Raw genomic sequence first — 55,243 nt, 5'->3', positions numbered from 1 at the left:
GGAGACGATCGTCACTGTCGCCGACCGTGGCCGCGAGGTCGTCGCGCCCTGTGACAGGTGTCGGCAGGTGCTGCGGGACCACTTCCCGGAACTGCGGGTGATCGTCGGCCCGATGGACGCCCTGCGGGTGGTCCCGCTCGGTGAGTTTCCGGCGGAGACCGGGCCCGGCTCGGCCGGCTGACCGGGCCCGGCGTCAGTCCCCGGAGGCCGCCTCCAGCATCGACTGCGGCACCGGCACGCTCTCGAACCGCAGGGTGCCCTCCGGAAGCAGCCACGACGTGACCCGCGCGACCAGGTGACCGGCCCGCACGGCCGGGTCGTTGGCGAAGAGCGCGCGTGCCTCGTCCGGGGCGATGGACAGCACCACGAAGCCCCGCAGCTCATCGTCGTCGGGGTGCAGGAACGGCCCGGCCGCGAGCACCAGCCCCTGCCGCACGAGGCCCGCCTGGTGGGCCAAGTGCGTGTCCCGCAACCGGTCGATCGCGTCCTGCGGCAGCTCCGGCGGATCCGACGGCCGGGTCAGCAGGACGACCGTGTGCTGGTCGAATCGCATGTCCACACCCTATGGCGCGAATCTTCCTCTTCTGGGTGTCATCTGCCATCTGTCCGCCCTGTCATCGTCTGCGAATCTCATTCTCATACCGAGGTTCGGAGTGATTGGGAGGTGCGGCATGGTCACCAGACGACAGCTGCTCGCGGCCGGTGCCGTCGGCGGCGCCGCGGTGCTGGTCCCGGCGGGCGGGACGGCGTCGGGCCGGGCGCTCGCGGCGGCGCCGCTGGACGCCGGCGAGATCCCGAAATACGTCACGCCACTGCGGATCCCACCGGCCATGCCGGCCGTGGCGACCGGACCGGAGCGGGACGAGTACGTCATCGGGGTACGACAGTTCCGCCAGCAGATCCTGCCGCCGTCCTGGCCGCGCACCACCGTGTGGGGTTACGGCTCCACCGCCCACCCCGGCAGCTTCGGCTGCCCCGCGCCCACCATCATGGCGCGGGTGGGCCGACCGGTACGGGTGACCTGGGTCAACCAGCTCGTCGACGACCGGGGCGACTACCTGCCGTACCTGCTGCCGGTGGACCCCACCCTGCACTGGGCCAACCCGGCCGGTGGCATCGAGCACCGGGACCGCCATGGGCAGTGGGACGGCAGCCCGCAGGGTTATCGCGGCCCGGTGCCCCAGGTGGTGCACCTGCACGGTGGGCACAGCACGCAGGAGAGCGACGGACACTCCGAGGCGTGGTACCTGCCGGTGGCCCGCGACATCCCGTCCGACTTCGCCGTGACCGGCAGCGCGTACCGCGAGTTCCGGTCCCGCTTCGCCGAGCGGTCGGGCCTGCGCTGGGCACCGGGTTCGGCCACCTTCGAATACGCGAACGACCAGCGCTCCTGCACCCTCTGGTACCACGACCACACGCTGGGGCTCACCCGGGAGAACGTCTACGCCGGGGCCGCCGGGTTCTATCTGCTCGGCGGCGGGGACGACCTGCCCGACGGCGCACTGCCCGGCCCGGCGCCGGCCCGCGACGATCCGCCGAACGCCTCGTACCACGACATCCCGCTGATGATCCAGGACCGCAGCTTCACCGCTGAGGGTGAGTTGCGCTACCCGAAGCGGTACTCCTCCAGCGGCGACGGGCCGCCGGTGTCGGTGCCCGGGTTCTCCGGCTCCACCATCGTGGTCAACGGCCGTACCTGGCCCTCGTTGACGGTCCAGCGTCGGCGCTACCGGTTCCGGTTGCTCAACGGCTGCAACAGCCGGTTCCTGCTGCTCAGCGTGGTCGCCAACGCCACCGCGCGGCCGGCCCGCCCGGTGCTGCCGGTCTGGCAGATCGGCAGCGACGGCGGCTACCTGCCGGAGCCGGTGCCGCACCAACGCGTGTCACTCGGCCCCGCCCAGCGGGTCGACGCGATCCTCGACTTCACCGACGTTCCGGCCGGCACCGAGCTGTACCTCGTGAACGAAGGGCCGGACGGGATGTACGGCGGCGGTCGCCCCGGGGTGGATTTCCCGCCGGCCGACCCGCACACCACCGGGCAGGTGCTGCGGTTCGTGGTCACCGAAGCGGCCGGCGCGGACCCGAGCGTGCCACCGGAGCAGCTGCGGCTGCCGTCGCACCCGCGGCTCGGCCCGGCCCAGCGGGTACGCCGGTTGTCGCTCAACGAGCGGATGTCCGACGGGTCGATGACCATGCTGCTGGGCGTCCTCGACGAGCGTGGTCGGGGCCTGCCGTTGCGCTGGAGCGACCCGGTGACCGAGCAGCCCACCCTCGGCGACACCGAGATCTGGGAGGTGCGCAACTTCACCCGACACGTGCATCCGGTCCACCTGCACCAGGTCCAGTTCGAGGTGCTCGGCCGGGGGCACTCGGGCCTGACGCAGCCCGGCCCGGGGGACCGGGGGCGGATGGACACGGTGCTGGCGTACCCGTGGGAGGCGACCCGGATCAAGGCGCGCTTCGACCTGCCGGGTCGCTACGCCTGGCACTGCCACCTGTTGGAGCACGAGGACAACGAGATGATGCGACCGCTGACCGTGCTGCCAGGCGGTGGCGCGGCGGCCGGGGACGGTGGCTCGGTGGGTGGGCCGAAGGGGCCCGGGACGGCATCGACAGACGCCGGTTAGGCCCCTTTCCGCAGCTCGGCTAAGGTTAGGCGAACCTAAGCGCGAACGTGCAGGAGACTCGTGACCACCCTCGTCAGCCGGCCGGCCCCGGCCCGCAACCGGTCCGGCACACCCGCCGGCCGCCGCGTGGCCGTCACCGTCGGGGCCGCGCTGGTGCTGCTGCTCACCGTGTTGGCCAGCTTCGCGCTCGGCAGCCGACAACTCGGCGTCGACCAGGTCTGGCACGCGCTCGTCGCGCCGGACGGCAGCGACGCCAGCACCATCGTCCGTGAGCTGCGGATGCCACGGACCGCGCTCGGCCTCGCCGTCGGGCTCGCGCTCGCCGTGGCGGGCGTGCTGTTCCAGGCGCTCACCCGCAACCCCCTCGCCGAGCCGCGCATCCTCGGCATCAGCGCGGGCGCGTCGTTCGGGGTGGTCCTCGCGATCTCCGTGTTCGGCGTCGGCACGCTCGCCGGGTACGTCTGGTTCGGCATCGCCGGAGCCCTGATCGCCGGGCTGCTGGTCTTCGCCATCGCCACCCGCGCCCGCGAGGGCGCCAGCCCGGTCACCCTCGCGCTGGTCGGCGCGGCGCTCGACGCCAGCCTGGCCTCCGGGGTGTACGCGCTGCTCAGCATCGACGCCCGCACCTTCGAGGAGTACCGCTTCTGGGTGGTCGGCGGGTTGGCCGGCCGGGACCTGTCGGTCGCCGCGCAGGTGCTGCCCTTCGTCCTCGTCGGCCTGGTGCTGGCCGCCGTGGTGGCCCGCGGTCTGGACGCGCTGGCCCTCGGCGACGACGTGGCCCGTGGGCTCGGCCACCGGATCGGCCTGGTCCGCCTCGGTGGTGGCCTCGCCGCCGTGCTGCTGACCGGCGCCGCGGTGGCCGCCGCCGGACCTGTCGCGTTCGTCGGGCTGGCCGTGCCGCACCTGGCGCGCGCCCTGGTCGGCGCGGACCACCGCTGGACCCTCGCCGTCTCCGCCCTGCTCGGTCCGGCGCTGCTGCTCGCCGCCGACATCGTCGGTCGGCTCGTCGCCCCGCCCGGCGAGATACCGGCCGGGATCGTCACCGCGCTGATCGGCGCGCCACTGCTGGCCGTGCTGGTCCGCCGCGCCCGGGTGGTGACCGCGTGACCACCACCCTGCGCCCAGGCTCGCCTGGTGCCGAGGCGGCTCGGTTGCCAGGGCGTTCACTGCTGCGGATCGGCCCGGTCAGCCTGCTGATCCGCCGACGCGCGGTCCTGGTGGCCGCCGTGCTGACCGTGCTGCTCCTGCTGGCCGTCGTGCTCAGCCTCTCGCTGGGCACCCCGTACGTCGCCCCGGCCGACGTGCTGCGTGCTCTCTCCGGTGCCGGCACCCCGTACGACCTCGTCGTCTTTGATCTTCGGCTGCCGCGGGTCGTGCTGGCGGCCGTGGCCGGCGCCGCCTTCGGCGTGGCCGGCACGCTGATCCAGAGCGTGGCGCGCAACCCGCTCGCCAGCCCGGACGTCATCGGCATCACCCAGGGCGCCGGCCTCGCCGCGACCGTGGCCCTGACCAGCGGAATGGCCGCGGTGCTGGTGGCGCCCACCGCCCTGGTGGGCGGGCTGCTCGCGGCGGTGCTGCTGTTCGCCCTCGGCGCCCGGCACGGGCTGGCCGCGCAGCGGTTCGTGCTCGCCGGGGTGGCTGTCGCGTTCGGTTTCCGGGCGCTCACCGAGGTGGTCATGCTCACCGCCGACCCGATCGACGGGTTGCGCGCGCAGATCTGGCTGATCGGCACCCTGGCCGGCAAGGGCTGGACCGAGGCGGCCTGGATCGCCGGCACCCTGCTGGTGCTGCTGCCGGTGCTGGCCTGGGCCGGCTGGGCGCTGAACAGCACCGCCCTGGACGACGACACCGCCCGGGGCGTCGGGTTGCGCCCGGTGGCCCGCCGGATCGGGCTCGCCGGCACCGGGGTACTCGTCGCCGCGATGGTCACCGCCCAGGTCGGCGCCGTCGACTTCGTGGCCCTGGTCGCCCCGCAGGTGGCCCGACGGCTGGTACGCGCCGAACGACCACCGCTGGTCTGCGCGGCGTTGCTCGGCGCGCTCCTGCTGGTACTGGCCGACCTGGCCGGCCGGCGGCTGTTCGCACCCACCCAACTACCCGCCGGTGTGCTGACCGCCGCGATCGGCGGCCCGTACCTGATCTTCCTGCTGCTGCGCGGCCGGCGGCGGTCGTCGTGACCCTCCAAGGAGTCGTGTGATGCTCTCCACCCGCGACCTGGTCGCCGGCTACGACGAGCGGACCGTGCTCGACGGGCTCGACCTCGACCTGCCCACCGATGCCTTCACCGTGATCGTCGGGCCCAACGCCTGCGGCAAGTCCACCCTGCTGCGGACGATGGCCCGGCTGCTCACCCCCCGCCGAGGCGCGGTGCTGCTGGACGGCACCGCCATCCGTGACCTGCCGACCCGGGAGGTCGCCCGCCGCCTCGGCGTCCTGCCGCAGAGCCCGCTGGTGCCCGAGGGCGTCACTGTGGCAGACCTGGTCGGGCGCGGCCGGCAGCCCTACCAGCGGTGGTGGCGGCAGTGGTCGTCGGAGGACGGCGCGGCGGTGGACCAGGCGATGACCCTCGCCGACGTCGCCGACCTGGCCGACCGGCCGGTGGACAGCCTCTCCGGCGGGCAGCGGCAACGGGTGTGGATCGCCATGACCCTCGCCCAGGACACCGACGCCCTGCTGCTGGACGAGCCGACCACCTTCCTCGACCTGGCCCACCAGGTGGAGGTGCTGGATCTCCTGCACCGGCTGCGGTTCGAGCGGGGTCGCACAGTGGTCGCCGTGCTGCACGACCTGAACCAGGCCGCCCGCTACGCCGACCACCTGGTCGCGATGCGCGACGGCGCAGTGGTCGCCGCCGGACCGCCCCGGGAGATCCTCACCGCCGACCTGGTCCGCGACGTCTTCGGGCTGGCCTGCGTGGTCGTGCCCTGCCCGGTGACCGGCGCACCGCTGGTGGTGCCCGCGTACACAGGTGGCAACTCCGCTTCGCCCGCTGCCGCGGGTGACCCCTCTCCGTCGACGGCGTCCGTACCGGACGCCCGACCCGCCACCGGCGACGCGGCCAACCCGCTCGCCGGCTCGTACCCCTCGAAAGGACTCTGATGCGTCGTCTCGTCGCCGCTCTCGCCGCGGCCGCCGCCCTCGGCGTCGGACTCACCGCCTGCGGTGAGAGCGACCCGGTCGCCGGCACCACCACCGGGGACACCCGGGAGATCACCCACGCCATGGGCACCACAAAGGTCCCGGCCGAGCCCAAGCGCGTCGTCGTGCTCGACACCGACAAGATCGACGCGGCGCTCTCGCTGGGCATCACGCCCGTCGGCGCCGCCACCGCCGGTGAGGCGAAGAGCTGGCCGACCTACTTCGGCGCGGACAAGCTCGCCGGCATCAAGGAGGTCGGGGTGCTCACCGAGCCCGACCTGGAGGCGATCAACGCGCTGAAGCCGGACCTCATCCTCGGCAGCAAGTTCCGCCAGGAGAAGTTCTACGACGAGCTGGCCGCCATCGCGCCCACTGTGTTCACCGACAAGGTGGGCATCACCTGGAAGGACAACCTCCTCCTCGACGGCAAGGCGCTCGGCCGTGAGCAGCAGGCCAAGGATCTGCTCGGCACGTACGAGAAGCGGGCCAAGGAGTTCGGCGCGACGCTCGGCGACGCCGCCGCGCGCAAGGTGTCGATCGTGCGGTTCCTGCCCGGCAACATCCGGGTGTACGGCCCCGACTCGTTCTCCGGCATCGTCATCGGCGACACCGGCCTGGGCCGCCCCGAGCGGCAGCTGCTCGCCAACAAGGAGGACAAGCGCTTCGACCTGGTCAGCCCCGAGCGGATCAACGAGGTCGACGGTGACGTCATCTTCGTGACGGCGTACGGCGACAAGGCCGCCGCCGAGCAGACCAAGGTCGCGGGTGGGACCCTCTGGAAGGGCCTCAACGCCGTCAAGGCCGGCAAGGCGTACCCCGTCTCCGACGAGGTCTGGATGACCGGCATCGGCGTCGGCGCCGCCAACAAGATCCTCGACGACCTGACCAAGTACCTCCCCGCCGCCTGACAACCCCCCGCGCCCCCGCGCGAACCTCCCAAGATCCGCGCAACTTCGGGGAAACTGCTGCCTCGTGAGCTGTTCAGGCAGCAGGATCCCTGAAGTTGCGCGGATCTTGGCGGGTCTGGGTTTGGGTTTGGGTCCGAGGCGGAGTCAGCGGGAGCGGGACCGGAGCGCTTGGCGGAGTTCGACGAGGAAGCCGTCGAAGTCCTCCCGGAACCGCTTCGCGGTGACGTGCAGAACGATCCAGTCTTCACCGAGCAGTCGGTTGAGGCGGCGTCGGTCTCGGTGGAACTGCTCGGGATCGTCATGCCACAACCCGTCGTACTCGACGGCGACCTTGAGGTGCGGCCACGCCAGGTCGAGACGGGCCACGAACATCCCGTCGCGCTCGACCACGAACTGCGTCACGGGCGTCGGCACCCCTGCGAGCACTATCCGCACGCGGAGCCGGGACTCCGGGATCGACTCCGCGGCCGCGTCGGCCAGCTCAGCCACACGCACCATCCGTTTCCAACCCCGGTTGCCGATCCGTGCTTGGGCGTCTGCCCGCAGTCGAGGGAGCGCCACCAGCCGTTGCCCGGCGAGGCGATCCACGATGGCGACGGCGTCCTCCGTTGGCAGCCACTGGGCCAGGTCCCAACAGGTGCGCGTCGGCGTGGTCAGTGGGATGTCCTGACGTACCGCAACGTCGGTCGCGGCGATCGCACCGGTGTGCACAACGAGCCCCGAGACCGGACCGAACCGCTGGCCGGCAGGCACGAGCACATCGATGGGCTCGTGGTCGGCGACCGACGCCGCGCCGTAGAGCGCCGCCGCGCTGCGACCTGCGATCGCAACGCCCGGTGGCAGAACCCACCGCGCCGCAGCCGCGCAACGAGTGCGGTGGGTGATCGCCAGTCGGGCATCGGCGTAGACATCCCGGAACAGCGGACGCCATGCCCTGCTGCGCAGCTCCGTCCGGGTCAGTAGGCCTTGGGCAACGACGCGGGACCCGCGAAAGACGCGCCCCTGCAGACTCGCCGGCCGTCGTGGGGAAACAGGCATGACAGACACCATCACCGGCGGAGGCGTTCGCCGGCAGCCCCTGTGGATAACCCTGTGCCAGGGCCTGAACGCCAAGATCCGCGCAACTTCGCTGTTCTTGCTGGCTCCTCGCGACGCGAGACAGCAGTATCCCCGAAGTTGCGCGGATCTTGGGCGGTTGGGGTGAAGGGGGAGGGGCGGGGTGGGGGTGGGGTTAGGCGGCGGTGGACCAGATGGCGCGGAAGGCGGCGGCCTCGCCGGAGAGCCAGCGTTCGATCTGGTCGGGCTTGGCATCGGTGGGCATGCGGTGGGCCTGGCCGCGGCGGACGTCGACGAGGACCGGCTCGGCGTGCGGGAGCACCGCGTCCATGTGTCGAGCCATCAGGTGCAGGGTGGCGAGCACCGACTCCTCGCTCGGTGGGGTCTCGTCGAAGTGCAACCGGACCGCTTCGGCGCGGCCGTCGGCGTGGCGTACCCCGAAGTGGGGGTTGATCTTGACGGGTAGGTCGCCCAGCATGGCCAGGGCGTCGCGGGTCTGGGCGAGGTCGACGGCGGCCGGCTCACCGAGGGAGTGCAGCCAGGTCGTGGCGCCGGGGACGAGCGCCTGATAGAGCGGGCGCCAGCGTGGCTTGACCACGTCGACCACCCCGGCGAGGTGTGTGCCGCCGGTGTGGAAGGCGATGTCGGCCTTGAGCGCCTTGACGAATTGACCGTGCGGGTTGAAGCCGGACCGGCTGGCTCGCTGCTTGCGTAGCCCGCCCACGAAGGTCGCCTTGGTGGGGCCGGTGCGGTCGACGTAGCGGGTGAAGCCGAGCAGGGTGGCGTAGGGGGTGAGGGGCGTGGAGGCGGGAGCGGTCACGGGCGTCCTCCCGAGTCGTAATCCTGCAGGTCAGGAACTCGATTAGTACATACATTCTAATCGACGGGTCTGACATCGCCCAGCGAAAGAAGGCGTGCGGAAGACGCGACAAAGGGGGCCGTCCGGCGTACGGACGACCCCCTTTGGAGACGCTTGCTAGAGCTGGCCGACGTCGGTGATCCGCACGACTGCGGCGCCGCTCTCGTCCGAGGCCACCAGGTCGATCTCGGCGCTGATGCCCCAGTCGTGGTCGCCGTTGGGGTCGTCGAAGCTCTGGCGGACTGTCCACCGCTCCCGGCCCTGCTCGATCATGAGCAGCGCCGGCCCTCGGGCGTCCGGCCCGACGCCGATCGAGTCGTACTCCTCGAAGTACGGCGCGAGCGCGTCGGCCCACGCGTCGTAGTCCCAGCCGTCCTCGGCGTCCAACTCGGCGAGAAGGTCCCAGCGGCGTAGCGCGGCCAGCTCGACGCGGCGGAACAGCGCGTTGCGCACCAGCACCCGGAACGCCCGAGCGTTGCGGGTCACCGCCGGTGGCCGGTCGGTCAGGGCGGCGTGCGCCTGGGCCACCTCGGCCACGTCCGACGGGTTGCGCAGCCGCTCCCACTCGTCGATGAGACTGGAGTCGACCTGGCGGACCAGCTCGCCCAGCCACTCGATGAGGTCGATCAGCTCCTCGGTCTTGGCGTCCTCGGGCACGGTCTGGCGCAGCGTCTTGTACGCGTCGGCCAGGTAGCGCAGGACGAGACCCTCCGAGCGGGTCAGCCCGTAGAACTGCACGTACTCGGTGAAGGTCATGGCCCGCTCGTACATGTCGCGGACGACGGCCTTGGGGGAGAGCTGGTGGTCGGCGACCCAGGGGTGCCCCTGCCGGTACATCTCGTACGCGGCCTCCAGCAGCTCGGCCAGGGGCTTCGGGTGGGTCACGTCGTCGAGCAGTTCGAGGCGCGCCTCGTACTCGATGCCCTCGGCCTTCATGGCGGCGACCGCCTCGCCGCGCGCCTTGAACTGCTGCGCGGAGAGGATCTGTCGGGGGTCGTCGAGGATCGACTCGACGACGGAGAGGACGTCGAGCGCGTATGACGGGGACTCGGCGTCGAGCAGCTCGATGGTGGCCAGCGCGAGGGGGGAGAGCGGCTGGTTGAGGGCGAAGTCGAGCTGGAGGTCGACGGTGAGCCGGATGCGCCGACCGGTCTCGTCCGGTTCGGGCAGCTCCTCGACGACGCCACCGGCCCGCAGCGCCCGGTAGATGGCGATGGCCCGGCGGATGTGCCGGCGCTGCGCGGTGGGCTCCTCGTGGTTGTCGGTGAGCAGGTGCCGCATCGCTGTGAACGCGTCCCCGGGCCGGCCGATGACGTTGAGCAGCATCGAGTGGCTGACCTGGAAGCTGGAGGTCAGCGGCTCCGGCTCGGCGTCGACGAGTCGGTCGAAGGTGGGCTGGCCCCAGCCGATCGAACCCTCCGGCGGCTTCTTGCGGACCACCTTGCGCCGCTTCTTCGGGTCGTCGCCGGCCTTGGCGAGGGCCTTCTCGTTGTCGATGACGTGCTCCGGGGCCTGCACCACGACCCGGCCGATGGTGTCGTAGCCGGCCCGGCCGGCCCGCCCGGCGATCTGGTGGAACTCGCGGTTCTTCAGCAGTCGGGTACGGACGCCGTCGTACTTGGACAGGCCGGTGAACAGCACGGTGCGGATCGGCACGTTGATGCCGACGCCGAGGGTGTCGGTGCCGCAGATGACCTTGAGTAGGCCGGCCTGGGCGAGGGTCTCCACCAGGCGGCGGTACTTGGGCAGCATGCCGGCGTGGTGTACGCCGATGCCGTGCCGGACCAGCCGGGACAGCGTCTTACCGAAGCCGGCGGTGAACCGGAAACCGCCGATCGCCTCGGCGATCATGTCCTTCTCGGCGCGGGTGCAGACGTTGACGCTGGTCAGCGCCTGGGCGCGTTCCAGTGCAGCGGCCTGGGTGAAGTGCACCACGTACACCGGGGCCTGCTTGGTCTCCAGCAGCTCCTCGAGCGTCTCGTGCAGCGGCGTCATCGCGTACGAGAAGATGAGCGGGACCGGCCGCTCCGCCGTGCGCACGACGGCGGTGGGCCGCCCGGTGCGCCGGGTCAGGTCGTCGACGAAGCGGGTGGTGTCCCCCAGGGTGGCGGACATCAGGATGAACTGGGCCTGCGGCAGCTCGATGATCGGCACCTGCCACGCCCAGCCCCGGTCGGGCTCGGCGTAGAAGTGGAACTCGTCCATGATCACTTGGCCGACGTCGGCCTTCGTACCCTCGCGCAGCGCCAGGTTGGCCAGGATCTCCGCGGTGCAGCAGATGATCGGGGCGTCGGCGTTGACGCTGGCGTCGCCGGTGAGCATGCCGACGTTCTCGGCGCCGAACACCTCGCAGAGCGCGAAGAACTTCTCCGACACCAACGCCTTGATCGGCGCGGTGTAGAAGGTCGTCCGGCTGTCGGCGAGGGCCGCGAAGTGGGCGGCGATCGCCACCAGGCTCTTACCCGAGCCGGTGGGCGTGTTCATGATCAGGTTGGCGCCGGAGACGATCTCGATGACCGCCTCTTCCTGATGCGGGTAGAGGTCGAGGCCGCGCTCCTTCGCCCAGCCGGCGAACGCGTCGAAGAGGGTGTCGGGGTCGGCGCTTGTCGGCAGCGCGGCGGTGAGCGTCATAGCCTGTCCATGGTGCCTGGATCATGCCCCGGTACGCCAACCCGGCCCGCACCGGACCCCCGTCCGGGCGTCCCGAACGCCCCGCCGCGTTCCGTTTCGGGCGTTTCGCCGGTCACCGTCGGCGGTACAACAGGTCTGCGACCGGCCGACCAGCCGTGATCGCCCGCCGCTCGAACTTCGTCACCGGGCGGTGCGCCGGGCGCGGCGCGAAGCCGCCGTACGCGTCCACCAGCTCCGGGTCCGCCTCCAGGGTCTTTCGCATCGCCTCGGCGTACTCGGCCCAGTCGGTCGCGCAGTGCAGCACGCCGCCGGGGCGCAGCCGGGACCGCAGCAGCGCCACGTGCGCCGGCTGGATGATCCGCCGCTTGTGGTGGCGGGACTTCGGCCACGGGTCCGGGAAGAAGACGTGCACGGCGTCCAACACGCCCTCGGGCAAGCCGCTGACCAGGGACAACGCGTCGCCCTCGGCCACCCGTACGTTGCGCAGGCCACCACGCTCCACCAGGTGGAGCAGGTTGGCGATTCCCGGCGTGTGCACCTCGACCGCCAGATAATCTCGATCCGGGTCGGCGGTGGCCATCGCAGCGGTGCTGTCGCCCATGCCCGAGCCGATCTCCAGCACGACGGGCGCCCGGCGACCGAACAGGTCGGCCAGGTCGACGGGCACGACAGGTCCGTCCGGCACATCCAGGCCGTACACGGGCCAGAGCCGGCTCAGCGCGTCGGTCTGCCGGTCGCTCATCCGACCCCGGCGGGGGTGGAACGTGCGGATCGTCCGGCTCACGGGCGGGACGGCGGGGTCATGGTCGGTGGCGGTCACAGCGACCCGAGCGTACGCGACGCCGCCGACGGATCGGATGTGATGTGCGACCGGAAATGAGAGGATCCAACTGGTACGGCAGGTCGGGTGCTCCACTGCCCGGCCCGGCCGCACGGCGTCGAGAGGGGGCATCGTGACAGTGACCCGCGGCGTCGTGACCCTGTCGCTGGTGGCCGTGTTCGCCGGCCCCCTGCTGGCTGCCACGCCGGCCCTCGCCGCGCCCGAGCGGGCTGTTGGTGCCGCGTCGGCGCCGCAGCCCGAAGGGCCGCCTGGTGGCGCGCCGCAACCGGCGCCGTCGGTGGACATCTTCGTCGAGGTGAGCCCCAGCACTGTGCAGCCCGGGTACCTGGTCGGCATCCGGGCCAGTTGTCGCGACAACTCGGCGGGCGCCACGGTGGTCTCCGACGCCTTCGGGGCGGTCGGCGTGCAACCGCAACGTGGGGTGCTCACCGCCGCGCCGATGGTCCGCGAGCGCACCCGCCCCGGCAACTACCGGGTCAAGCTGGAGTGCCGCGACGGCGAGACGGCCTCGACAATGCTTCAGGTGGTCAAGAAGATCCCCGTACAGCCCAGCCGTGGTCCGGCAACCGGCTTCGGTGGGAGCACCGGCGGGATCAGCGGCAAGCTGCTGCTGCCCGGCGGCGCGGCACTGACCATCACCGGGCTGATCCTCGCCGTGATGGCGCTGCGCCGTCCCCGAGCCGCCGCGCGCCGCTGAGGCCCGTCATGGAGATCTTCCGCCCCACGCCGCCGCCGGCCGGTTCACGCCCGTCGGATCCCGAGCGCCCGTCGGTGGCAGCGCGTCCGCCGACCGCCGTCGCCCCCCGGCGTAGTCGTCGTCCATCCGGCCGCAGCCCCTGGTCCGTACCGTTGGCCGTGGTGTTGGTGTTGGGTGGGGTCTTCGCCACCGGGGCGGGGCTGGGCCGTTCGATCGGGCCGTTCGACCTGGCCCCGACCGGCGGTGACCGGCCGGCCCGCAGTGAGTCGGTCGGGTTGTCGGCCAGTCGTCCGGTGCGCCTCTCGGTGCCGGCGATCAAGGTGGCCGCGCCGGTGGCACCCGTCGGGCAGGCGCGGGACGGTTCGATCGCCGTACCGTCGCTGGAACGGCACAACGAGACCGGTTGGTACGACCGAGGGCCCACACCAGGTGAGCCCGGCCCGGCGGTGATCGTCGGGCACGTGGACACGAAGACCGGCCCGTCGGTCTTCTACGACCTGGGCAAGCTGCACCCCGGCGACCTGATCGAGGTGGCCCGGGCGGACGAGTCGGTGGTGGTGTTCCGGGTCGACACCGTCGAGCACTTCCCGAAGGACCAGCTGCCCGCCGAGCGGATCTACGGCCACGACGGGCCACCCGGGCTGCGGTTGATCACCTGCGGTGGGCAGTTCATCGGGGGCCGCACCGGCTACGCCGACAACGTCATCGCCTTCGCCACCCTCCAGTCCTCCCGCAAGTCCTGAGACCGACCCGGACGGGCGTCAGCTCAGGAAAGTCAAAAGCTGGCGGGTGGTCTCGTCGGGGGCCTCCTCCGGAATGAAGTGCCCGACCGGGACCGGCTCGCCGCGTACGTCGTCGGCCCACTCCCGCCAGATCGCGAGCGGGTCGTCGTAGAGCTTCGCGACCTGGCCGCGTTGGCTCCAGAGAAACAGCACCGGGCAGGCGATCTTCCGTTTCCCCCGGTCCGCCTCGTCCTGCTGGTAGTCAAGTGTCGCGGCGGCGCGGAACTCCTCGCAGATCGCGTGCACGGTGGCCGGGTCGCTGAACTGCCTGACGTACGCCGCACGCACCTCGGCGGGGAAGGCGTCCTTCACCGTGGGCCAGGTGTCGAGCATGAAGTCGACGAGCACCGCGGGCGCCGCCTTGATGAACTCCTCGGGCACCGGCGCGGGCGCCGCCAGGAAGGACCAGACCCAGTAGGAGAGGCTGAACGTCTTGTCGGCGCGGTTGTAGACGTCCCCGATGGGGACGACGTCCATGACCGCCAGCCGGGTGACGACGTCCGGTGCGTCCAGCGCGAGACGGTACGCGCAGCGGGCCCCACGATCGTGGCCGACGAGTCGGAACTGCTCGTGGCCCAGACTCCGCATCAGCTCGATCTGGTCGCGGGCGACGGCGCGCATGCTGTACGGCTCGTGATCCGCTGTGCTCGGCGGTTTGCCGCTGTCGCCCCAGCCCCGCAGGTCGGTGGCGACGACTGTGTAGTTCTCGGCGAGCCGTGGCGCGACCCGGTGCCACATGAGGTGCGTCTCGGGGATGCCGTGCAGCAGCAGAACGGGCGGCCCGCTTCCGCCCCGGCGCCCGTGGATCGTCGCGCCGGACGTCTCGACGTCGAACTCCTCGAAGCCGTCGAACATCGTCAGAATCTCCCCGCACCTCGGGATATGCGCCCTGACCGAACGGCCCGGAATGGCGGGTAGGGCGACTGGTGGCCGGCTACCGATCAGGCCGTCTCGACGCTATCAACGGAGACATCCGGCCCGGTGCGATTCGGCTGTGGTGCGGCATCCCCAGCACACCAAGGGCGGCTCGACGTGTGGGTTGCGGAACAGCTGAGTGCCTAACGCTACTTCGCGTCTTCTCTGACGTAGACGCCTCTACCGGGTACGCCGACCACCAAACCCTGAAACTCCAAGACCCTAATGCCCTTTTGCACCGTGGTTACCGCAATGCTGTAGAGCTTTGACAGCTCGGCATAAGACGGCGCTCGAACCAGGATGTCAACACCGTTGCGTTAGACGGAGTGGCTGTTCGTCAACCCCGCGCTGTTCCGTCGATCATGGACTTGTGGTGGGTGGCAAGGTGCCCGGATCGAGCCAAACCCGGCACCGTAACTCCATGATCGACGAGGGTGGGGTCCCCCTCTTCCGCGATCTTGCGTTTACTGTCGCGACACAAGAGGTCATTCGGTACATATCGGCGACCGAAACTGCAAGATCGGCGCGAGCGGGGGCGTTTCTGGAGTGACGGCGGCGGGTGCCGCTTCACACCCGCCTCGGCGCAGCTAGGGCTGGGGGACGTGCAGGGCCACCTCGAACTCCAGCAGGCCAGCGCCGCTGGAGACCGGGGGACGCGGCTTGTCGCCGGGGGCGGTGGCGTGCGCGGCGCGCGAGGGCCCGGCGGCCCACGCCTGGTACGCCTCTTCGCTCTCCCACTTCGTGTAGACGAAGTAGCGGGTCTCGCCGGCCACCGGGCGGAGGAGTTCGAAGCCGAGGAAGCCGGGGGAGTTCTCCACAGCGCCGGCGCGGGCGGCGAACCGCTTCTCCAACTCCGCGCCGCTGCCGGGCGGGACCTCGATTGCGTTGATCTTCACGACTGCCATCAGCCCACCCTAGCCACTCAGAACGCCTCGACCGCCGGGACCAGGTCGGCGTCGACCACGATCGGCGCGTGGTCGGAGGGGCCCTTGCCCTTGCGGGCCTCGCGGTCCACGTACGCGGAGCGGACCGCTCGGGCGAACGGCGCGGACGCGTACACCAGGTCGATTCTCATGCCCTTGTTCTGGTGGAACATGCCGGCCCGGTAGTCCCAGTAGGTGAAGGGGTGTGGGCCCTTCATCGGGGTCGGTACGACGTCGCTGAGCCCCAGGTCGCGCAGCGCCGCGAGGGCCGCCCGCTCGGCAGGGGTGACGTGGGTGGAGTGGGTGAAGACCGCCGGGTCCCAGACGTCGGCGTCGGTCGGGGCGACGTTGAAGTCGCCGCAGACCGCCAGCGGCAACCCGCCGGCCAGTTCGGCGTCGAGCGCGTCGCGCAGCGCCGCGAACCAGGCCAACTTGTACGCGTAGTGCGGGTCGTCAGGTGTCCGGCCGTTGGGCACGTACACCGACCAGACCCGCACCCCGTCGCAGGTGGCGGAGATGGCGCGGGCCTCGGGCTCGGGAAAGCCGGGCTCGGCGGTGAACCCGACCCGGACGTCGCCCAGCCCGACCCGGGACAGGATGGCGACCCCGTTCCACCGGCCGTCGCTGTGGCTGGCCACGGTGTAGCCCAACTCGCCCACCTCGGTCACCGGGAAGGCGCCGTCCGGGCATTTGGTCTCCTGCAGGCAGACGACGTCCGGCCCGGTGTCGGCCAGCCACTCCAGCAGCCGGGGTAGGCGGGCCTTCACCGAGTTGACGTTCCATGTCGCCAGGCGCATGCCCCCAGCCTGCCGCATCCGCCGCCGCGACGCCCTGTCAGCTGCCCGGGGTGTCGCCGGGACGGGTCTGTTCGGCCAGGAATCGTTCCAGTTCCGCGCCGAGTTCGTCGGCCGTGGGCAGCGGGCCGGCGTCCGGGGCGAGCAGGCTCTTCTCGCCTCGGCCCCGGGCGAACGCGTCGTACTGCTCCTCCAGGGCCTGGACCAGGGCCGCGGCGTCCTCGGTCTGCGCGACCTGCCGGTCGATCTCCACCCGGACCACCTCGGCGGCCGAGCGCAGCCCGTCGCCGGGCAGCAGCAGCCCGGTGCTGCGCGACACCGAGGTGAGCAGCACCTCGGCGGCGGCCGGGTACTCGGTCTGCGCCACGTAGTGCGGCACGTGGGCGGCGAAGCCCAGCGCGTCGCGGCCCTGCTCGCCGAGGCGGAACTCCAGCAGGTGACCGACGCTGCCGGGCACCTGGACGCGTTGCAGCCAGGGCTCGTAGCCGCCGATCAGCTCGGGGCGGGTGGCGTGCGCTGTCACCCCGGTCGGTCGGGTGTGCGGGACCGCCATCGGGATCGAGTTGAGGCCCACTGTGAGCCGGACGTCCAGCCGGGCGGCGAGCCCGGCGACGGCGGCCACGAAACGCTCCCACTGTAGGTCCGGTTCGGGGCCGGTGAGCAGCAGGAACGGGGTCTCGTCGTCGTCGTGCAGCAGGTGCAGCTCCAGCTTGGGCGCGTCGACGCTCTCCCAGTGGTCCTCGACGAAGGTCATCACCGGTCGTCGCGATCGGTAGTCGAAGAGCTGGTCGACGTCGAAGGTCGCGATCGGCCGACCCTCCAGCGAGGTGAGTAGCTGCTCACGCGCCAGTCGGCTGGCGTTTCCGGCGTCCACGAACCCGGTGAGGGCCTGGATCAGGACCGGCTGCCCGAGGTCGGGCAGATCGTCGGTGAGCTGGTAGAGCTCGTGTGGGTCGAGCACCGGTGCGGACCTCCCTGAAATGTGCCTGCGGGGTGCCTTCGCGACGGAGGGCACCCGTTCGGGCAACGTACCCGCCATCCTGGCGCATTCCTGCGCCGGGCGATCCGTTGGCCGGGTGGTGGGCATGACCGGACTAATCGCCTGTTCACGCCACCAGGCCGAGCCTCCTGGCCGATCAGCCGAGGGGCGGTTCGGCCCAAAGGCCGAGTTTGTCGATCATGTCAGACTCGACGGCCGGATGTCCGGCCCTGTCATGTGCCGTGCCGGTCCGCGTGCGGCGCCAGCTTCATCCGGTACGCGAGGTCCGTTCCCCGGGCGGGTCGACCCTCCCGGGGCGTCCACCAGTCCCTGTCGAATCTGTGTCGATCACCACGTGATCACCGTGCGTGATCAGGGTTTTCACCTGCCTAGCCTCGGTTGATGCGTGACGACGGCACTCTCGACGACCCGTACGCCCCGAGCAGGCCCACTGCCGATACGGAGGATGGCACCTCAACCGAACGGACAACCACCGCGAGTCGGCTCCGGGCGTACGCCCGGGACCTGACCGGTCGACGTCGGGCGCAGCTGGCGCTGGCCACCGGTGTGGTGTGCTGCCTCGGTCTGGCCGCCGTCGTCCAGGTTCGCAACGAGGACGCCGACGCGGCGACCCGGAGTGGATCGCTCTCCAGCTCCGAGTTGGCGCAGCGCGCCGAGCAACAGCGTGCCTCCCGTGGCTTCGACCGCACGGCTGCCCCGAGCACCTCCGCCGCTGCCCAGTCCGCTGCGGCGAGCCCCGCCGACCCGGACACCAGCGCGCCGGCCCGCAAGGCCGCCCCGGCGCGCCCGACCGACCCGGCACCCGTCGCAGGGCTGGACGACGACCAGATGGAGAACGCCGAGGCGATCGTCCGCGCCGGCCGCAAGATGGGGGTGCCGCGCCGTGGTCTGGTGATCGCGGTGGCCACCGCCATGCAGGAGAGCAATCTCTACAACGTGGCCAGCGGCGTGCTCCCCGAGTCGCAGGACTATCCGCACCAGGGCGTCGGCTGGGACCATGACTCGGTCGGGTTGTTCCAGCAGCGTTCCAGCAGCGGCTGGGGCCCGGTCGGGCGGCTGATGGACCCCGAGTTCGCCACCCGGCAGTTCCTCACCGCGCTGGAGCAGGTGCCCGGCTGGCAGCGGATGCGGCTCACCGACGCTGCTCAGGCGGTGCAGGTCTCCGCGTACCCCGAGCACTACCAGCAGCACGAGTGGCGGGCCACCCGGGTCGTTGACGCCATCGTGCCGGCGGGGCGGTAACCTACCGCCCACTATGGACAGTCAGGGTTGAGGCTGTCGCGTCCCGGGTACATGTGTTGCAGGTTCGGGGTACACATGACTACGGGATCATCGACAGGAGGACGTTATGTCACTGATGCAGCGGATCAGCGCGTTCCTGAAATCACCGAAGGGGCAGCAGTTGGTCGACCGGGGCCGGCGCGAGATGGCCAAGCCGGGCAACCAGCAGAAGCTGAAGGGGTTGGCGGCTCGACTGTCCAACCGCCGCCGCTGACCGCTCCATCGGCCGCCCTGTCCACCGTTTCCACCCCTGGGGAGACCTGGTGACCGACACCCCGCCCGCCGGCGGCCAGCCCGCCACCCCTACTCCGCAGCCGTCCGTCGACCTGCCAGCCGGGGCGGTGGACGCCCCCGAGGGTCCGCCGGCCCGGCTCTGGGACCGGATGCGGGACGACCCGCAGTACGCGCCGGAGCACCTTGCCCTGGAGGCGGTGCGCCGCCTCGGGCCGGAAGCCGTGCAGTGGGTCGGCCGTGCCCGGGCCGAGCAGCCCGAGGTTTCCGCCGACGCCCTCGCCGACCAGGCGGCCCGCAAGTTCGTCAACCTGGCCCGGCTGTCCGGCGCGGTCTCCGGCGTGGCCGGGCTGCCCGGCGCCGTGATCGACGTGGGCGTGCTGGCCTGGACCCAGGCGCGGATGGTGCTGCACATCGCCGCCGCGTACGACATCGACCCCCTGCACAGTGATCGCGCCACCGACCTGCTGGTGCTCCAGCGGGTGCACAAGGTCGCCGAGAGCGCCCGGCTGGCGCTCGGCGTGGCCGCCGGCCGGGAACGCGCCGACGCCCTCTTCGGCCTGGGCGGCGAGCGTCCGCTCGGTCGGGTCATGCTGCAACTCGGCATCCGGCTGGCCCAGATGGCCGGCGTCCGAGCCGCGAAACGAATGGTTGCCAAGATCGTCCCCGGTGCGGCCATCGTGCTCGGCACCTGGGCCAACTCCTCGGCCACAAAGGATCTCGCCCAGCGATCCCGGGCCCTCTACCGCTCCCGCGGCAGCGCCGTCCCGGAGCCGCGCCGGCCCTGACGGCCTGCCCGGGTCGTCAGTTGGCCAGGCCGGAGGAGCGCCAGGTCACCTCGGCGATCCGGCCCTGGCCGGTGGCGTTGGGGTGGAACCAGTCCAGCGGGTTGAGCAGGTCCAGGGTGAACCGGACCTTGTGCAACGCGCCGCCGTCGTGCCGGCACCGTGATCCGTACGCCCGGCAGGCCGCCTTCAACTCGACGTTGTACGCGTTGATCCGGTCCCGGACGGCGGCCCGGCGCGCCCGGTCGGCGGGCGCGGTCGACGTCGCCTCGGCCAGCAGGGCCGGGCAGATGCCCCGCCGCCACGCGCGGGTCGCCCGGGCGTCGTCGTGCCCGACCTCCCAGAGCCGGTACAGGTCGGGGATGCTCACCACCAGCACCCGGGCCTTCGGCCGGCCGGTCCGCAGGACCCGCAGCCCCCGGTCGACGTCGGCCCGGAACCGCGCCACCGGCGTCATCGCGTCCACCCCGCCCCGACAGACGTCGTTGGCGCCGATCAGCACTGTGACGTAGTCGGCGCGGTCGCGTACCGCCGCCTGGGCCTGACCCTCCAGGGCGTCCGCGCGGGCACCGGGACGGGCGTGGTTGTACGTCCGGTCGCGGATCGCCGGATTCTGTTCGAGCAGCCGCCGGTAGTGGCTCTGCACCCGAAGCCCGTCCCCTGTCGACCAGGAGTTGCGTTCGCAGGAGGTGAGCACCAGGCAGGAGGCGAAGCCGGTGCTGATCGAGTCGCCGAGGGCGGCGATGCCGCCGGGCCCGCTCGACGGCGCGGCGCTCGTGGTGGGGCGGGGTCTCGCGGAGTTGCCGCCCTCGCAGGCCAGCGCGACAAGCGCCGCGAGACAGGCCAGGGCGGCGACCCAGCGTCGAGGCATGACGTCTCCCGTTCCCGCAGCACAGAGCGACAGCGCGGTAACTCTATGCGCAGGACGGGGTTTGCCGGGAAGTTGCTGTCGGGTATGCGGCAGAGCGCCGACGCGAGAGCCGCAAGGGTGCTATAAGCCCCGCCAGGGCGCCGGCTGACCATGCAGCCACCAGTGCAACGCCCGGGTGATCCGGGGCAGCACCAGATAGGTCATCAGCGGGGTCAGGCAGAGCGTCATCAGCAGCACCCGGGCCGCCAGCGGCACCGCGTCGAGGAAGCGGCTCGTCAGCAGCGTGGCGGTCAGGCTCAGTGGGAAGAACGCCAGCCAGATGGTCACCGCCTGCTTCCACCGGGGCGGCGACGCGGGCGGAGCCGGCTCCACCGGGTCCACCGAGTGCTCCAGCGGCCTGTCGAACCAGCCCTCGATCCCGGTCCGCCGCTCGACCCGGGTGTGCTCGACGATGCCCTGCGCCGAGCTGAGCCACCAGTGCCGCTGCGGCGACTCCTCCCACCGGCGCAGCGTCTCGGCGTCGGCGAAGCGGTAGAGCATGTGCCACTCCGACGAACCGGGCCCGCTCTGCACCCAGCCGGCGCCGAGGAACCCGGGGAACGCCTCGGCCAGCGCGGTGCCGGCCCGCATCCAGGCCACCATCTCACTGGCCCGGCCGGGGTCGACGCGGCGGGCGATGGAGACGGTCACCGGCACGGCGAGGGTCATCGACATGCGCCCATCCTGCGGTCGACGGGGGCCGCGGCGCGAACGGATGTGCCGGAGCACACCGGCGCGTCCGGCGTGGAAGCGCGCAGTACCGGTTAACCCGGCCGATCGGGGGTAGGTCCCTGGGCATGACGAGATCGCAGCCCCGGCGCGCCCGTGGCACGGTCGGCCACGCGAACAGCGCGTTGAACCTCCGGCTCACCCTCGCCGGCTTCGGGCTGGTGATCATGGTGCTCTTCGCGGTGCTGGCGTTCTGGGCCGGCATCGCCTGGCTCGGCGTACTCTGCGCGATCTTCGCCGTGGTCGCCGTGGTCGACCTGGTCGTGATCCAGCGCCGCCGCGCCGCCCGCCGCCGCGAGGAGCCGGGCGTACGACACTCGTTGTTCGAGTGACAGGAGGACGAGATGCCCCACATCGCCACCACCAACCCCGCCACCGGACAGGTGCTCAAGACCTATGAGGCGATGTCCACCGAGCAACTCGACGACGCCATCGAGCGCACCGAACTCGCGTTCCAGCAGCTGCGGGGGACGACCGTCGACCAGCGCGCCCGGTGGATGAACGCCGCCGCCGACCTGCTGGACGCCGAGCGCGACGAGATCGCCCGGATCATGACCACGGAGATGGGCAAGACGTACGTTTCGGCGCAGGCCGAGGTGACCAAGTGCGCCACGGCAGCCCGCTTCTACGCCGACAAGGCCCCCGCGTTCCTCGCCGACGAACCGGCCGACGCGACCGCCGTGAAGGCGACCCGGGCGTTCGTCCGCTACCAGCCGATCGGCGTGGTGCTCGCGGTGATGCCGTGGAACTTCCCGCTCTGGCAGGTGATGCGCTTCGCCGCCCCGGCGCTGATGGCGGGCAACACCGGCCTGCTCAAGCACGCCTCGAACGTGCCGCAGACCGCGCTGCTGCTGGAGGACGTGTTCCGGCGAGCCGGCTTCCCCGAGGGGGCCTTCACCACAGTGCTTGTCGACTCGGAGGCCGTCGACCACATCCTCAGCGACCCCCGGGTACGCGCCGCGACACTCACCGGCAGCGAACCCGCCGGCCGGTCCATCGCGCAGATCGCCGGACGGGAGCTGAAGAAGACCGTCCTCGAACTCGGCGGCAGCGACCCCTTCGTGGTGATGCCCTCGGCCGACGTGGACCGGGCCGCCGAGGTGGCCACCACCGCCCGCTGCCAGAACAACGGCCAGTCCTGCATCGCCGCGAAGCGGTTCATCGTGCACACCGACGTGTTCGACGCCTTCGCCGAGAAGTTCGCCGCCAACATGGCCGCGCTGCGCGTCGGCGACCCGATGGACCCGAACACCGACGTCGGGCCGCTGGCCAGCGAGCGTGGCCGCGACGAGGTGCACGCCCAGGTCCGTGACGCGGTGGACAACGGCGCGACAGTCCTCTGCGGGGGCGAGCCGCCGACCGGCGACGGCTGGTTCTACCCACCGACAGTGGTCACCGACCTCACCCCGCAGATGCGGATGTGGTCCGAGGAGGTCTTCGGCCCGGTCGCCGGCCTGTTCCGGGTCTCGTCGTACGAGGAGGCCATCGAGGTCGCCAACGGCACCAGCTTCGGGCTCGGCTCGAACGCCTGGACCCGGGACCCGGCCGAGCAGGAGCGCTTCGCCACCGACCTGGACGCCGGCAACGTCTTCATCAACGGGATGACCACCTCCTACCCGGAGTTGCCGTTCGGCGGTGTGAAGAACTCCGGTTACGGGCGGGAGTTGTCGGCGCTGGGCATGCGCGAGTTCTGCAACACCAAGACGGTCTGGGTGGGCGAGGGCGCCGCCTCGGCCGGCGCCGGCGCACACGCCGAGTAGTTCGGGGCGCGGCACGCGTCAGCCGGTGCCGTCGTGGGTAGGAAGTGTGCCCATGACGTCGTTCGGGTTCCACGCCTCGCATGAGCAGATCGGTCCACGCGCCCTCCTGGAGGCGGTGATGCACGCCGAGCGGGCCGGCTTCGACGCCGCCATGTGCTCCGACCACTTCTCGCCGTGGAGCGCCCGGCAGGGCGAGTCCGGCTTCGCCTGGTCCTGGCTGGGCTCCGCGTTGCAGGCCACCGGCATGCCGTTCGGCGTGGTCAACGCGCCCGGTCAGCGATACCACCCGGCGATCATCGCGCAGGCGATCGGCACCCTCGGCGCGATGTACCCGGGCCGGTTCTGGGCGGCCCTGGGCACCGGCGAGGCCAGCAACGAGCACATCACCGGCGACGCGTGGCCGCGCAAGGACGTACGCACCGCCCGACTGCGCGAGTGCGTGGACGTGATCCGTGCCCTCCTCGCCGGCGAGGAGGTCAGCCACGACGGTCTGGTCCGGGTGGATCGCGCCCGGCTGTGGACCCGCCCCGAACAGCCGCCCGCGCTGGTCGGCGCCGCCGTCAGCGTGGCCACCGCCCGCTGGTGCGCCGAATGGGCGGACGGGCTGATCACCGTGAACGCCCCGGTGGCGCACCTGCGCGAGATGATCGACGCGTACCGGGACGCGGGCGGGCGCGGGCCGCTGCACCTTCAGGTGCACGTCTCCTGGGCGCCGGAGCAGGCGCAGGCCGAGGCGCTCGCGTACGACCAGTGGCGCAGCAACGTCTTCGCCCCGCCGGTCTGCTGGGACCTGGAGACCGTCGAACACTTCGACGCGGTCTCCGCCGACGTGCCGGCGCAGCGGATCGCCGAGGTGGTGAACGTATCGGCGGACCTGGGCCGCCACGTCGGCTGGCTGGAGGGGTACGCGCAGCTCGGCTTCGACCAGATCGCCCTGCACCACGTCGGGCAGGAGCAGCGCGGGTTCATCGACGCGTTCGGCGCGGAGGTGCTGCCGAAGCTGCGCCCGGGCGGCTGATCGAGACCGGACAGGCGTACCCCTAGGCTCGTACCCCATGGAAAGCCTGTTTCCGGTCGTCGTCTTCCTGGCGATCGCCACCCTGGGCGCCGCGTTGGCCCGCCGGCTCGGCCTGCTCGCCCCGATCGTCCTGGTCGTCCTCGGCCTGGCGCTGTCGTTCGTGCCGGGCTTCCCGCAGGTGGAACTCGACCCGGAGTTGGTGCTGGTCGGGATCCTGCCGCCGCTGCTCTACGTGGCCGCGCTGGAGACCTCGGTGCCGGCGTTCAAGAACAACATCCGGCCGATCCTGCTGCTCGCGGTCGGCCTGGTGTGGTTCACCGCGTTCGTGGTCGGGTTGGTGCTGCACCTGCTGTTGCCGCAGCTGCCGTTCGCGATCTGCCTGGCCCTCGGCGCTGTGGTCGCCCCGCCGGACGCCGTGGCCGCCACGGCCGTCGCCCGCCGGGTCGGGCTGCCTCGCCGGGTCGTCACCATCCTGGAGGGCGAGAGCCTGGTCAACGACGCGACCGCGCTGGTGCTGCTGCGCGTCGCGACGATGGCCACCGTCGGCTCGGCCGTCGGCACCACCGAGGTCGCCATCGAGGTGCTGCGGGCCACCGGGGGCGGCATCCTGATCGGTGCGCTCGGGGCGCTGGTGTTCGGCTTCCTGCACCGGCGGATCACCGACCCGCTGCTGGACAACGCGCTGTCGCTGATCATCCCGTTCGCTGTGGTGTTCACCGCCGAGCACCTGCACGCCTCCGGTGTGGTCGCGGTGGTCGTCACCGGTCTGGTGCTCGGGCACAAGCTGCCCCAACTGCTGTCGGCGGCGTCCCGGTTGCAGACCGGCGCGTTCTGGCGGCTGGTCCGTTTCCTGCTGGAGGGCCTGGTCTTCCTGCTGGTCGGGCTCCAACTGCGGGAGGTGCTGCGCGACCTCGACGAGCCGATCGGCTCGCTCACACTGATCACCTTCGCGGTGCTCGCCACCGTCTTCCTGACCCGGTTCGTCTGGCTCTTCCCGGCCACCTACCTGGCCCGGTTGGTGCCCCGGGTCCGCCGTCGTGACGCCCGACCGTCACCGAAAATCCCGATCATCATCGGCTGGGCCGGCATGCGGGGCGTGGTGACCCTGGCCGCCGCGCTGGCCCTGCCGCTGACCCTGGCCGGCGACGAGCCGTACCCCAGGGCCCTGTTCATCTGGCTGGCCTTCGCCGTGATCGTTTTCACCCTGGTCGGCCAGGGCGCCACCCTGCCGCTGGTCGCCCGCCGGTTGAAGCTGCCGCAGGACGACCCGGTGCAGGACGCGCTCTCCGCAGCCGCGGTGCAGCAGCAGGCCAGCAAGGCCGCCCAGGGCCGCCTCGACGAGTTGGCCGACAGCGCACCCGATGCGGTGGTGGCCCGGCTGCGCCGAGCGGTGGAGGACCGCACCAACATGGCGTGGGAACGGCTCGGCGGCACCGAGCGGGAGACCCCGTCGCAGGCGTACGGTCGGCTGCGACAGGAGATGATCGACGCCGAGCGGGAGGTGTTCCGGGCTGCCCGGGACTCCGCTCGGATCCCGGAGGAGGTGCTGGTGCGGGCCTACCGTGACCTGGACCTGGAAGAGTCGTTGCTGCGAGAGGTTGAGAAGTGAGCTGTCAGCACCTGACCGAGGCCGGTGCCGCCGAGCCACGCACCCCCGACGAGTGCGCGGACTGCGTCGCCGACGGCGACACCTACTGGGTGCACCTGCGCACCTGCCTGAGCTGCGGGCAGGTCGGCTGCTGTGACTCGTCGCCGAACCAGCACGCCAGCAAGCACTTCGCGTCCACCGGCCACCCGGTGATCCGCTCGGCCCAGCCGGGCGAAGCCTGGCGCTGGTGCTTCGTCGACGAGGAGATCGGCTGACGGTCGCCTGAGGTCGGGTCGGCGCGCCGGGGCGCTGTGGCTTCCCGGGGCCCGGCTCAGTGGCTGATGCCGTCCACGAGACGTTCGGTGGCGAGGCAGGAGACGAGGCAGCGTTCCTTCGCGTCACCGCTCAGCCGGGCGGTCCAGTCGGTGAGGCCACCGTCGCCGATCTCCAGGCCACCGCCCAGGACGGTGATCCGCAGGGCGCACCCCGTGTAGTAGCCGCGACCGCGGGACCTCTCCGGCTCGTCCACGAGTGGCACCGCGCCTCCGTCGAGCGCCGGGCGGACGGTGTCGGCCAGCCGCTCCCGGACGGCCTCATCGTCGAAGGTCGTGACGTGCAGCTGAGGCGCGGCGGCCGGTGCCAGCTCGGCGAGGACGGTCCGCCAGTAGGTGAGGTGACGGACCAGCAGCCGGGCCTGCGTGCCGCCCGAGCCGGTGTCCCGGGCGCTGGACACCAGGGCGAAGAGCCGGAAGTGCGCCGACGCGTCGCCGCCGAAGTCCTGCGCCCGCAGCACCCGATGGGCGGCGGCCAGGTGCACCTCGCCCTGTCGGCGGCGACGCAAGGCCGCCTCGACGGCGAGGGCGTTCGTGGGATCGCTCAGCACCTCGCCGGCGCGCATCGTGGTGACGATCCTGTTCTGGCTGACCGGTGCGACCGTCGAGCAGGTGCCGACCGGTACGACCGGCGACAGCTCCACTCCGGCGACGTCGGCGGGCAGCAGTTGCCACATCCGGGCCTCCACCTGAGCGAGCACGCGCGGATCGGTACGGGCCGGGCGGACGAAACGGTCCTCGCGCCAGCGGCGTAGCACCTCGGACGGGCGGATGGTCGCCGCTCGGTCGCGGGCCACGCTCAACAGCAGACTGCGCAGGTCCGCGCCGGACAGCCCGGCAAGCGCGGTCCGCGTCCCCGTCGGCATCGCCGCCCACACCCGACGCTCCGCGCCGGCCAGTTCGCCGCCATCCATGGCATCACCATGGCTCACCCGGAGCGTCGGATCCACCGAGATTGGTAGCGAGCGGTGAATCGTCTACGGCATCAGCTCGAAAGCACCACCAGGAGACGGATCGCCGGCCCGCCGTATCGGTCATCAGCTGTCGTCCGGCGGGAACTCGGGGCCGCACAATCGGGATGATCGCCATCTATGATCCACCGACATCGCGACGGTGACGGGGGATGCGACGTGATCAAGGCGATCTTCTTCGATGTTGGTGGGACGATTCTCGACGAGTCTCACGAGTTCGCCGCCTGGGCCGACTGGCTCGGCGTGCCGCGGCACACGTTCTCGGCGGTCTTCGGCGCGGTGATCGCCCGGGGTCTGGACTATCAGGAGACGTTCCGGGTCTTCCGGCCCGATTTCGATCTCACGGTCGAGCTGGAACGTCGGGCGGCTGCCGGCCAGCCGGAGTCGTTCAGCGAGGAGGATCTCTACCCGGACGCGCAGGGATGCCTGGAGTCCTTGAAGGACCAGGGTCTGTTCGTGGGCCTGGCCGGCAACCAGCCGGCTCATGCGGAGGCGACCCTGCGCGCGCTCGACCTCCCCGTGGACGTCATCGGCACGTCACACGGTTGGGGCGTCGCGAAGCCGGCACCGGCGTTCTTCGACCGGGTCGTCGACGCGGGCGGTGGTGTCGCGTCATCGATCCTCTACGTCGGCGACCGGCCCGACAACGACGTACGCCCAGCCCTGGAGGCCGGCATGAAGACGTGCCTGATCCGGCGTGGTCCGTGGGGGCACATCCTCGACCCCTCGACCGTGGCCGAGCGGTGCCTGTTCCGGATCGACTCGCTGGACGAACTCCCCGGCCTGGTCGCGAAGCACAACGCGGCCGGTGGTTGACCCACCGGCCGCGTGATCGTGCGGTCCTGGTGGCCGCCTTCCCCGGGCGGCCACCAGGACCGGGCTCAGCTCAGCGAGCAGGCCGCTCCGTTGACGGTGACCAGGCCGGGGCTCGGGTTGGCGCCCCCGCCTGTCGTCGCGTTGAAGCCGAACGTCACAGTGCCGCCGGGTGCGATCTTGGCGTTGTACGACTCGTTGCGGGCGGTCACCGTCGCGCCGGACTGGGCGACCTTCGCCAGCCACGCCTCGCGTACCCGCTGGTCACCGGTGAACGCGAAGCGCACGCTCCAGCCGTTGACGGTCGCGGTACCCGTGTTCTGGATGGTCAGCTGCCCGGTGAACCCGGTGCCGCCCTGCCAGGCGCCGTAGTTGGTGTAGCGCGCAGTGCAGGTGGTGGCCGGCACCGCCCCGGCGTCACCCTGGTCGGCCAGGAACGAGGAGATCCAGGCCAGCGCCGAGTTCCAGTTGATCGCCACCTCGTTCGTCGAGTACGAGTTGATGTCGTCGACGTAGCAGAACATCGGCTCGCAGCCGGCGAGCAGTTGCGCCACGAACGGGTCCTGGAGTGCCGCGTTCGGGCCACCGGCGAGGGAGCCGGCGGGCGGTCGGGGCAGGTTCGGGTCGAGCTGGTGGCCGAAGATCCGGCTGTGCTGGTTCTGCGCTGCGTGCTCTCCCCACCCGGTGACGTAGGAGATGTTCAGGGCGTTGCGACCGAGGACGTAGTCCATGGCCTGTACGGCGCCGTCGCGGTAGGCCGGGTTGCGGGTCAGGTCGAAGGCGGTGGCCAGCACCACGGCGTTGTTGATGACGTTGCTGTTGCCGCCCCAGAAGTAGCTGTTGGCGTCGCCGGGCATCGGCAGCCCGTACGCCTGCCGGCGCAGCTCGGCGAGGTACGTGTCGGCGGCGGCGGTGACCGAGGAGCGGACCCGGGCCAGATCGGCGGCGGGCAGCCCGTTCGGCACGGTGGCCAGGTCGAGGCGGCCCAGCGCGGCCACGCTCTGCCAGCCGAAGCCCCGTGCGTCGAACACGTTTCCGGTGTGGTGACTTGAGGCGGTCAGATCGGCCAGGTAGTTCTGCGCCCCGGTGGTCAGGTACAGCTCGGACGCCGCCCAGTAGAACTCGTCGGTGACGTTGCTGTCGTCGTACGCGCCGCCGCCGGTGCCGTCGGTCGGGCTGGCGTACAGCACGGGGTGGGTCTTGGCCGCGGCGTAGGCCGTCTTCGCGGCAGTGCCGCAACGGGTCGCGAACGCCGCGTCGTAGGGGGCGAAGAGTCGGGCGCACTGGGCGGCGGTGGCGGCGAGGTTGAGGGTGGCCGCGGTCGAGGGCGGGTGCAGCTCGCGCGGCTGCGGGTCGTCCTGCGGAGCGAGGGGCAGCCCGGTCCAGTTCTGGTCGTGGATCTTGTGGTGGACCATGCCGGCGAGCGGCTTGCCGGCGGGCACCTGCATGCGCAGCAGGAACTCCAGCTCCCAGCGGGCCTCGTCCAGGATGTCCGGCACCCCGTTGTCGCGCTCGGGCACCCGCAGCGTGCCGTCGGCGAGTTCCGCGCCGCCGTTGGCGGTGGCCGCCGTCCTGGTCCGCTCGAAGGTGTTCAACAGCTGGTAGGTGGCGATGCCGCCGTTGACCACGTACTTGCCGTGGTCGCCAGCGTCGTACCAGCCGCCGCGCACGTCGAGGGAGTAGTCGCAGACACCCGGCTGGCAGGGCACGTTGGTGTCGCCCTTGTTGGGTGCGACGCCGAGGTGGCCGGCGGGTCGGGCGTACTCGTCGCCGATCAGGTCACCGTCGATGGCGATGCCGCTGCGCTGGGCGTAGAAGAACTGCAACGAGTCGGAGCGCAACTGGTCGTAGATGGCGCCGGAGATGTCGAACGGGTGGCTGGTCTCGCCGTCCACGGTGAGCGTGAGCCCGGTGCCGGGGGTGCGGTAGCCGGAGAAGTCGACAGTCTGCACGTTCTGCCCGGAGGCGGCGTCGACACCGCGAGCGGTGGTGGTGCCACTGGCCACGACGGCGCCGGCGGCGCTGCGCAGCTGCCAGGGCAGCTGCTCGGTGGCCTCGGTGACGACCGTGGCGTTCTTCGGGCCGCCGGGAAGGTAGCCGACCTGGTTGACGCGCACCCGTGGCCCGGTGTCCGGCTCGTACGGCTCGGGTGGCTCGCCGCCGCGCAGCGAGACGTCGTCCAGGCAGATGGTCTGTGCCTGGGCCGAACCGCCGACCTGGAAGATCAGTTGGGCGTTGGGGTTGTCGTCAGGCACGGTGAAGGTCTGCTCGACCCGCTGGAGTGTGCCGGTCGCGGTGGCGTCCACTGCCGCGTACGTGGTGTACGGGGCGCTGCCGAGCTGCAAGACGGCCTTGACCGCGGCGCCGGGGGTGGCGGAGACCGCGAAGCCGAGGGTGTATTCGGCGCCGGCGATCAGCGGCACGCCGTCCTGGCCGATGCCGGCGTCCCACGGGTTGGCCAGCCCGCCTGCGACTGTGGTGCAGAGCTGGCCGTCGGTGACCGCCAGCGCGCCGGTGCCGAAGGAGAACCAGGGGCTCACCCCGGCGCTGAAGTCGCCGTTGTCGATCTGCTCGGGGGCGTCCGGTGGTGGGTCGGCGTGGGCCGCGCCGGCGCCCGCGCCGGTGAGGGCCAGAGTGGTCGCCGCAGCCAACAGGAGGCGGCGTCGGGATGACGTCACGGGGAGTCCTTCCGGGACGGGAGGTGGGACGGTGGTGGCGGGGAGATCCTGGGAGCGCTCCCAGGTATCGGCTCGATGTTTCCAGTGCCGGTGCGTCATGTCAATTGATCTGATTGGATGGGTTCTGGCGTCCGACGAGGGCGGTCAGCGCCGCGGGCGTCCCGGGACGCGCCGCCACCCGAACGTGAGATTGGCCGCGCCACGCGCCGTCGTCCTGATCTCCTAGAGACAACTGCGCCCTTCGCCTGGCAGGCTGCCTCCCATGACCCTGAAGCTGCGTTCCGTGGGAACGAGCGACCGTGGGCTGATCCGCAGCGGAAACCAGGACGCCCTGCACGCCGGCACCTGGCTCGTCGCCGTCGCCGACGGCATGGGCGGGATGGCCGCCGGCGACCTGGCCAGCGCCCTCACCATCGACGCGGTCACCCCGCTGGACGTGGAGACACCCGAGGACGCCCTGGTGGCCGCGCTCGAGGGTGGCATCGCGCTGGCCACCTCCCGGATCCGACAGGCGGTCGCCGAGGATCCCGAGCGCCAGGGCATGGGCACCACGCTGACCGCCCTGCTCTTCGCCCGTACCGGCAGCTGCCTGGCCCTCGCGCACGTCGGCGACTCCCGGGCCTACCTGTTCCGCGAGGGCGTGCTCAAGCAGATCACCCGGGACGACACGTTCGTCCAGATGTTGGTGGATCAGGGCGTGATCACCGCGGATCAGGCCAGCAGCCACCCGCGCCGCGCCGTGGTCACCCAGGCGCTGCAGGGCGACGAGGTCTCCCCGTCGTACGCGACGATGGTGCCCCGGGCCGGCGACCGGTGGCTGCTGTGCAGCGACGGCCTCTCCAACGTGGTCCGCCCGGACACCCTCACCGAGGTGCTCATCGGCCATCCGGACCGGGGCGCCTGCGCCGGCAAGCTGATCGACCTGGCCCTGCGCGCCGGCGCGCCGGACAACGTCACAGTCGTGGTGGCCGACGTCGTCGAGGAGTAGGCCGGCGCTCAGCGCCGGCGTGGCGTGGCGTGCCGGGTGGGTGTCGCCGTTCCCGGATCCTCCGGCCACGGGTGCCGGGGATAGCGCCCGCGCAACTCGGAGCGGACCTGCGGATAGCCGGTACGCCAGAACGACGCCAGGTCGGCGGTGACCGCCACCGGCCGGCCGGCGGGGGAGAGTAGGTGCAGCAGCACCGGCACCCGACCGTCGGCGATGCGGGGGGCCGCCGGCCAGCCGAACGTCTCCTGGAGCTTCACGGCGAGCACCGGCGCGGCCGGGTCGCTGTAGTCCAACCGGATCCGAGAACCGCTCGGCACCTCGATCCGCTCCGGGGCCAGCTCGTCGAGGCGGGCGGCCTGCGCCCAGGGCAGCAGCCGACGCAGCGCCGACGACACGTCCACTCTCGCCAGGTCGGCCCGGCGTCGCGCGGCGGCCAGCTCCGGGCCCAACCAGCTCGGCGCGGCGTCGAGCAACGAGTCGTCGTCGACCTGCGGCCACGGATCACCAATGTGGTGCCGGAGGAACGCGAGCCGCTCGCGCAGCGCCCGCGCAGCCGGCGTCCAGGGCAGCAGCCCCAGCCCGTCCTGACGCAGGCCGGTCAGCAACGCGGCGGCCACCTCCGCCCGGTCCGGCCGGTCCAGCCGCCGCTGGACCAACTCGATCGCGCCAAGCCGGGTCACCTCCCGGGCCACCACGTCCCCATCGGACCAGCCGACCTCGCGGGCCGTGCGCAGCAACGGACCGGCCGCCTCCCGGGCCGTCGCCTCGTCCACGGGGGAGGCGCGGCGGATGCGGGCCGACGGCGCGCCGGGGGTGCGGTCCGCGACGGCCACCGCCAGCCAGTCGGACCCGACCAGCCCCGAGCCGGCCGCCAGCTCCGCGGCGGTCCCGCCGGTCATCAGGTACGCCGAACCGCCCGGCCGCCGTACGCGGGCCAACCGCTCCGGGTACGCCAGACCGACGAGCAACCCGGCGGCGAGATCGTCGCTCAGCCCACCCGAGCCGGCGCGGCCGGTGGCATCGGCGCGGCCCTTCGACGGGGGGCCGGTCGGCAGCGCGGCGCGCAGCCGGCGTACCTCGGTGCGCCAGCGGGCTGTCGCGCCCGCGTCGACACCGGTGCGCAGCCGACGCCAACCGGCGACCAGATCGTCACCGGGGCCGGCCGCGCTCTCCTCGGCGAGCAGGGCGACCACCTCGGCGGCGCGGTCGGCGCCGACCCGACCGGCGCCGTCGAGCAGCGCCCGGGCCAACCGTGGGTGCGCCCCGGCGGCGGCGATCGAACGCCCCCGCGCCGTGATCCGACCGGCGGCGTCGACCGCGCCCAGGGTCTCCAGGGTCTCCCGGGCCACGGTCATCGCGGCGGCCGGCGGCGCGTCGGGCAACGCGAGGCCGACGCCGTCCGGTCGGCCCCAGGCGGCCAGTTCCAGCGCGAAACCGGTCAGGTCGGCGGTGGCGATCTCCGGCTCGGCGCGGGCGGGCAGCCGCTCATGGGTCGCCGCCGACCAGCAGCGGTAGACGTACCCGGGGGCCTCCCGGCCGGCCCGTCCGGCCCGCTGGGTGGCGGCGGCGCGGGAGACCGGCACGGTGACCAGCGCGCCCAGCCCGCGGGCCAGGTCGATCCGGGGCACCCGGGAGAGCCCGGCGTCCACCACGATCCGCACGCCCGGGACGGTCAGACTGGTCTCGGCCAACGCGGTGGCCAGCACGACCCGCCGCCGGTCCGCACGCCGCAGGGCGGCGTCCTGCTCGGCGCCGCGTTGACGGCCGTGCAGCGGCAGCAGCGCGACCACGTCCCGCAGGTCGCTCAGGCGGCCGGTGACCCCCGCGATCTCGCCGGCCCCGGGCAGGAAGACGAGCACGTCGCCGTCGTGCTCGCGTAGCGCCCGCCGGACGGTGGCGGCCACGTGGTCGAGCAGGGCCCGGTCCACCGGCCCGGCCCCGGGCGGGGCGATGGGGCGTGCCGGGGGCACCCAGATCCGCTGCACCGGATGCAACGCCGAGTCGGCCCGTACCACCGGGGCCGGGGTGGACCCGCCAAGCAGCGCGGCGAACCGGTCGGTGTCCGGGGTCGCCGACATCGCCAGCAACCACAGGTCCGGCCGGAGGGTGGCGCGCGCCTCCACGGTGAAGGCCAGCGCGAGGTCGGCGTCGAGTTGACGTTCGTGGCACTCGTCGAGCAGCACGGCGCCCGTGCCGGGCAGCTCCGGGTCGTGGTGCAGCCGTCGGACCAGCAGGCCGGTGGTGACCACCTCGATCCGGGTGGCCGGGCCCACCTTGCGCTCGCCGCGCACCGCGTAGCCGACCCGCTCACCGACCCGCTCACCGAGCAGCTCGGCCATTCGCCGGGCAGCGGCACGAGCCGCCACCCGGCGGGGTTGGGCGATCACCACCCGACCGGTCACCCGGTCGGCCACGGCCAGCGGCGCGAGGGTGGTCTTGCCGGTGCCCGGCGGGGCCACCAGCACACCGGCGCCGGCCGCGTCGAGTGCCGCGACCAGCGCCGGCAGCACCGGACGGACCGGCAGGTCAAGTGTTACGTCGGAGAGCACGGCCCAGTCTCGCACCGGCGCGGGCGAGTCACGAGCGACGGACCTCGCCGACGCCGAGCACGAAGGCACGCCAGGTCGCCGCACCGAAGGCGAGCACCGGCCCGGAGCGGTCCTTGCTGTCCCGGACGGCGACCTGACCGTCGACTGTCGCGACCTCCACGCAGTTGCCGTTGCCGCTGCTGCGCGTGCTGGTGCGCCAGTCCGCTCGGGTCAGGTCGTACGCCGTCATCCGCGGTGCCTCTCGTCTGCGTCGGCGTGCCGCAGACGCGGTCACGCAAAGTTACGAGAAGCCTGCTCAAGACGGGTCATCGACGCCGTCGGATCGAGCGCCATCCGGCACAGCTCCTCGTGCAGAAGGCTATACCCGAGCACATGATCGGCATCCTCCAGAGCCAGTCCCATCGTGAGGTTATCCAGGTAAACCACGGACGCGTCGGCGGCGTCGGCGAAGTGGAGGATCACGTACGGGGTGCTCATGGCCGGATGCCCGCCGGCCGCGAAAGGAAGTACCTGAATTGTCACGTTGGGTAGTTGCGCGATTCGGCTCATGTGGGCCAACTGTTCGGCCATCACCGCGGGGCCACCGACCGGGCGCAGGAGCACCGCCTCGTTGATGATCACCGACAGGTCGACCGGGTCCTCGCGGCGCAGCACCTCCTGCCGGTGCAGTCGGGCGGCGATCTTGCGCTCCAGGCCGTCCTCGCCGGCGGTGCGCCGGAAGATCTCCCGCGCGTACGCCTCGGTCTGCAACAGCCCGGGCACCGACTCGGCCTCGTAGGTGCGCAGCGTCGCCGCCTCGGCCTCCAGCCCGACGTAGAACTCGAACCACTCGGGGAGCACGTCGCTGTAGTTCTGCCACCAGCCGCGCTGCTGTGCCCCCCGGGCGATCTCGATCAGCGCTTCGGCATCCGAACCGGTCACCTGGTAGAGCGCGAGGGCGGCCCGGACATCGCGCGGTTTGATGCCGATCTGCGCGGTCTCGATCCGGGAGAGATTGCTCTTCGACATGTCGAGCTGACGGGCAGCCACATCGAGGGTCATGCCCGCGCGTTCCCGGAGTTGGCGGAGTTCCCGCGCGATGCGGCGCCGCCGCACGGTCGGGCTGGCGGCGGGTCGGATGGTGGGAATGGCGGTCACCGTCCGAGTCTGCCACGACAAGATCCGCAGGTCGCGCCTGCACGGAGTGCAACTTTCAAATCTGGGAGTTGCGTTGCAGTAGCTGTCGGTGCATCCTTTCCCGGTCGCGATCACTGTGGACACACCTGTGCGGGGAGGACCGTTGCTCATCGCCGACGAGTTCTTCCTGATCGCACACAACGACAGTCGTGGCAAGGCCAAACTGCACCCGGCGGCGACCGGGCTCGGGCTGGCCGGAGGACTGCTCGGCGAGCTGATCCTCTATGGACACATCACCGTGACGGCCGGGCAGGTCACCGTCATCGACCGGCGCCCGCCAGCGGACGCGCTGGCACACACCGTGCTGGACCAGTTGATCGGCGAGTCCCAACACCGGGAGTTGCGCACCTGGCTGAGCTTCCTGTCGCAGAGCGCGACCGCCTCGGTGGGGGAGCGGCTGGCCCGCGCCGGCGTGCTGCGCCGCCAGGAGAGTCGCCGGCTGCTGCGTACCACGGTCAGCTACCTGCCGATCGACCTCAACGCGGTGGCCTGGCCGGCCACCCGGCTGCGGGCCCTGCTGGACCGTCCGGACCCGCCGGGCGTGCCGGACGCCCTGCTGCTCGGCCTGGTCGTGGCCGCCGGGCTGACCCGAGAGGTGCTGTGGAGCGCCGGCCCTCGCGCGCACCACCGGCTGAACGTCCTCATCCCCGCGCTGCCGGCACCCCTCAAGGAACTCGTCGGGCACACCGAGGCCGCCGTCGGGGCCGCCGTGCTGCGCGGCATTCCCTGATCCCGCCGGTTACCCCAACCCCCTCGACCAATCGGAGTAGTCGTATGCCCCCGACATCGACAGTCGACCGACCGAGCAACGTCTCCGAAGCCCTGGCCCGAGGCCGCCTCGGCATCCCCTCGGTGATCTTCTTCGTCCTCTCCGCCGCCGCGCCGCTGACCGTGGTGGCCGGCGTCGTCACCACCGGCTACGGCGTCATCGGGGTGACCGGAATCCCGCTGGCCTTCCTGCTGATCGCCGCGGTGCTCGCCCTCTTCTCGGTGGGCTACGTGGCGATGTCCCGCCGGGTGGAGAACGCCGGCGCCTTCTACGCCTACATCTCCCGCGGCCTCGGCCGACCGGCCGGCGTGGGCGCCGCCTGGGTCGCGCTGATCGCCTACAACGCGCTGCAGGTCGGGCTCTACGGCACGATCGGTGTGGCGGCCGAGCCGGTGCTCGACCGGCTCTTCGGCGGGCACCCGCACTGGGCCGTCGTGGCCCTGGTGGCATGGGCGTTGGTCGGCGTACTCGGCCTGCTCCGGGTCGACCTCAACGGCATGGTCCTGGCCGCGCTGCTGGTCGCCGAGATCGTGGTGGTCCTCGTGTTCGACCTGGGGCAGATTGGCAACCCGGCCGACGGTGAGGTCAGCTTCGCCTCGTTCTCGCCGGACAACCTCTTCGTGCCGGGCGTCGGCGCGGTGCTGGTGCTGGCAGTCCTCGGCTTCGTCGGCTTCGAGTCGGCGGTGGTCTTCAGCGAGGAGAGCAAGGACCCGAAGCGCACGGTGCCGCTTGCCACCTACCTCTCGGTGGCGATCATCGCCGGGCTGTACGCGCTGTCGTCCTGGACCATGACGGTCGCGGTGGGGCAGGACCGGATCGTGGCCGAGGCCGGCGAGCAGAGCGTCGGGCTGATCTTCAACCTGGCCGCCGCGCAGCTCGGCGACACCGCGGTCACCATCGGGCAGGTGCTCTTCCTGACCTCGGTGCTCGCCGCGATGATCTCGTTCCACAACACCACTGCCCGCTACACGTTCGCGCTCGGTCGGGAGCGGGTGCTGCCGGCGGTGTTCGGTAAGACCTCGGCCCGTACCGGGGCGCCGCGGGCCGCCTCGGTGGCGCAGAGCGTCCTCGGACTGCTTGTCATCCTGCTGTACGCGGTCAATGGCTGGGACCCGGTGGTCCAGCTGTTCTTCTGGGTCGGCACCACCGGCGGCTTCGGCGTCCTGCTGCTGATCGCCACGACCTCGGTGGCGGTGATCGCCTACTTCGCCCGCTCCGGCGGCGGCGAGAACCTGTGGCGGCGGGCCGTCGCACCCGGCCTGGCCACCATCGCGCTCTTCGTGATCATCTGGTTGGCCGTGTCGAACTTCGCCAACCTGCTCGGCGTCGCGCCGGACTCCACGCTGCGGTGGGCGCTGCCCGCCGCGTACCCGGTGGCTGCCCTGCTGGGCATCGGCTGGGCCCTGCTGCTGCGCAGCAACCGCCCGGACACGTACGCCCGGATCGGCCTGGGCGCGGCGAGCGCCGCAGCCGTCGCCAGGCCGGAGGCGCCGGTCGCCGTGGAGGTGACCCGATGAGCGTGGTCGTCGAGCGGCTCGGACCGGAGGAGATCAGCCTCGTCGCGGGTCGGATCGCCGAGGCGTTCACCGTCTTGGAGGTGACGTACTGGCTGGTCCCGGACGCGAGCAAGCGGGAGGCCGTGCTGACCGGAGACTTCGAGATCCTCGTCGGGCACGCGATGCGGCACGGCATGGTCCACGCCACCGCGGACCGGGCCTCGGTCGCGGTCTGGTTTCCCTCGGTTGGCGAACCGGCGCCTCCGCCGGCGGACTACGACGCCCGCCTGGCCGCCGCCTGCGGCGAGTGGACCGACCGGTTCCAGCACCTGGACGAGCTGTTCGCGGCGAACCACCCGCATCCGGATCACCACCACCTCGCGTTCCTGGCGACCCAGCCTGACCGGCAGGGGCAGGGGTTGGGGAGCGCGCTGATGCGGCACCACCACGCCTGGCTCGACGCCAACGGGATGCCGGCGTACCTGGAGGCGAGCAGTCCGCGCAGCCGGGACCTGTACGCGAAGCACGGCTACCTGGCCGGCGAGCCGTTCCGGGTGCCCGACGGCACGCCGTTCTGGCCGATGTGGCGGGAGCCGGTCGGCCGCTGACGCGACCGCACCGGTACGCGCTGCCGATGCGCTGTCACACTGTCACGCTCACGTGACAACACGGACAGAGGGCCGGGTCCACGGACCCGGCCCTCCCGTCGTGAACTGGTCAGTACGTGCCGTCGAGCTGGCCGCGCAGCTTGGTCAGCGCCCTGGTCAGCAGCCGCGAGACGTGCATCTGCGAGACGCCGATCTGGTCGGCGATCTGCGACTGGGTCAGGTTGCCGTAGAAGCGCAGCGTGAGGATCTTCTGCTCGCGCTCGTCGAGGGTGGCCAGTGCCGGGCCGAGCGCGACCCGCAGCTCAGCCAGCTCGAACTCGCTGTCCTCGCCGCCGAGCATGTCGCCCAGCTCGGTGGCGCGCTCGCCGTCGCCGGTCGGGGTGGACAGCGACACCGCGTTGTACGCGCGGGCGCCCTCCAGACCCTCCAGCACCTCTTCCTCGGTGAGCTTGAGGTGCGCGGCGATGTCGGCGACCGTCGGCGAGCGGCCGAGGGTCTGCAGGAGCGAGCTGTTGGCGTCGGAGATGGCCAGCCGCAGCTCCTGGAGCCGGCGGGGCACCCGGATGTCCCAGGTGCGGTCCCGGAAGTGGCGCTTGAGCTCGCCGATGATGGTGGGGATCGCGTAACCGGCGAAGTCGACACCGCGCGAGGGGTCGAACTTGTCGATGGCCTTGATCAGGCCGATCGCGGCGGTCTGCGCCAGGTCGTCGTTCGGCTCGCCGCGCCCGCTGTAGCGGTGGGCCAGGTGGTTGGCGAGAGGCAGCCAGGCCTCGATCGCCCGGTCCCGCAATGCGGCGCGCGACGGGTGGTTGGCGGGCAGCGCCGCCATGGCGTTGAGCAGGTCGGCGGCGCTGTCGGTGAGAGCGCGCGGGTCGAGCTTGGTGGTGGCCTTGACGGCGGCGCTCGGCTGCTCGGTGATCGTTGGCGCGGTCATGGGTGGTCCTCCCTGCACCTCGTCCGCTGACAAAAAAGACGTGACGCTTTGGTTTAGCTTCCATTGGGCCGTTCGGGAGTCACCTTAACCTGATCGTCTCCCCGAAATCTAGCCGAAAGGTTGATGTACTTAAGGCGTGTAACACCACAAAACAGGCAAATCACCCAGAATTTGAGGTGGCTGTGAGGACCCTTACCCGGTTTCCCGCTGCGCGTCGCTGGCCGGTCGGCCGATCGGTCCGACCGATCGGGTCCCCCAGCTGCGTCGACTGGTCAACATGAAATCCGACAAGTCGGCAGGAGTGTCGACTATCCGTCCTTGTCCCGCTGGCGGGACCGGCCGTAGCGTCGCGTGTACGACACCCGGTTCGGAGGCACCGTGCTCGATCCAGCCGCTCCCCAGCTCGTTGTGAACAGTCGCACCCTCTACTTCAGCTGGCTGCCGGCGGATCCCGACGCGGTCGCCGCGCTGGTCCCCCCGGGGCTCTGCCCCCGCCCCGACCGGCAGGTCTTCCTCAACCAGTACGTCGTCGACGACGAGACGCAGACCTCCGGCTTCGGCGCGTACTCGCTGACCTACCTCGGCGTCTCGCTCCTGGGCGTCGACGCGCCCGGCGGCCTCAACGCCGGTGGCTGGTGGACCCACTACGTGGCCTCCAGTCGGCAGGTCCGCGAGTACGCTGTCGCTCGCGGCGCCCCGGTGCTCGCCGGGCGCACCCGGATCGACGTGAAGGGCGAGGACCTGCTCTCCGAGACGGAGATCGACGGCACGACGTTGCTCCGGGCACGGTGTCGCGTGGGGGAGACCGGGCACGTGATCAGCAGCGGGCACCACCGCTACTTCACCCGGCGCGACGGCCAACTGCTCAGCTCGGTCTACCCGTTCGTCGCCGAGCCGGTCGCCCCGTTCGAGATCGAGTCGGTGGAGTTCCTCCAGCCCGGCCACCCGATCTACGCGCTGCGCCCGGCCAACCCGCTGACCATCGGCTTCGGCTACTACTCACCGCGCTCGTCGTTCGCCTACCCCGGCGGGCTGAACGTGCACGCGGTCGCCGCGCCGGAGCCGGCCCGACAGCTTCACCAGGTGCCGGCCAGTCTCGCGCGCAGCGGTCTGCCGTCCGGGTCGTAGACCAGCCGGTACACCGGCAGCGCCCAGGCCCGGGTGTACCACGGCAGCCGCTCGGGGCGGTGCGGCCGCAGCCGTCCGGGCGGCCGTTCTCCCGCCTGACCGTCGTCGTACCACTGCTGTAGCGCGTCGGCGGCGGCCGTGACGGCCGCGACGGCGTTCGCCGGGTCCAGCAGGTCGGCGTCGTCCGCGCCGTCCGGGTCACGGTCCAGGTGCTCGCGCCACAGCCGCAGTCGCAGGTCCCGGGCGAAGGTCCGCGCGCCGTCGCCCCGCCCAGCAGGGTCGGTGGGCTCCCGCTGGTCCGGGGTGTCGTCGAGCACCGCGCAGGACAACTCGCTGTCGTGCGTCCAGGACCGCCGGTTGAAGTTGTCGCTGCCGACGCTGGCCCAGACGTCGTCGACCACACACACCTTCGCGTGCACGTAGACCGGGTTGCCGGCGTGATTCTCCACGTCGAACACGTGCACCCGGTCCGGTGCGGCCCGCTCGCACAGTGACAGCGCCTGCTCGCGCCCGACCATGTTCGGCGGCAACGCCAGCTTGCCGTCCACGTCCGGGTGGCGGGGGACGACGGCGATCAGGTGCAGGTCCGGGTTGTCCCGCAGCGCGTGCGCGAACAGGTCCGCGACCTCGGCCGACCAGAGGTACTGATCCTCCAGGTAGATGAGTCGGCGGGCACGGCGTACCGCCTTGGTGTAACCCCGGGCCACGGTCCGTTCCCCGTCCGGTGCGAACGAGTAGCGGGGCCGGACGGCGGGGTAGGTGCGAAGCACCTGGATCTGGTGCGGACCGCAGGGCGGCGGATCGGCGGGTTGCTCGGGCAGCGGGTCGGGGCGCAGGTCCGAGCCGCGCAGCCGATCCCGCAGGTAGGCAATCGGGTTCTCCGAGTCCAGGGGCATCGGGTCGGTCCAGCGTTCCCGGAACAGGGTGTCCAACGCGCCGACCACCGGACCGCGCACCGCGAGCTGCACGTCGTGCCAGGGCGGATTGGGCCCGTACCGGGGTGACATCTGCACCGGCTGCGGGTCGCCGTGGTGAGCGGCGTCATCGCGGCGGCTGTGGCACAGGTCGATTCCGCCGGCGAAGGCCACGTCCCGCTCGGGCGCGCCCAGGTGCCGCAGCACCACGAGCTTCTGATGGTGCGAGCCGCCGCGCCGGACCCGTTGGTCCAGCAGCACCTCCCCACCGGCGGCCGAGATCGTCTCGCTGAGGTCGCGGTTCTCCGCCTCGCTGTACGCCAGGACGTCGAGGTGCGAGCGCCAGATCAACCCCTTGACCACCACGCCGCGTTGGGCGGCCTGGGCGAAGAGTTGGGCCACGGTCGGACCGTCCGGGCGCAGCCGCTGGTCCGGGTCACCCCGCCAGTCGGTGAAGAACAGGTGGTCGCCGGGGCCCAGGGCCTCGACCTCGTCGGCCAGCCGGTCGAAGTACGCGGCACCGTGAATCAACGGCTCGGCGAGGTTTCCCGTGGTCCATACGGGTATGCCAGACACCGGGTTGGCGCGTTCCTCTGCGGTGAGAAACCAGTCCTGCAATGGCACCGTCCAGCCCCCCTGGAGGTCGGCAACGTCCTCACGGTAGGACCCCCGACGCGGGTCCGCACGCCAGGCCGACAGACAGGTGACCTGGCCAACGCCATCGGAAGCGACGCGACAACAGCCGAGGAGGCCACACCATGCCCCGCGACACGACGAATCCCGTGACCGAGAACCGCGAGCCGGCGGTGGAGAGCGAACGGGGTGCGCTGGTAGCGGTGTTGGTGATGGTGATTTTGGGCGTCGCCGGGATCTTCGCGGTCTCGTGAGGCGGCGCCGACGCCCCCGGAGTCGAACCGGAGGCGTCGGCGCCGATCTCAGCGGTCGTCAGTGGTCAGGGTCGGGCGCCCTGGCCGCCGGTGTGCGGGAGCCGCTCGGTGGGGATCACGCCGAGGCGACCGGCCTGGAAGTCCTCGAACGCCTTGAGCAGCTCGTCTCGGGTGTTCATCACGAATGGGCCGTACTGTGCCACCGGCTCCCGGATCGGCTGACCACCCATGATGTAGAGGTCCAGCGCCGGGGTGTTGCTGTCCTGCGCGGTGTCGGCGCTGAACCGCAGCGCGTCACCCGGGCCGTGCACCGCGAGCTGGCCGGTACGCACCGGTCGGCGGTCGGCGCCGACAGTGCCGCGGCCGCCCAGCACGTACACCAGGGCGTTGAAGTCGGGCCGCCAGGGCAGGTCGACCTGGGCCCCCGGCTGCACCGTCACGTGCGTGATGGTGATCGGGGTGAATGTCGAACCCGGGCCGCGGCGCCCGGCGACCTCGCCGGCGATGACCCGGATCAGCGCCCCGCCGTCGGGCGTGGTGAGCAGCGCCGACTCCCGACCCCGGATGTCCTGGTAGCGGGGCGGGTTCATCTTGGCCGAGCGGGGCAGGTTGACCCAGAGTTGGGTGCCGTGGAAGAGCCCGCCGCTCATCACCAGGTGCTCCGGCGGCGCCTCGATGTGCAGCAGGCCACTGCCGGCCGTCATCCATTGGGTGTCGCCGTCGGTGATCGTGCCGCCACCGCCGTTGGAGTCCTGGTGGTCGAAGACGCCGTCGATGATGTACGTGACGGTCTCGAAGCCGCGGTGCGGGTGCCACGGGGTGCCCTTCGGCTCGCCCGGCTGATAGTCGACCTCGCCCATCTGGTCGAGGTGGATGAACGGGTCCAGGTCGGTGGTCGACACCCCGGCGAAGGCGCGACGGACCGGGAAGCCCTCACCCTCGAAGCCGCTGGGCGCCGTGGTCACCGTGCGGACCGGGCGGATCGTGGTGGTGGTCTCGTCGAGTCGGGGCAGGCGGGGCAGGACAAGAACGTTGTCGACGGTGATCGCGGGCATGTCGAGGGCTCCTAGCGTGAGGCGGGGGTGGTCGAGCTGACCCGCGACGCCCGAAGGCGCTCGCCAAGCCGGTCGAAGACCCGGGTGAGGCAGGCGACCTCGGCATCGTCGAGGTCGTCCATGAGATGGGTACGCACCGACGCCAGATGGTGGGGTGCGGCTTCCCGCAGGGCGAGCAGCCCGGCGGCGGTGAGCACCGCCTCGCTGCCGCGCCGGTCGTCCGGGCAGGGCTCCTTGCTGACCAGGCCACGACGCTGCATGGAGGAGACCTGGTAGGTGAGGCGGCTGGGCGAGAAGATCAGCCGGCTGGCCAGCTCGCCCATCCGTAGCCGCTGCCCGGGTGCCTCGGAGAGCAGGACCAGCACGTGGTAGTCGGCGAAGCTGAGGTCGCTGTCGACCCGCAGCTCCTCTTCCAACTGGGTGTAGAGACGCTGGCTGGCCTCGATGTAGGCGCGCCAGGCGGCCTCTCGGGTGCTGTCCAGGCTCTCGGTCATGCCCATGACGATAGCACTCGTTCAAAATTTAACTAACTCGGTCTGGCGTTGCCTGGATCACTTTTCCGCGCCCCGGCCCGCAGGTCGTGCAGCTTTGAAGGAAGTCTGCGGTAATACGGCGGCGCGGAGGCCGCCGGTTGTGCCAGACTCCGGCCTCGTGGAACACGTGGAACTCGCCGCCGCCGACCTGTTGCTGCGCCCCTGGCGAGACGAGGACGCCCCTGCGGTGCTCGACGCCCTCCGCGACCCGGCGATCGCCCAGTGGAACCCGCAGGGCGGCGGCCCGATCGACGACGAGGTCGCACTGCTCTGGGTGCGCCGCCGGGCCGACTGGTCCACCGGCGGCCATGCCTCGATGGCGGTCACCGCGGCGGGCGACGGCAAACTGCTCGGCTCGGTGTCGCTGCACCGCATCCACGACGGCGACGCGTCCATCGGCTACTGGACGGTGCCCGCGGCACGGGGACGTCAGGTGGCGGTGCGCGCCGTCGTCCGGCTCACCGACTGGGCGTTCGCGGATCTCGGACTGCACCGGGTGGAGCTGTGCCACGCGGTGGCCAACCCGGCGTCCTGCCGGGTCGCCGACCGGGCCGGCTACCCGGCCGAGGGCACACTGCGCGAGTCGTACCGGTACGGCGACGGCCGCCGCTACGACGAGCACCTTCACGCCCGCCTGGCCACCGACCGCTAGCCGGAGGCGGACCGGGGCCCGAACACGTTCCGGCCCCGGCCGCGCAGGTCGTGTCGAACCGTCACTCGGTGACCTTGCGGAGGAATGTCGCGAGGGCGGTCCTGACGCGCTCGATCCGCTCCGGCAGGGGCAGCGGCTCGGGCGCGGGGGGCCCGGCGTGCTTCTTCCCCCGCATGTACAGCGAGCAGGCCAGGTCGGAGCACAGGTACGTGCCCACGGAGTCGCCCTGCCGTCCGCTCGGACCGGCCTTGGGGGCGGTCATCAAGGAGACGCCACCGCCGAGGTGGGTGGTCAGGCAGAACGAGCACATACTGTGCCGCACGCGCCCCGTCTGGTGCGTCGCGGCCCGCAGCACCACCCCGGCCAGCTTGCCGTCGGTCTCGGCGACCAGGTAGGCCCGCTGTGGCGCGGAGGGATCCCGCCAGCCGAGGAAGTCGAGGTCGTCCCACTGGCGCATCTCAAGATCGTTCGGTACGGTCAGCCGCTTCGCCTCGCCCTTGGAGCAGTTGACGAAGGATGCGCGGATGGCGGATTCGGTCAGGACCAACATAGGTAGTAGCCTAGCTCCCCTAGGCAAGTGATTATTACGGCTAGATGGGGAGTGTGCTGCATGGCACGTGCCGGGGTGACCGTCGAGCGCCTGACGCTGGCCGCGGCCGAGCTGGCCGACGAGGTGGGCGTGGAGAACGTCACGGTTGCCGCCCTCGCGCGCCAGTTCGGGGTGAAGGACGCCAGCCTCTACTTCCACCTGAAGAACGCACACGACCTGCGGGTCCGCATCGCCCTGCTGGCGCTGGCGGAGCTGGCCGACCGGGTCGCCGCCGCGCTCGCCGGCCGGGCCGGCAAGGACGCCCTGGTGGCGTTCGCCGACGCGTACCGCGACTACGCGCGAGAGCACCCGGGCCGCTACGCCGCCATGCAGATCGACCTCGACCCGGAGACCGCCGCCGCCAGCGCGGGCATCCGGCACGCCGAGATGACCCGGGCGATCCTGCGCGGCTACCGCCTCTCCGAACCCGACCAGACCGACGCGGTGCGGATGATGCACAGCACGTTCCACGGGTTCGTGAGCCTGGAGAAGACCGGCGGTTTCCGGCACACCCCGCGCCCCACCGACGACTCGTGGTCGCGCACCCTGGACGCCCTCGACGCCGTCCTCACCAACTGGCCGTCGCGCTGAGGTGCCGCAGCGCCACGGCATAGGCTCGGTGGCGTGGATGATCTGGAGTTGGCCGACTGGCGGGAGCGGATCGCCCGGCTGTACCTGTCCGACGTCGACCTGGCCGGCTTCCGCGCCGGCCGCGACGAACTCTTCGCCACCCACCCGCAGAGCCCGATCCCCGCGGCGGAGCGGGCCGACTTTTCCGGGGTGCGCTACTTCCCGCCCAATCCCGAGGCCGTGGTCGAGGCGCCCCTGCGAGCGGCAGGCGGCGAGCTGCGGATCGACACCGGCGGCCCGGACGGGGTGGTCGCGTACCGGCGGGTCGCGGTGGCCGAGACGCCCTGGGGGCCGCTGACCCTGTGGTGGATCGAGGCGTACGGGGGTGGGCTGTTCGTTCCGCTGCGCGACGGCACCTGCGGGCGGGAGAGCTACGGGGGAGGGCGGTACCTCACCGACACGGTGAAGGGCACCTTCGGCCGGGGCGTCGAGCTGCTGCCCGGCGACCGGGTCCGGCTGGACGGTAACTACCTCTACAACCCGAGCTGTGCCTATGACGACCGCTGGGCCTGCCCGCTGGCACCTCCGGAGAATCGGATCGACGTGCCGCTGCGGGCCGGCGAGCTGGCGTACCACGACTGAACGACGAGACGGCCGCCCCGGCATGCTCCCGGGGCGGCCGATCGATCGTCGGTCAGCGGGCGTCGGCCGCCCGTCCCGGCATCTGCATCCGACCGAGCAGCTGTCGCGCCTGGTCGGCGAGCTGCGCGTCGACGGTCACCGCGTACTGGCCGGCGCGCAGTGAGCTGGCTGAGGTGAAGTCGCGCTGCCCGCCCGTCATCGCGTGTGCGACCGCGCCGAACACAGCGCCCCAGATCGCACCGATGACCAGCCCGACCAGGATCACCGCCAGCCAGTTGCCGACGGTGAAGATGCCGAACAACAGGCCGATGAAGAGCCCGAACCAGGCGCCGGTGCCGGCGCCGAGCAGGCCGGCTCGACCGGTGGTCATCCGCCCGAGCACCGTCTCCACCAGGGTGAGGTTGGTGCCGACGATGGCGCTGTGCTCCACCGGAAAGCGGTTGTCGGCCAGATAGTCGACGACCCGCTGCGCGGTCGGATAGTCCGGGTACGAGCCGATCGTCACGGTCGGCGGACCACCCTCCGGCCCGTGGCCGTCCCCGGCCGGTGTGGCAAGGCGGCCGGCCGGCCCGGATGGAAGCAGGTCGCCACCCTGTGTGCCGGACCGCCAGGCGGCGGTCGGCCCCGAAGCTGACGTCATGAGCATCCTCCCTCGTCAGCTCCCCGGGTTCCCCTCCAGGCCGAGCGGTAACGCGGTGCCCGTCGTCGGGTAGGAGGGGAATGGGCGCGGACTCCCCGGGTAGCCAGTCAGGTGGAGAGCGGACAGATCAGCGACTACGGTTTCCTCGCCGACGGCCGCAGCGCGGCGCTGGTGGACGCCTCGGGCTCGGTGAACTGGTGGTGCCCGGGCCGGTACGACGCCCCGTCGGTGTTCGGGCGGTTGCTCGACGACAACGCCGGGCACTGGTCGATCCAGCCCGAAGGCGACTACCGGGTCGAACGCTGCTATCTCGAGGACACCCTGGTGCTGCGGACGGTCTTCCGTACCGCGCAGGGAGAGGTCGCGCTGACCGACGCGCTCGCCTTCGAGCCCGGCTCGCGTGGTCACGACATCGGCCTGCACTCGCCGCAGGTGCTGGTCCGTTCGGTGGAGGGGCTGTCCGGCTCGGTGCCGATGCGGGTGCAGTACCGGCCGCGCTTCGAGTACGGCCGCACCATCGCGTACCTGATCGAGCACGAGGACATGCTGGAGGCCATCGCCGGGGCCGCCCGGCTCACCCTGCGCGGCAGCGTGCGGTTGACCGCCGGCGACGGCGAGGCCACCGGGGCGTTCACCGCCCGCGCCGGCACGAAACACAACTTCACCCTCGGGTACGCCCCGACCTACGACGCTCAACTGCCCGAGGTGCCGGACGCCGACCAGACCATCGCCGACACCGTCGCCGGCTGGCATTCCTGGTCGGCCCAACACCCATACGACGGGCTCTACCCCGAGCAGGTGCGGCGCAGTCGGCTTGTGGTGCAGGGCATGACGTACCGGCCGAGCGGCGCGGTGGTGGCCTCGGTGACCACCTCGCTGCCGGAAAAACTAGGCGGGGACCGTAACTACGACTACCGCTACGTCTGGGTGCGTGACTTCAGCCTGACCCTGCGGGCACTGTGGCGGACGGCGTGCCTGGACGAGGTGCAGCGGCAGTTCGCCTGGTTGGGCCGGGCGATGGGCCGTGTCGACGACAAACCGGTGCCCATCATGTACGGGGTGCTGGGCGAGCGGGACCTGACCGAGCACCGCCTGGAACAGCTCGGCGGCTACCGCGACAGCCCACCGGTGGTGATCGGCAACGACGCGTGGCAGCAGCGGCAGACCGACATCTTCGGCGAGGCGATGGATGCCGCCTGGTTGATGCGCGACAAGCTGGAGCCACTGGGCACTGAGGTGCAGCACGTTCTCCGGGTGCTCGCCGACCAGGCCGCACGGGACTGGGCGTTGCCCGACGCGGGCATGTGGGAGGAGCGCGGCATCCAGCACCACCACGTGTCCTCGAAGGTGCAGTGCTGGGTCGCCCTGGATCGGGCGGTCCGCTTCGGTGACAAGCTCGGCGAGCCGCAGGACGTGGCCCGCTGGGCGGCCGCTCGCGACGCGGTCCGCGCGGAGGTCCTCGAACGGGGCTGGAGCGAGCGGCTCCAGTCGTACACCGGAAGTTTCGAGTCCGACGACCTGGACGCGTCGGTGTTGGTGATGCCGCTCGTCGGATTCGTGCGGGCCGACGACCCGCGGATGCGCTCGACGATCCGCGAGGTGGAGGAGCGGCTCTCCCACGACGGCCTGCTGCGGCGCTGGGACGGCGACCCGGCGGGGTTTCTGATCTGCTCGTTCTGGCTGGTGTGCTGCCTGGCGCTGGCCGGTGAGCGGGACCGGGCGCACGAGTTGTTCCGGGGGTTGGCGGAGCGGGTCAACGACCTCGGCCTGTTCGCCGAGCAGATCGACCCGCTGACCGGGGAGCAACTGGGCAACTTCCCCCAGGCGTTCTCCCACATCGGCCTGATCAACGCCGCCGGTGTGCTGACCGACGTTGAGCGGGACCCGACGCTGCGTCAGTGCGGAATGCCCCCGGCGTACTTCTCGCCGGTGAGCCGGTGAGCCGGACTTTCGTATGGACAGTGACAACTTTCCATCTGTTGACGCGAAGTTCTATCGCTCTCCAGTGAAAGACGTTAATGTCCGGGACACCCTGCGGTGCTCCTCCAGTCGGCGGGAGCGGCACCGAGATCCCCCGGACAGCTGGAGGTCTCGTGTCCCGCACACCGCGCCGACGTCTCGTCAGCGCCACCACAGTGCTCACCGTCCTGGTCACCCTCTGCCTCGTCCCGCAGGCAGGCGTCCTACCGGCCGCCGCGTCCCCGGCCCAGGCCGCCGCCCTCGCGCCGCCCGCCACCATCGGTTTCGAGAAGGTCGCCCTCGACGGCGGTCTCTCCATGGGCGAACCGATCGAACTGGCCGTCGCCCCCGACGGCAAGGTCTTCTACATCAACCGGGGCACCAGCAGCGCCGGTGGTCAGGTCCGCCTCTACAACCCGGCGACCAGGTCCACCACTGTGGCCCTGACCCTGGCGTTGGACGCCCGCTTCGAGGACGGCCTGATCGGCATCACCCTGCACCCGAGCTTCGCGAGCAACCGCTGGGTCTACCTCTTCTACTCGCCGAAGGTCACCCCACTGGTCAACCGGATCAGCCGGTTCACCTTCAACCCGTCCACACTGCTGCTCGACGCGGGCAGCGAGGACGTGCTCATCGAGTGGCCCACCGAACGGGACCTCTGCTGCCACTCCGCCGGCTCGATGAGCTGGGACACCGCCGGCAACCTGTACTTCGCCGTCGGCGACAACACCAACTCCGGTGGCGACTCCGCCGGAATGGCCCCGATCGACGAGCGGACGAACCGCAACGCGCAGTACGACGCCCAGCGCACCTCCGGCAACACCAACGACCTGCGCGGCAAGATCAACCGGATCCACCCGGAGAACGACGGCAGCTACACCGTCCCCGCCGGCAACCTCTTCGCCGCCGGCACCGCGCGAACGCGCCCCGAGATCTACGTGATGGGCGTGCGCAACCCGTACCGGATCTGGGTGGACCGCACCGCGAACAACACCCTCTACTGGGGTGAGGTCGGCCCGGATGCCGGCGTCGACCTCGCCAACCGTGGCCCGGCGGCGTACGACGAGTTCAACCGGGCCAATGGGCCCGGCAACTACGGCTGGCCGTACTGCGGCGGCCCCAACGTCGCCTACAACGACTGGGACTTCGCCACCGCCACGCCACGAGGCTGGTTCCCCTGCGGCGGCTCGACCGGCCCGGTCAACAACTCCCCCCGCAACACCGGTCTCCAGCAGCTCCCGGCGACGAAACCGGCGCTGGTCTGGGAACAGCACGGCGGCAGTGAGGACTGGCCAGCGCTGGACAACCCGGGCGGGTGCGGGTCACCCAACCACGTCGAGGTCTACCACTACGACCCGAACCTCGTCTCGGACGTGAAGTGGCCGGCCTACTACGACAACAAGTGGCTGATCTCCGAGTACTGCCGAAACTGGATCAAGGAGGTCCAGTTCGACAACGGCAACCCGTCCACCGGGACGCCGACAGTGATCGAGCCGGTGCTCGCCGGCATGAAGCTCGTCCACCCGATCGACTGGCAGTTCGGCCCGGACGGCTCGCTCTACCTGCTGGAGTACGGCAGCGGCTACTTCTCCGGGGCCGCCGACGCCGGTCTCTACAAAATCAACTACGTCCAGGGTGGCCGATCGCCGGTGGCCAGGGCCACGATCAACCGGGACAACGGCCTGGCTCCGCTCTCGGTGACCTTCTCCAGCGCCGGCAGCTCGGACCCGGACGGCGACCCGCTGACGTACGCATGGGACTTCACCAACAACGGCAGCACCGACTCGACCGCCGCGAACCCGTCCTTCACGTACTCCGCCAACGGCAGCTACAGCGCCCGGCTCACCGTCAACGACGGCACCGGCCGCAGCGCCACCACACTGGTGTCGGTGGTGGTCGGCAACAACCGGCCGACCGTCACGCTGACCGGCCTGCCCGCCGGCGGGCTCTTCGACTGGGGGCAGGACCTGACAGTGGGCGCCTCGGCCAGTGACCCGCAGGACGGCACGCCGGCCTGCTCCGCGGTGGTCGTCCGGGCCGCGCTCGGCCACCAGGAACACGCCCACGAGGAGGGGGAGGGGACCGGCTGCGGCGCGACCTTCAACACCGGCCCCGTGCACGCTGGCCCCGACTCGGTGCTGTTCTTCGTCCTGCGGGGCAGCTACACCGATCGCGGCGCGACCGGCTCGGCGGCACTCACCGGCGAGCAGGAGATCAGCCTCTATCCGAAACAGTGGCAGGCCGAGCACTTCGTCCAGCTCAACGGCCCCAAGGTGATCGACCAGGCGGCGGCCGAGGGCGGCAAGCGGTTGGGTGACGTCCAGAACGGTGAGAGCGTCCGGCACCACGCGGTGAGCCTCAGGGGAATCACCGGCGTCCGCGCCCGCGTCTCCTCCGGCGGCCCCGGGGGCACCCTCTCCTTCCGGTACGACTCACCGACCGGCACCGAGGTCGCCCGGATCGCGGTGCCGAACACCGGCGGCTGGGACAACTACACCGAGCTGAGCGCCACGGTGACCCCGCCCGACGACGGCACCCACGACCTGTACCTGGTCGTCACCGGCGGCAGCGGGGCGTTGCTGGACGTGGACAGCTACACCTTCACCGGCCCGGGTGTCGGCAACGGCGGGGCGCGCAGCGGTGTGGTCAAGGCCCTCGGCAAGTGCGCGGACATCGCCTCCAGCCAGACGGCGAACGGCACCAGGGTGCAGACCTGGACCTGCAACGGCACCGCCGCGCAGAGCTGGACCCTGCCCGGCGACGACACGGTGCGGGGGCTCGCCAAGTGCCTGGACGTGAAGGCGAGCGGCACCACCGACGGCACGCTCGTGCAGCTCTACGACTGCAACGGCAGCGGGGCCCAGCAGTGGGCCGCCCAGCCGGACGGCAGCCTACGCAACCCCCAGTCCGGGCGTTGCCTGGACATTCCCAACTCGGATCTCACCGACGGTCGGCAACTGCGAATCTGGACCTGCAACGGCACCGGAGCGCAACGGTGGACCCTGCCGTAACCGTCCCCTGACCGGCTCCGTTGATCCTTGATCACTTGATGCTGAGTAGTTGTGGGAAGGCTCCTACAGCTACTCAGCATCAAGTGATCGTGAGGTTGGGGGAGGATGTCGGGATGCGGCTGGTGCTGACGGCGGACACCCACGTACCGAAGCGGGCCCGAGACCTACCCGGGCCCCTCTGGGCGGCCATCGAGGCGGCCGACGTGGTGGTGCACGCCGGCGACTGGGTGGACGAGTCGTTGCTCGACGCCATGACCGCGCGATCGCGCCGGCTGATCGGGGTGTACGGCAACAATGACGGCCCGGCGCTGCGCGCCCGGCTGCCGGAGGTGGCCCGGGTCGCGCTGGACGGTCTGCGGATCGCTGTGGTGCACGAGACCGGGCAACGGACCGGTCGCGAGAAGCGGTGTGCGGCCCGCTTTCCCGACGTCGACCTGCTGGTCTTCGGGCACTCGCACATCCCCTGGGACACCGAGGCGCCCGGTGGGCTGCGCCTGCTCAACCCCGGCTCGCCCACCGACCGCCGCTCCCAACCCCACGCCACCTACCAGACCGCCGAGATCAACGAGGGCACCCTGACCGAGGTACGCCTACACCACCTGCCCCGCCCCTAACCCCGCCGTCCCGCCCTCGCGGCCCGCCCTCGCCCCCGCGATCTTGCACTTGCTGTCGCTGTTTTGTACCTTGTGTGCACATTTGTCGCGACAGAAAGCGCAAGATCGCGGAGGGGTTACTGGCCTCGGCCCGTTTCGGCCTGGAGTTCGTCGATGCGCTTGGACGCCTCGGCCTTGGTGAGGTCGTCCGGGAGGTCGGCGTGGGCCTCCCGGGCCAGCGTGTTCAGGTAGGACTCCTGTGCCGCCGTCGGCGGTTCGTCGCCGGTGACCCACTCGTCCGGGTCCTTGATCGCGGCGTTCTGGTCGGCCTGCTCGTTGCTGCGGTCCGTCATTGTCATCACCCTCTCTTCGAACAGGTGTGCCAGTACCCCGATCTCCGCTGTTCATTCCTGCCTGGTTGCCGGTCCAGGCCGCGTGGTGGTCACAGTGTCGCGTGACTGGATTCCTGCTGAGCAGCACGTCGCATTGCCCGCGACATCTCCTCAACATCCAGCTCGGCGAGGTAGTCGATTATCAGCGATCGCACGTCCTCGACTGTTCTCGGCATCTTCGTGAGATCAAGCCCTGAAGGCGGGATGACGGCACGGAAGCGGCGATCGTTGATCGCGCTGCCAATCAACGCTCGGCGACCCACAGCGGCACGCGCTCCTTCAGCACGAAGGTCAAGTGCACGCTGGCCTCGGCGGACTTCCGCGAGTGCGGATTGTGCACCCAACCCCGAGGCAGCATGAGAATGTCCCCGGGGGTCAGCTCGACCGTCTGGTCCGGGCCCTCTCTCTGCCACTGCTTGACCCAGTCGTCCTGCCAGAGGTTCGTCGACATGGAGTGGTCGCGATACGGCGCGTCGACCTTGGGCTCGAACAGCTCCCAGGTCTTCGTCCCTTGGAGTTGCACCACGATCCCGAGGTACTGATCCCAGTGGTAGTCAAGCCCTTGACGGTTGGGCGGTGTGATGAAGGCCGTGACGTACCCCGGGCAGCCGGTTTCCGCCTGGATGCTCGCACAGATCGCGCTCAAGGGCGGGAACCACCGATTCAGCTCGCGGAGCTGGATGGTGCAACCCTGGTCGAGCAAGAGTTGCACCGAGGCCGGAGCCACCCGGTCATCAGCGGTGAAGCGGGCCGGATGCAGCCCCTCACCCCTGTGGAAGACGTTGACGTAGTCGCTCGGCGCGCATCCGGAGTCTAGGAACCCTCGGATCGCCTGTGCGTTGACCACCCGTCCGACCGGGCTGTCGTGCGGGAGCTTCAGTGTGTACGGGCGCTCGGGCCACTTGCCGAGGACCGCGGCAGCGGCCTCGTGACCGATGATCATGTCGAGGGACATGGGATCTCCCAGTGTCGAAGGTTAGTTCGGTGGGAGGGGGCAAGGCGTCCTGGTGTGGTGGCGATGCGGGCAGCAGATGACCGCGAAAACAACGACCCTGTTGGCGCTCAGGCTCGCGGTGTAATGCCAGATGGCGTCGCTCCCGCCTTCGAGGCCCGCTCGTGAATGCTCAACGCGTGCTGCCTGGTCCACGTAGCTGAGCGTCGGGTCGGGCGGATGCTGGGCGTACCTGTCAGTCAGCCAGTTCAGCGCATCCTGCACGTCGGTCCATGTCCGCTCCCGTGCTGTCTGGTCGCGCCGCAGCAGGTAGTGGCCGTTCTCAAGCGGCGGCGACGACGCGCGGATGAACGCAGCCGTTGCGACGTCACCTGAACTCGGACCTGGCCGCCGTTCCGGATCGTGCTCCCGCCCGAAGAACTGGTGCGGACCAGTCCACGGATCGTAAGCGTGCCAGTGGTGCGTCACCAGCGCCATTGTTCCCCCTGGGTGTGGGCTGGCCGCGCATAGCGCGCGGCCAGCCCTGGACGATCAGAAGATCTCGTTGGCCTGGTACGCGGCGACGAAGTTGTTCAGTTCCTCGCGGCTGAATCGCAGCGTCGGCGAGTCGGCCCCCAGTTTCGAGTCACCGATGATGACGGCGTCCGGGTTGCCGGGCAGGATGGCGGCGGCGACGCAACTCTCCATCGTGTTCGTGATGCCGCCGCCGCAGAGCTTCCGCAGGTTCACGCCGGAGGCGTCGACCGAGTACAGGTCGAGCGGGCTGTCGATCGTCATGAGACGATCTCCTTTCAGGTGGACTGCTGTGCGGGGATTCGGTCCCCGTGCCGTGGCGCACCTTCACCCCGGTCTGGCCGTTTGCTTTCCACGGGAGGCGGCCAGACCGGGCGTCTCGGGATCGAGCGAACCTATGAGCTGCCGTCCGTCTCCGGGGGCTCGACGGCGGGTTTGCGGAACGGCCCCCACGCGACGAAGCGCTCGTACAGCTCTCGCGGGGTCGGCCCGTCGTGCGGGTTCAGGTGGTACAGATCCTTGGTCGCCTCGTAGAACATGCCCGCCAGGTAGATCGACAGCCCGGGCATGTTGTCTTCGAACTCAAACCTCAGCTGAAGCCTGGCCTCGGCGCAGGGCCACTGCTGGCCGTCCGCCCGACAGAACCACATCGGTCGCAGCGGAGTATGCGGCTTCTGCTCGCGATGGGGCCGAGGTCGGTTTGGCTTCGGGCCGGCGAGGGGTGGGACGGCCTGAGTGCTGAGGGTGCTCATACGTCATCTCCTGCCTGCGGGTCACCAACTCGGCGGCCTGTTGCACGGGGTCCGGGCCGCGAACCGCATCCCCCTTCCACGACCCGGGCCCCGAATCCTCGGGGTGGGGCCGCTCCACCACGGGGGGAGGCGGAGCGGCCCCGGCAGGACCCGTCGCGGCCCTTCGCTGTTACGTAAGCCCTGCACTATGGACACTCTCTGTCGTCGAGTCCGCTCGTGCAATGATTTACGCTGACACATGTCACCGTGGCTGTCCCACTCTCACGAACCGGCGAGAATTGGTCCCACGCTCGACGGATGGATCGCTTCAATCTGAGACAGGGGGCGGCATGACTCATGCAGGATCTTCCATACCGCGCAGGCAGCTCGGGCGATATCTGAAGCGTGGCCGCGAAGAAGCCGGCTTGTCCCTGGAAGCTGCCGGCGAGGCGCTGGAGTGGTCGAGGTCCACGATGTATCGGATCGAGGGCGGCGGATCGGCGGTCAAGGCGCGCGACGTGACGGCCATGTGCTCGCTGTACGGCATGTCCCCCGAGATGACATCGGCCCTGATCGCGCTTGCCGCTGAGACCAAGGCAAATGGCTGGTGGCACGCCTACGGCGATACGCTGCCCGCCTGGTTCGAGCTGTACGTCGGGATGGAATCAGCCGCCTCGCGCCTGCGGCACTGGGAG

58 protein-coding genes (2 of these 58 only partly in view) are annotated in these 55,243 nt (G+C 71.2%); 30 read left to right on the top strand and 28 right to left on the bottom strand.

Features of this window, described 5'->3' with window-relative positions:
- Positions 1–181, top strand: the final stretch of a protein-coding gene (locus KBX71_RS04965) for a cytidine deaminase (protein ID WP_210816755.1). Its footprint begins 212 nt before the window's first position; 181 of the gene's 393 nt are visible here — the last part of the coding sequence; the start codon falls outside the window, past its left edge; the stop codon is at positions 179–181.
- Between the two features lie 12 nt (positions 182–193).
- On the opposite strand, the gene KBX71_RS04960 is transcribed toward KBX71_RS04965, so the two are convergent.
- Positions 194–553: a YciI family protein gene (locus KBX71_RS04960; RefSeq protein ID WP_210816754.1), complete on the bottom strand. Its 360-nt coding sequence runs from the start codon at positions 551–553 to the stop codon at positions 194–196.
- A gap of 118 nt (positions 554–671) precedes the next feature.
- On the opposite strand from KBX71_RS04960, the gene KBX71_RS04955 reads away from it, so the two are divergent.
- Genes KBX71_RS04955 through KBX71_RS04935 form a run of 5 tightly spaced genes read left to right on the top strand, consistent with a single transcriptional unit; the run spans position 672 to position 6,673 of the window.
- Positions 672–2,627 (top strand): multicopper oxidase family protein, encoded by a 1,956-nt coding sequence (locus KBX71_RS04955; RefSeq protein WP_210816753.1) that lies wholly within the window; start codon positions 672–674, stop codon positions 2,625–2,627.
- Positions 2,628–2,687: 60 nt separating this feature from the next.
- A complete protein-coding gene (locus KBX71_RS04950) occupies positions 2,688–3,734 on the top strand; it encodes an iron ABC transporter permease (protein ID WP_210816752.1) in 1,047 nt (348 codons plus the stop codon).
- A complete protein-coding gene (locus KBX71_RS04945) occupies positions 3,731–4,804 on the top strand; it encodes an iron ABC transporter permease (protein WP_307846959.1) in 1,074 nt (357 codons plus the stop codon). The genes KBX71_RS04950 and KBX71_RS04945 overlap by 4 nt, the downstream gene beginning before the upstream one ends.
- A 19-nt stretch (positions 4,805–4,823) precedes the next feature.
- Positions 4,824–5,726, top strand: a complete 903-nt coding sequence (locus KBX71_RS04940) for an ABC transporter ATP-binding protein (RefSeq protein WP_210816751.1) — start codon at positions 4,824–4,826, stop codon at positions 5,724–5,726.
- Positions 5,726–6,673 (top strand): ABC transporter substrate-binding protein, encoded by a 948-nt coding sequence (locus tag KBX71_RS04935; RefSeq protein WP_210816750.1) that lies wholly within the window; start codon positions 5,726–5,728, stop codon positions 6,671–6,673. The genes KBX71_RS04940 and KBX71_RS04935 overlap by 1 nt, the downstream gene beginning before the upstream one ends.
- Before the next feature lie 144 nt (positions 6,674–6,817).
- Here the strand turns inward: KBX71_RS04935 and KBX71_RS04930 are convergent, their stop codons facing one another.
- The 4 genes from KBX71_RS04930 to trmB form a co-directional block, all read right to left on the bottom strand.
- Positions 6,818–7,711, bottom strand: coding sequence for a hypothetical protein (locus tag KBX71_RS04930; RefSeq protein ID WP_210816749.1), 894 nt, complete (start codon positions 7,709–7,711; stop codon positions 6,818–6,820).
- Positions 7,712–7,904: 193 nt separating this feature from the next.
- On the bottom strand, positions 7,905–8,549 hold the full coding sequence (locus KBX71_RS04925; protein ID WP_210816748.1) for a hypothetical protein: 645 nt from the start codon (positions 8,547–8,549) through the stop codon (positions 7,905–7,907).
- Between the two features lie 156 nt (positions 8,550–8,705).
- On the bottom strand, positions 8,706–11,219 hold the full coding sequence (locus tag KBX71_RS04920) for an RNA helicase (RefSeq protein ID WP_210816747.1): 2,514 nt from the start codon (positions 11,217–11,219) through the stop codon (positions 8,706–8,708).
- 112 nt (positions 11,220–11,331) lie between these two features.
- Positions 11,332–12,039 carry a tRNA (guanosine(46)-N7)-methyltransferase TrmB gene (gene trmB / locus KBX71_RS04915; protein WP_374102579.1) on the bottom strand — a complete coding sequence of 236 codons (708 nt, stop codon included), beginning with the start codon at positions 12,037–12,039 and terminating at the stop codon, positions 11,332–11,334.
- 130 nt (positions 12,040–12,169) lie between these two features.
- Here trmB and KBX71_RS04910 point away from each other — a divergent pair, with 130 nt between their 5' ends.
- Together KBX71_RS04910 and KBX71_RS04905 are read left to right on the top strand one after the other, a co-directional pair.
- Positions 12,170–12,757: a hypothetical protein gene (locus KBX71_RS04910; protein WP_210817021.1), complete on the top strand. Its 588-nt coding sequence runs from the start codon at positions 12,170–12,172 to the stop codon at positions 12,755–12,757.
- A gap of 8 nt (positions 12,758–12,765) precedes the next feature.
- Positions 12,766–13,500, top strand: a complete 735-nt coding sequence (locus KBX71_RS04905; RefSeq protein WP_210816745.1) for a class F sortase — start codon at positions 12,766–12,768, stop codon at positions 13,498–13,500.
- 18 nt (positions 13,501–13,518) lie between these two features.
- Here KBX71_RS04905 and KBX71_RS04900 read toward each other — a convergent pair whose 3' ends face one another.
- The 4 genes from KBX71_RS04900 to KBX71_RS04880 form a co-directional block, all read right to left on the bottom strand.
- On the bottom strand, positions 13,519–14,394 hold the full coding sequence (locus tag KBX71_RS04900; protein ID WP_210816744.1) for an alpha/beta fold hydrolase: 876 nt from the start codon (positions 14,392–14,394) through the stop codon (positions 13,519–13,521).
- A gap of 647 nt (positions 14,395–15,041) precedes the next feature.
- Complete coding sequence (locus KBX71_RS04890) at positions 15,042–15,359, bottom strand: antibiotic biosynthesis monooxygenase (RefSeq protein WP_210816743.1); 318 nt, start codon at positions 15,357–15,359, stop codon at positions 15,042–15,044.
- Between the two features lie 17 nt (positions 15,360–15,376).
- On the bottom strand, positions 15,377–16,174 hold the full coding sequence (locus KBX71_RS04885) for an exodeoxyribonuclease III (RefSeq protein WP_210816742.1): 798 nt from the start codon (positions 16,172–16,174) through the stop codon (positions 15,377–15,379).
- A 37-nt stretch (positions 16,175–16,211) separates the two neighbouring features.
- Positions 16,212–17,132: a proteasome assembly chaperone family protein gene (locus tag KBX71_RS04880; RefSeq protein ID WP_124820583.1), complete on the bottom strand. Its 921-nt coding sequence runs from the start codon at positions 17,130–17,132 to the stop codon at positions 16,212–16,214.
- A gap of 420 nt (positions 17,133–17,552) precedes the next feature.
- Between KBX71_RS04880 and KBX71_RS04875 the strand changes: the two genes are divergently transcribed.
- The 3 genes from KBX71_RS04875 (at position 17,553) to KBX71_RS04865 (ending at position 19,471) form a co-directional block, all read left to right on the top strand.
- On the top strand, positions 17,553–18,413 hold the full coding sequence (locus KBX71_RS04875; protein ID WP_210816741.1) for a peptidase M23: 861 nt from the start codon (positions 17,553–17,555) through the stop codon (positions 18,411–18,413).
- Between the two features lie 106 nt (positions 18,414–18,519).
- The gene (locus KBX71_RS04870) at positions 18,520–18,666 is read left to right on the top strand and encodes a hypothetical protein (protein ID WP_167493040.1); all 147 of its coding nucleotides are present in this window, start codon (positions 18,520–18,522) and stop codon (positions 18,664–18,666) included.
- Between the two features lie 49 nt (positions 18,667–18,715).
- Positions 18,716–19,471, top strand: a complete 756-nt coding sequence (locus tag KBX71_RS04865; RefSeq protein WP_210816740.1) for an EcsC family protein — start codon at positions 18,716–18,718, stop codon at positions 19,469–19,471.
- 16 nt (positions 19,472–19,487) lie between these two features.
- Here KBX71_RS04865 and KBX71_RS04860 read toward each other — a convergent pair whose 3' ends face one another.
- Together KBX71_RS04860 and KBX71_RS04855 are read right to left on the bottom strand one after the other, a co-directional pair.
- Entirely contained in the window at positions 19,488–20,339 is an 852-nt protein-coding gene (locus KBX71_RS04860; RefSeq protein ID WP_210816739.1) for a GDSL-type esterase/lipase family protein, read from the bottom strand.
- Positions 20,340–20,459: 120 nt separating this feature from the next.
- On the bottom strand, positions 20,460–21,053 hold the full coding sequence (locus KBX71_RS04855; RefSeq protein ID WP_210816738.1) for an antibiotic biosynthesis monooxygenase: 594 nt from the start codon (positions 21,051–21,053) through the stop codon (positions 20,460–20,462).
- A gap of 122 nt (positions 21,054–21,175) precedes the next feature.
- On the opposite strand from KBX71_RS04855, the gene KBX71_RS04850 reads away from it, so the two are divergent.
- From KBX71_RS04850 to KBX71_RS04830, 5 genes are read left to right on the top strand one after another with little or no spacing between them, the layout of a single operon-like run.
- A complete protein-coding gene (locus tag KBX71_RS04850) occupies positions 21,176–21,439 on the top strand; it encodes a DUF6343 family protein (RefSeq protein ID WP_210816737.1) in 264 nt (87 codons plus the stop codon).
- 12 nt (positions 21,440–21,451) lie between these two features.
- Positions 21,452–22,867 (top strand): NADP-dependent succinic semialdehyde dehydrogenase, encoded by a 1,416-nt coding sequence (locus tag KBX71_RS04845; RefSeq protein WP_210816736.1) that lies wholly within the window; start codon positions 21,452–21,454, stop codon positions 22,865–22,867.
- Positions 22,868–22,919: 52 nt separating this feature from the next.
- Positions 22,920–23,885 carry a TIGR03885 family FMN-dependent LLM class oxidoreductase gene (locus KBX71_RS04840; protein ID WP_210816735.1) on the top strand — a complete coding sequence of 322 codons (966 nt, stop codon included), beginning with the start codon at positions 22,920–22,922 and terminating at the stop codon, positions 23,883–23,885.
- Between the two features lie 37 nt (positions 23,886–23,922).
- A complete protein-coding gene (locus KBX71_RS04835; RefSeq protein ID WP_210816734.1) occupies positions 23,923–25,494 on the top strand; it encodes a Na+/H+ antiporter in 1,572 nt (523 codons plus the stop codon).
- On the top strand, positions 25,491–25,748 hold the full coding sequence (locus KBX71_RS04830) for a UBP-type zinc finger domain-containing protein (protein WP_124820593.1): 258 nt from the start codon (positions 25,491–25,493) through the stop codon (positions 25,746–25,748). Before KBX71_RS04835 ends, KBX71_RS04830 begins: the two co-directional genes overlap by 4 nt.
- Before the next feature lie 56 nt (positions 25,749–25,804).
- On the opposite strand, the gene KBX71_RS04825 is transcribed toward KBX71_RS04830, so the two are convergent.
- Positions 25,805–26,719 carry a hypothetical protein gene (locus KBX71_RS04825; RefSeq protein WP_210816733.1) on the bottom strand — a complete coding sequence of 305 codons (915 nt, stop codon included), beginning with the start codon at positions 26,717–26,719 and terminating at the stop codon, positions 25,805–25,807.
- Positions 26,720–26,935: 216 nt separating this feature from the next.
- Here KBX71_RS04825 and KBX71_RS04820 point away from each other — a divergent pair, with 216 nt between their 5' ends.
- Positions 26,936–27,592 (top strand): HAD family hydrolase, encoded by a 657-nt coding sequence (locus tag KBX71_RS04820; protein ID WP_210816732.1) that lies wholly within the window; start codon positions 26,936–26,938, stop codon positions 27,590–27,592.
- 65 nt (positions 27,593–27,657) lie between these two features.
- Here KBX71_RS04820 and KBX71_RS04815 read toward each other — a convergent pair whose 3' ends face one another.
- Positions 27,658–30,267, bottom strand: a complete 2,610-nt coding sequence (locus KBX71_RS04815; protein ID WP_210816731.1) for a glycoside hydrolase family 9 protein — start codon at positions 30,265–30,267, stop codon at positions 27,658–27,660.
- A 262-nt stretch (positions 30,268–30,529) separates the two neighbouring features.
- Between KBX71_RS04815 and KBX71_RS04810 the strand changes: the two genes are divergently transcribed.
- A complete protein-coding gene (locus KBX71_RS04810; protein ID WP_210816730.1) occupies positions 30,530–31,255 on the top strand; it encodes a PP2C family serine/threonine-protein phosphatase in 726 nt (241 codons plus the stop codon).
- 8 nt (positions 31,256–31,263) lie between these two features.
- On the opposite strand, the gene hrpB is transcribed toward KBX71_RS04810, so the two are convergent.
- Genes hrpB through KBX71_RS04795 form a run of 3 tightly spaced genes read right to left on the bottom strand, consistent with a single transcriptional unit; the run spans position 31,264 to position 34,899 of the window.
- The gene (gene hrpB / locus KBX71_RS04805; protein ID WP_210816729.1) at positions 31,264–33,804 is read right to left on the bottom strand and encodes an ATP-dependent helicase HrpB; all 2,541 of its coding nucleotides are present in this window, start codon (positions 33,802–33,804) and stop codon (positions 31,264–31,266) included.
- 28 nt (positions 33,805–33,832) lie between these two features.
- Complete coding sequence (locus tag KBX71_RS04800) at positions 33,833–34,033, bottom strand: DUF397 domain-containing protein (protein ID WP_124823277.1); 201 nt, start codon at positions 34,031–34,033, stop codon at positions 33,833–33,835.
- Positions 34,034–34,074: 41 nt separating this feature from the next.
- Positions 34,075–34,899 (bottom strand): helix-turn-helix transcriptional regulator, encoded by an 825-nt coding sequence (locus KBX71_RS04795; protein WP_307846976.1) that lies wholly within the window; start codon positions 34,897–34,899, stop codon positions 34,075–34,077.
- Between the two features lie 184 nt (positions 34,900–35,083).
- Between KBX71_RS04795 and KBX71_RS04790 the strand changes: the two genes are divergently transcribed.
- Genes KBX71_RS04790 through KBX71_RS04780 form a run of 3 tightly spaced genes read left to right on the top strand, consistent with a single transcriptional unit; the run spans position 35,084 to position 37,853 of the window.
- Entirely contained in the window at positions 35,084–35,710 is a 627-nt protein-coding gene (locus tag KBX71_RS04790; RefSeq protein ID WP_124823276.1) for a GPP34 family phosphoprotein, read from the top strand.
- A gap of 44 nt (positions 35,711–35,754) precedes the next feature.
- Positions 35,755–37,266 (top strand): APC family permease, encoded by a 1,512-nt coding sequence (locus tag KBX71_RS04785; RefSeq protein WP_210816728.1) that lies wholly within the window; start codon positions 35,755–35,757, stop codon positions 37,264–37,266.
- Positions 37,263–37,853, top strand: coding sequence for an N-acetyltransferase (locus KBX71_RS04780; protein WP_210816727.1), 591 nt, complete (start codon positions 37,263–37,265; stop codon positions 37,851–37,853). Before KBX71_RS04785 ends, KBX71_RS04780 begins: the two co-directional genes overlap by 4 nt.
- 109 nt (positions 37,854–37,962) lie before the next feature.
- Here KBX71_RS04780 and KBX71_RS04775 read toward each other — a convergent pair whose 3' ends face one another.
- The gene (locus KBX71_RS04775) at positions 37,963–38,787 is read right to left on the bottom strand and encodes a SigB/SigF/SigG family RNA polymerase sigma factor (protein WP_196922151.1); all 825 of its coding nucleotides are present in this window, start codon (positions 38,785–38,787) and stop codon (positions 37,963–37,965) included.
- 378 nt (positions 38,788–39,165) lie between these two features.
- Here KBX71_RS04775 and KBX71_RS04770 point away from each other — a divergent pair, with 378 nt between their 5' ends.
- Positions 39,166–39,915, top strand: coding sequence for a hypothetical protein (locus tag KBX71_RS04770; RefSeq protein WP_210816726.1), 750 nt, complete (start codon positions 39,166–39,168; stop codon positions 39,913–39,915).
- Here the strand turns inward: KBX71_RS04770 and KBX71_RS04765 are convergent.
- Positions 39,864–41,453 (bottom strand): phospholipase D-like domain-containing protein, encoded by a 1,590-nt coding sequence (locus tag KBX71_RS04765; RefSeq protein ID WP_210816725.1) that lies wholly within the window; start codon positions 41,451–41,453, stop codon positions 39,864–39,866. The two genes, KBX71_RS04770 and KBX71_RS04765, sit on opposite strands and share 52 nt — an antisense overlap.
- Positions 41,454–41,587: 134 nt before the next feature.
- Here KBX71_RS04765 and KBX71_RS34230 point away from each other — a divergent pair, with 134 nt between their 5' ends.
- A complete protein-coding gene (locus tag KBX71_RS34230; RefSeq protein WP_256441970.1) occupies positions 41,588–41,716 on the top strand; it encodes a hypothetical protein in 129 nt (42 codons plus the stop codon).
- A gap of 65 nt (positions 41,717–41,781) precedes the next feature.
- On the opposite strand, the gene KBX71_RS04760 is transcribed toward KBX71_RS34230, so the two are convergent.
- Both KBX71_RS04760 and KBX71_RS04755 read right to left on the bottom strand, forming a co-directional pair.
- Positions 41,782–42,771: a pirin family protein gene (locus KBX71_RS04760; protein WP_210816724.1), complete on the bottom strand. Its 990-nt coding sequence runs from the start codon at positions 42,769–42,771 to the stop codon at positions 41,782–41,784.
- Between the two features lie 11 nt (positions 42,772–42,782).
- Positions 42,783–43,265 carry a MarR family winged helix-turn-helix transcriptional regulator gene (locus tag KBX71_RS04755; protein ID WP_124823269.1) on the bottom strand — a complete coding sequence of 161 codons (483 nt, stop codon included), beginning with the start codon at positions 43,263–43,265 and terminating at the stop codon, positions 42,783–42,785.
- Between the two features lie 157 nt (positions 43,266–43,422).
- Between KBX71_RS04755 and KBX71_RS04750 the strand changes: the two genes are divergently transcribed.
- Positions 43,423–43,956, top strand: a complete 534-nt coding sequence (locus KBX71_RS04750) for a GNAT family N-acetyltransferase (RefSeq protein ID WP_210816723.1) — start codon at positions 43,423–43,425, stop codon at positions 43,954–43,956.
- A 61-nt stretch (positions 43,957–44,017) separates the two neighbouring features.
- Here the strand turns inward: KBX71_RS04750 and KBX71_RS04745 are convergent, their stop codons facing one another.
- Positions 44,018–44,506, bottom strand: coding sequence for an FBP domain-containing protein (locus KBX71_RS04745; protein WP_210816722.1), 489 nt, complete (start codon positions 44,504–44,506; stop codon positions 44,018–44,020).
- A 60-nt stretch (positions 44,507–44,566) separates the two neighbouring features.
- Here KBX71_RS04745 and KBX71_RS04740 point away from each other — a divergent pair, with 60 nt between their 5' ends.
- On the top strand, positions 44,567–45,136 hold the full coding sequence (locus tag KBX71_RS04740; RefSeq protein ID WP_210816721.1) for a TetR/AcrR family transcriptional regulator: 570 nt from the start codon (positions 44,567–44,569) through the stop codon (positions 45,134–45,136).
- 33 nt (positions 45,137–45,169) lie between these two features.
- Positions 45,170–45,757: a DUF1684 domain-containing protein gene (locus KBX71_RS04735; RefSeq protein WP_210816720.1), complete on the top strand. Its 588-nt coding sequence runs from the start codon at positions 45,170–45,172 to the stop codon at positions 45,755–45,757.
- Positions 45,758–45,809: 52 nt separating this feature from the next.
- On the opposite strand, the gene KBX71_RS04730 is transcribed toward KBX71_RS04735, so the two are convergent.
- Positions 45,810–46,397: a general stress protein gene (locus tag KBX71_RS04730; protein ID WP_210816719.1), complete on the bottom strand. Its 588-nt coding sequence runs from the start codon at positions 46,395–46,397 to the stop codon at positions 45,810–45,812.
- A gap of 111 nt (positions 46,398–46,508) precedes the next feature.
- On the opposite strand from KBX71_RS04730, the gene KBX71_RS04725 reads away from it, so the two are divergent.
- The 3 genes from KBX71_RS04725 to KBX71_RS04715 all read left to right on the top strand — a co-directional run bounded on the left by KBX71_RS04725 (position 46,509) and on the right by KBX71_RS04715 (position 51,981).
- Entirely contained in the window at positions 46,509–48,338 is a 1,830-nt protein-coding gene (locus KBX71_RS04725; RefSeq protein WP_210816718.1) for a glycoside hydrolase family 15 protein, read from the top strand.
- A gap of 152 nt (positions 48,339–48,490) precedes the next feature.
- Entirely contained in the window at positions 48,491–51,367 is a 2,877-nt protein-coding gene (locus tag KBX71_RS04720; RefSeq protein WP_210816717.1) for a ricin-type beta-trefoil lectin domain protein, read from the top strand.
- A 113-nt stretch (positions 51,368–51,480) separates the two neighbouring features.
- Positions 51,481–51,981 carry a metallophosphoesterase gene (locus tag KBX71_RS04715; protein WP_210816716.1) on the top strand — a complete coding sequence of 167 codons (501 nt, stop codon included), beginning with the start codon at positions 51,481–51,483 and terminating at the stop codon, positions 51,979–51,981.
- A gap of 116 nt (positions 51,982–52,097) precedes the next feature.
- Here KBX71_RS04715 and KBX71_RS04710 read toward each other — a convergent pair whose 3' ends face one another.
- From KBX71_RS04710 to KBX71_RS34745, 6 genes are all read right to left on the bottom strand, one after another.
- On the bottom strand, positions 52,098–52,313 hold the full coding sequence (locus KBX71_RS04710) for a DUF3072 domain-containing protein (protein ID WP_210816715.1): 216 nt from the start codon (positions 52,311–52,313) through the stop codon (positions 52,098–52,100).
- Between the two features lie 89 nt (positions 52,314–52,402).
- Complete coding sequence (locus KBX71_RS33515) at positions 52,403–52,615, bottom strand: hypothetical protein (protein WP_247682948.1); 213 nt, start codon at positions 52,613–52,615, stop codon at positions 52,403–52,405.
- Positions 52,597–53,307, bottom strand: a complete 711-nt coding sequence (locus tag KBX71_RS04705; RefSeq protein ID WP_247682947.1) for a JmjC domain-containing protein — start codon at positions 53,305–53,307, stop codon at positions 52,597–52,599. The genes KBX71_RS33515 and KBX71_RS04705 overlap by 19 nt, the downstream gene beginning before the upstream one ends.
- Positions 53,308–53,328: 21 nt before the next feature.
- Positions 53,329–53,781: a hypothetical protein gene (locus KBX71_RS04700; RefSeq protein ID WP_210816714.1), complete on the bottom strand. Its 453-nt coding sequence runs from the start codon at positions 53,779–53,781 to the stop codon at positions 53,329–53,331.
- A 54-nt stretch (positions 53,782–53,835) separates the two neighbouring features.
- Entirely contained in the window at positions 53,836–54,081 is a 246-nt protein-coding gene (locus KBX71_RS04695; protein WP_210816713.1) for a DUF397 domain-containing protein, read from the bottom strand.
- A gap of 131 nt (positions 54,082–54,212) precedes the next feature.
- Positions 54,213–54,569, bottom strand: a complete 357-nt coding sequence (locus KBX71_RS34745; protein ID WP_210816712.1) for a hypothetical protein — start codon at positions 54,567–54,569, stop codon at positions 54,213–54,215.
- 329 nt (positions 54,570–54,898) lie between these two features.
- On the opposite strand from KBX71_RS34745, the gene KBX71_RS04685 reads away from it, so the two are divergent.
- Positions 54,899–55,243, top strand: the beginning of a protein-coding gene (locus KBX71_RS04685) for a helix-turn-helix transcriptional regulator (protein WP_210816711.1). Its footprint extends 516 nt past the window's final position; the window shows 345 of its 861 coding nt (coding positions 1–345); it begins with the start codon at positions 54,899–54,901; its stop codon lies beyond the right edge, outside the window.

The sequence above is a fragment of the Micromonospora sp. D93 genome (assembly GCF_018070365.1).
GTDB lineage: Bacteria > Actinomycetota > Actinomycetes > Mycobacteriales > Micromonosporaceae > Micromonospora > Micromonospora ureilytica.
This window is presented reverse-complemented; position numbering and strand designations above follow the sequence as displayed.

What these genes read in the sequence shown, in the direction of transcription:
- KBX71_RS04960 (WP_210816754.1), bottom strand. Translation starts at nt 553, where the DNA reads ATGCGATTCGACCAGCACACGGTCGTCCTGCTGACCCGGCCGTCGGAT.
- KBX71_RS04955 (WP_210816753.1), top strand. Translation starts at nt 672, where the DNA reads ATGGTCACCAGACGACAGCTGCTCGCGGCCGGTGCCGTCGGCGGCGCC.
- KBX71_RS04940 (WP_210816751.1), top strand. Translation starts at nt 4,824, where the DNA reads ATGCTCTCCACCCGCGACCTGGTCGCCGGCTACGACGAGCGGACCGTG.
- KBX71_RS04935 (WP_210816750.1), top strand. Translation starts at nt 5,726, where the DNA reads ATGCGTCGTCTCGTCGCCGCTCTCGCCGCGGCCGCCGCCCTCGGCGTC.
- KBX71_RS04930 (WP_210816749.1), bottom strand. Translation starts at nt 7,711, where the DNA reads ATGCCTGTTTCCCCACGACGGCCGGCGAGTCTGCAGGGGCGCGTCTTT.
- KBX71_RS04920 (WP_210816747.1), bottom strand. Translation starts at nt 11,219, where the DNA reads ATGACGCTCACCGCCGCGCTGCCGACAAGCGCCGACCCCGACACCCTC.
- KBX71_RS04905 (WP_210816745.1), top strand. Translation starts at nt 12,766, where the DNA reads ATGGAGATCTTCCGCCCCACGCCGCCGCCGGCCGGTTCACGCCCGTCG.
- KBX71_RS04900 (WP_210816744.1), bottom strand. Translation starts at nt 14,394, where the DNA reads ATGTTCGACGGCTTCGAGGAGTTCGACGTCGAGACGTCCGGCGCGACG.
- KBX71_RS04890 (WP_210816743.1), bottom strand. Translation starts at nt 15,359, where the DNA reads ATGGCAGTCGTGAAGATCAACGCAATCGAGGTCCCGCCCGGCAGCGGC.
- KBX71_RS04885 (WP_210816742.1), bottom strand. Translation starts at nt 16,174, where the DNA reads ATGCGCCTGGCGACATGGAACGTCAACTCGGTGAAGGCCCGCCTACCC.
- KBX71_RS04875 (WP_210816741.1), top strand. Translation starts at nt 17,553, where the DNA reads ATGCGTGACGACGGCACTCTCGACGACCCGTACGCCCCGAGCAGGCCC.
- KBX71_RS04870 (WP_167493040.1), top strand. Translation starts at nt 18,520, where the DNA reads ATGTCACTGATGCAGCGGATCAGCGCGTTCCTGAAATCACCGAAGGGG.
- KBX71_RS04860 (WP_210816739.1), bottom strand. Translation starts at nt 20,339, where the DNA reads ATGCCTCGACGCTGGGTCGCCGCCCTGGCCTGTCTCGCGGCGCTTGTC.
- KBX71_RS04855 (WP_210816738.1), bottom strand. Translation starts at nt 21,053, where the DNA reads ATGTCGATGACCCTCGCCGTGCCGGTGACCGTCTCCATCGCCCGCCGC.
- KBX71_RS04850 (WP_210816737.1), top strand. Translation starts at nt 21,176, where the DNA reads ATGACGAGATCGCAGCCCCGGCGCGCCCGTGGCACGGTCGGCCACGCG.
- KBX71_RS04845 (WP_210816736.1), top strand. Translation starts at nt 21,452, where the DNA reads ATGCCCCACATCGCCACCACCAACCCCGCCACCGGACAGGTGCTCAAG.
- KBX71_RS04840 (WP_210816735.1), top strand. Translation starts at nt 22,920, where the DNA reads ATGACGTCGTTCGGGTTCCACGCCTCGCATGAGCAGATCGGTCCACGC.
- KBX71_RS04835 (WP_210816734.1), top strand. Translation starts at nt 23,923, where the DNA reads ATGGAAAGCCTGTTTCCGGTCGTCGTCTTCCTGGCGATCGCCACCCTG.
- KBX71_RS04825 (WP_210816733.1), bottom strand. Translation starts at nt 26,719, where the DNA reads ATGGATGGCGGCGAACTGGCCGGCGCGGAGCGTCGGGTGTGGGCGGCG.
- KBX71_RS04810 (WP_210816730.1), top strand. Translation starts at nt 30,530, where the DNA reads ATGACCCTGAAGCTGCGTTCCGTGGGAACGAGCGACCGTGGGCTGATC.
- KBX71_RS04800 (WP_124823277.1), bottom strand. Translation starts at nt 34,033, where the DNA reads ATGACGGCGTACGACCTGACCCGAGCGGACTGGCGCACCAGCACGCGC.
- KBX71_RS04785 (WP_210816728.1), top strand. Translation starts at nt 35,755, where the DNA reads ATGCCCCCGACATCGACAGTCGACCGACCGAGCAACGTCTCCGAAGCC.
- KBX71_RS04780 (WP_210816727.1), top strand. Translation starts at nt 37,263, where the DNA reads ATGAGCGTGGTCGTCGAGCGGCTCGGACCGGAGGAGATCAGCCTCGTC.
- KBX71_RS04775 (WP_196922151.1), bottom strand. Translation starts at nt 38,787, where the DNA reads ATGACCGCGCCAACGATCACCGAGCAGCCGAGCGCCGCCGTCAAGGCC.
- KBX71_RS34230 (WP_256441970.1), top strand. Translation starts at nt 41,588, where the DNA reads ATGCCCCGCGACACGACGAATCCCGTGACCGAGAACCGCGAGCCGGCG.
- KBX71_RS04760 (WP_210816724.1), bottom strand. Translation starts at nt 42,771, where the DNA reads ATGCCCGCGATCACCGTCGACAACGTTCTTGTCCTGCCCCGCCTGCCC.
- KBX71_RS04755 (WP_124823269.1), bottom strand. Translation starts at nt 43,265, where the DNA reads ATGACCGAGAGCCTGGACAGCACCCGAGAGGCCGCCTGGCGCGCCTAC.
- KBX71_RS04745 (WP_210816722.1), bottom strand. Translation starts at nt 44,506, where the DNA reads ATGTTGGTCCTGACCGAATCCGCCATCCGCGCATCCTTCGTCAACTGC.
- KBX71_RS04740 (WP_210816721.1), top strand. Translation starts at nt 44,567, where the DNA reads ATGGCACGTGCCGGGGTGACCGTCGAGCGCCTGACGCTGGCCGCGGCC.
- KBX71_RS04730 (WP_210816719.1), bottom strand. Translation starts at nt 46,397, where the DNA reads ATGACGTCAGCTTCGGGGCCGACCGCCGCCTGGCGGTCCGGCACACAG.
- KBX71_RS04715 (WP_210816716.1), top strand. Translation starts at nt 51,481, where the DNA reads ATGCGGCTGGTGCTGACGGCGGACACCCACGTACCGAAGCGGGCCCGA.
- KBX71_RS04710 (WP_210816715.1), bottom strand. Translation starts at nt 52,313, where the DNA reads ATGACGGACCGCAGCAACGAGCAGGCCGACCAGAACGCCGCGATCAAG.
- KBX71_RS04705 (WP_247682947.1), bottom strand. Translation starts at nt 53,307, where the DNA reads ATGTCCCTCGACATGATCATCGGTCACGAGGCCGCTGCCGCGGTCCTC.
- KBX71_RS04700 (WP_210816714.1), bottom strand. Translation starts at nt 53,781, where the DNA reads ATGGCGCTGGTGACGCACCACTGGCACGCTTACGATCCGTGGACTGGT.
- KBX71_RS04695 (WP_210816713.1), bottom strand. Translation starts at nt 54,081, where the DNA reads ATGACGATCGACAGCCCGCTCGACCTGTACTCGGTCGACGCCTCCGGC.
- KBX71_RS34745 (WP_210816712.1), bottom strand. Translation starts at nt 54,569, where the DNA reads ATGAGCACCCTCAGCACTCAGGCCGTCCCACCCCTCGCCGGCCCGAAG.